General features: G+C 35.7%; 40 protein-coding genes, 4 tRNA genes and 1 pseudogene. 17 read left to right on the top strand and 28 right to left on the bottom strand.

The annotated features are described in order from the left end of the window. Window positions 1–185, top strand: a pseudogene (locus tag SP041_RS20870) (IS3 family transposase); the annotation flags it as partial. A gap of 142 nt (window positions 186–327) precedes the next feature. Here SP041_RS20870 and SP041_RS11335 read toward each other — a convergent pair. From SP041_RS11335 to SP041_RS11305, 7 genes are all read right to left on the bottom strand, one after another. Then, a tRNA-Asn gene (locus SP041_RS11335) sits at window positions 328–403 on the bottom strand. A 143-nt stretch (window positions 404–546) separates the two neighbouring features. Continuing rightward, a tRNA-Asn gene (locus tag SP041_RS11330) sits at window positions 547–622 on the bottom strand. Between the two features lie 212 nt (window positions 623–834). After that, window positions 835–910 (bottom strand) — tRNA-Asn (locus SP041_RS11325). Between the two features lie 66 nt (window positions 911–976). Further along, window positions 977–1,052, bottom strand: a tRNA-Asn gene (locus tag SP041_RS11320). A 391-nt stretch (window positions 1,053–1,443) separates the two neighbouring features. Beyond that, entirely contained in the window at window positions 1,444–2,163 is a 720-nt protein-coding gene (locus SP041_RS11315) for a DUF3379 family protein (RefSeq protein WP_137297813.1), read from the bottom strand. Further along, the gene (locus SP041_RS11310) at window positions 2,156–2,719 is read right to left on the bottom strand and encodes a sigma-70 family RNA polymerase sigma factor (protein ID WP_137297812.1); all 564 of its coding nucleotides are present in this window, start codon (window positions 2,717–2,719) and stop codon (window positions 2,156–2,158) included. The genes SP041_RS11315 and SP041_RS11310 overlap by 8 nt, the downstream gene beginning before the upstream one ends. 538 nt (window positions 2,720–3,257) lie before the next feature. After that, entirely contained in the window at window positions 3,258–3,749 is a 492-nt protein-coding gene (locus tag SP041_RS11305) for a hypothetical protein (RefSeq protein WP_137297811.1), read from the bottom strand. Window positions 3,750–3,969: 220 nt separating this feature from the next. Between SP041_RS11305 and ccoN the strand changes: the two genes are divergently transcribed. From ccoN to uspE, 10 genes are all read left to right on the top strand, one after another. Further along, window positions 3,970–5,400, top strand: coding sequence for a cytochrome-c oxidase, cbb3-type subunit I (gene ccoN, locus SP041_RS11300; RefSeq protein ID WP_137297810.1), 1,431 nt, complete (start codon window positions 3,970–3,972; stop codon window positions 5,398–5,400). A gap of 13 nt (window positions 5,401–5,413) precedes the next feature. Beyond that, window positions 5,414–6,052: a cytochrome-c oxidase, cbb3-type subunit II gene (gene ccoO, locus SP041_RS11295; RefSeq protein ID WP_137297809.1), complete on the top strand. Its 639-nt coding sequence runs from the start codon at window positions 5,414–5,416 to the stop codon at window positions 6,050–6,052. A 47-nt stretch (window positions 6,053–6,099) separates the two neighbouring features. Further along, window positions 6,100–6,291, top strand: a complete 192-nt coding sequence (locus SP041_RS11290) for a cbb3-type cytochrome c oxidase subunit 3 (protein ID WP_137297808.1) — start codon at window positions 6,100–6,102, stop codon at window positions 6,289–6,291. Continuing rightward, window positions 6,291–7,250: a cytochrome-c oxidase, cbb3-type subunit III gene (gene ccoP, locus SP041_RS11285; RefSeq protein ID WP_137297807.1), complete on the top strand. Its 960-nt coding sequence runs from the start codon at window positions 6,291–6,293 to the stop codon at window positions 7,248–7,250. The genes SP041_RS11290 and ccoP overlap by 1 nt, the downstream gene beginning before the upstream one ends. 139 nt (window positions 7,251–7,389) lie before the next feature. Beyond that, a complete protein-coding gene (locus SP041_RS11280) occupies window positions 7,390–7,866 on the top strand; it encodes a FixH family protein (protein ID WP_137297806.1) in 477 nt (158 codons plus the stop codon). Then, window positions 7,867–10,290 carry a heavy metal translocating P-type ATPase gene (locus SP041_RS11275; protein WP_137297805.1) on the top strand — a complete coding sequence of 808 codons (2,424 nt, stop codon included), beginning with the start codon at window positions 7,867–7,869 and terminating at the stop codon, window positions 10,288–10,290. After that, on the top strand, window positions 10,287–10,538 hold the full coding sequence (ccoS, locus tag SP041_RS11270) for a cbb3-type cytochrome oxidase assembly protein CcoS (protein WP_137297804.1): 252 nt from the start codon (window positions 10,287–10,289) through the stop codon (window positions 10,536–10,538). The genes SP041_RS11275 and ccoS overlap by 4 nt, the downstream gene beginning before the upstream one ends. After that, window positions 10,528–11,205 (top strand): sulfite exporter TauE/SafE family protein, encoded by a 678-nt coding sequence (locus SP041_RS11265; protein ID WP_137297803.1) that lies wholly within the window; start codon window positions 10,528–10,530, stop codon window positions 11,203–11,205. The genes ccoS and SP041_RS11265 overlap by 11 nt, the downstream gene beginning before the upstream one ends. Before the next feature lie 331 nt (window positions 11,206–11,536). Further along, window positions 11,537–12,274, top strand: a complete 738-nt coding sequence (locus SP041_RS11260) for an FNR family transcription factor (RefSeq protein WP_137297802.1) — start codon at window positions 11,537–11,539, stop codon at window positions 12,272–12,274. Window positions 12,275–12,410: 136 nt separating this feature from the next. Then, entirely contained in the window at window positions 12,411–13,352 is a 942-nt protein-coding gene (uspE, locus tag SP041_RS11255) for a universal stress protein UspE (protein WP_137297801.1), read from the top strand. Between the two features lie 220 nt (window positions 13,353–13,572). On the opposite strand, the gene SP041_RS11250 is transcribed toward uspE, so the two are convergent. From SP041_RS11250 to SP041_RS11235, 4 genes are all read right to left on the bottom strand, one after another. Continuing rightward, entirely contained in the window at window positions 13,573–15,459 is a 1,887-nt protein-coding gene (locus SP041_RS11250) for a methyl-accepting chemotaxis protein (protein WP_137297800.1), read from the bottom strand. Window positions 15,460–15,714: 255 nt separating this feature from the next. Then, entirely contained in the window at window positions 15,715–16,179 is a 465-nt protein-coding gene (bcp, locus tag SP041_RS11245; protein WP_170968544.1) for a thioredoxin-dependent thiol peroxidase, read from the bottom strand. Window positions 16,180–16,315: 136 nt separating this feature from the next. Then, on the bottom strand, window positions 16,316–17,398 hold the full coding sequence (locus SP041_RS11240) for an AI-2E family transporter (RefSeq protein WP_137297799.1): 1,083 nt from the start codon (window positions 17,396–17,398) through the stop codon (window positions 16,316–16,318). Window positions 17,399–17,512: 114 nt separating this feature from the next. After that, on the bottom strand, window positions 17,513–17,722 hold the full coding sequence (locus SP041_RS11235) for a sulfurtransferase TusA family protein (RefSeq protein WP_137297798.1): 210 nt from the start codon (window positions 17,720–17,722) through the stop codon (window positions 17,513–17,515). 314 nt (window positions 17,723–18,036) lie between these two features. Here SP041_RS11235 and SP041_RS11230 point away from each other — a divergent pair, with 314 nt between their 5' ends. Further along, complete coding sequence (locus tag SP041_RS11230; protein ID WP_137297797.1) at window positions 18,037–19,485, top strand: M48 family metalloprotease; 1,449 nt, start codon at window positions 18,037–18,039, stop codon at window positions 19,483–19,485. Window positions 19,486–19,603: 118 nt separating this feature from the next. Here SP041_RS11230 and SP041_RS11225 read toward each other — a convergent pair whose 3' ends face one another. Next, complete coding sequence (locus SP041_RS11225; RefSeq protein WP_137297796.1) at window positions 19,604–20,242, bottom strand: YgjV family protein; 639 nt, start codon at window positions 20,240–20,242, stop codon at window positions 19,604–19,606. 372 nt (window positions 20,243–20,614) lie between these two features. On the opposite strand from SP041_RS11225, the gene SP041_RS11220 reads away from it, so the two are divergent. Next, window positions 20,615–21,235, top strand: coding sequence for a LysE family translocator (locus SP041_RS11220; protein ID WP_137297795.1), 621 nt, complete (start codon window positions 20,615–20,617; stop codon window positions 21,233–21,235). Window positions 21,236–21,475: 240 nt separating this feature from the next. Continuing rightward, window positions 21,476–23,110, top strand: a complete 1,635-nt coding sequence (locus SP041_RS11215; protein ID WP_137297794.1) for an FMN-binding glutamate synthase family protein — start codon at window positions 21,476–21,478, stop codon at window positions 23,108–23,110. A gap of 122 nt (window positions 23,111–23,232) precedes the next feature. On the opposite strand, the gene SP041_RS11210 is transcribed toward SP041_RS11215, so the two are convergent. From SP041_RS11210 to trmJ, 14 genes are all read right to left on the bottom strand, one after another. Further along, a complete protein-coding gene (locus SP041_RS11210) occupies window positions 23,233–24,072 on the bottom strand; it encodes a S1-like domain-containing RNA-binding protein (RefSeq protein ID WP_137297793.1) in 840 nt (279 codons plus the stop codon). Between the two features lie 53 nt (window positions 24,073–24,125). After that, window positions 24,126–24,590, bottom strand: coding sequence for a hotdog fold thioesterase (locus SP041_RS11205; protein ID WP_240791457.1), 465 nt, complete (start codon window positions 24,588–24,590; stop codon window positions 24,126–24,128). A gap of 8 nt (window positions 24,591–24,598) precedes the next feature. After that, the gene (locus SP041_RS11200; RefSeq protein ID WP_137297792.1) at window positions 24,599–27,643 is read right to left on the bottom strand and encodes an FAD-binding and (Fe-S)-binding domain-containing protein; all 3,045 of its coding nucleotides are present in this window, start codon (window positions 27,641–27,643) and stop codon (window positions 24,599–24,601) included. 576 nt (window positions 27,644–28,219) lie between these two features. Beyond that, complete coding sequence (locus SP041_RS11195) at window positions 28,220–28,624, bottom strand: hypothetical protein (RefSeq protein WP_137297791.1); 405 nt, start codon at window positions 28,622–28,624, stop codon at window positions 28,220–28,222. A gap of 316 nt (window positions 28,625–28,940) precedes the next feature. Continuing rightward, entirely contained in the window at window positions 28,941–30,236 is a 1,296-nt protein-coding gene (gene pepB / locus SP041_RS11190; RefSeq protein ID WP_137297790.1) for an aminopeptidase PepB, read from the bottom strand. Window positions 30,237–30,293: 57 nt separating this feature from the next. Continuing rightward, the gene (gene iscX / locus SP041_RS11185; protein WP_137297789.1) at window positions 30,294–30,494 is read right to left on the bottom strand and encodes a Fe-S cluster assembly protein IscX; all 201 of its coding nucleotides are present in this window, start codon (window positions 30,492–30,494) and stop codon (window positions 30,294–30,296) included. Window positions 30,495–30,936: 442 nt separating this feature from the next. Beyond that, the gene (gene fdx / locus SP041_RS11180) at window positions 30,937–31,275 is read right to left on the bottom strand and encodes an ISC system 2Fe-2S type ferredoxin (protein WP_137297788.1); all 339 of its coding nucleotides are present in this window, start codon (window positions 31,273–31,275) and stop codon (window positions 30,937–30,939) included. 29 nt (window positions 31,276–31,304) lie between these two features. After that, window positions 31,305–33,173 (bottom strand): Fe-S protein assembly chaperone HscA, encoded by a 1,869-nt coding sequence (hscA, locus tag SP041_RS11175; protein ID WP_137297787.1) that lies wholly within the window; start codon window positions 33,171–33,173, stop codon window positions 31,305–31,307. 56 nt (window positions 33,174–33,229) lie between these two features. Further along, entirely contained in the window at window positions 33,230–33,739 is a 510-nt protein-coding gene (gene hscB, locus SP041_RS11170; protein ID WP_137297786.1) for a co-chaperone HscB, read from the bottom strand. 162 nt (window positions 33,740–33,901) lie between these two features. Further along, window positions 33,902–34,225: an iron-sulfur cluster assembly protein IscA gene (iscA, locus tag SP041_RS11165; protein ID WP_137297785.1), complete on the bottom strand. Its 324-nt coding sequence runs from the start codon at window positions 34,223–34,225 to the stop codon at window positions 33,902–33,904. Between the two features lie 72 nt (window positions 34,226–34,297). Next, window positions 34,298–34,678, bottom strand: coding sequence for a Fe-S cluster assembly scaffold IscU (iscU, locus tag SP041_RS11160; protein WP_137297784.1), 381 nt, complete (start codon window positions 34,676–34,678; stop codon window positions 34,298–34,300). Between the two features lie 46 nt (window positions 34,679–34,724). Continuing rightward, window positions 34,725–35,939, bottom strand: a complete 1,215-nt coding sequence (locus tag SP041_RS11155; RefSeq protein ID WP_137297783.1) for an IscS subfamily cysteine desulfurase — start codon at window positions 35,937–35,939, stop codon at window positions 34,725–34,727. Between the two features lie 17 nt (window positions 35,940–35,956). Further along, on the bottom strand, window positions 35,957–36,433 hold the full coding sequence (gene iscR / locus SP041_RS11150) for a Fe-S cluster assembly transcriptional regulator IscR (RefSeq protein ID WP_137297782.1): 477 nt from the start codon (window positions 36,431–36,433) through the stop codon (window positions 35,957–35,959). Between the two features lie 180 nt (window positions 36,434–36,613). Continuing rightward, a complete protein-coding gene (trmJ, locus tag SP041_RS11145; RefSeq protein ID WP_137297781.1) occupies window positions 36,614–37,372 on the bottom strand; it encodes a tRNA (cytosine(32)/uridine(32)-2'-O)-methyltransferase TrmJ in 759 nt (252 codons plus the stop codon). Between the two features lie 564 nt (window positions 37,373–37,936). Between trmJ and suhB the strand changes: the two genes are divergently transcribed. Further along, complete coding sequence (suhB, locus tag SP041_RS11140) at window positions 37,937–38,725, top strand: inositol-1-monophosphatase (protein ID WP_137297780.1); 789 nt, start codon at window positions 37,937–37,939, stop codon at window positions 38,723–38,725. 439 nt (window positions 38,726–39,164) lie between these two features. Here the strand turns inward: suhB and SP041_RS11135 are convergent, their stop codons facing one another. Then, window positions 39,165–40,325 (bottom strand): endonuclease/exonuclease/phosphatase family protein, encoded by a 1,161-nt coding sequence (locus SP041_RS11135; protein WP_137297779.1) that lies wholly within the window; start codon window positions 40,323–40,325, stop codon window positions 39,165–39,167. A 196-nt stretch (window positions 40,326–40,521) separates the two neighbouring features. Continuing rightward, window positions 40,522–41,589 carry a PLP-dependent cysteine synthase family protein gene (locus SP041_RS11130; RefSeq protein WP_137297778.1) on the bottom strand — a complete coding sequence of 356 codons (1,068 nt, stop codon included), beginning with the start codon at window positions 41,587–41,589 and terminating at the stop codon, window positions 40,522–40,524. Between the two features lie 177 nt (window positions 41,590–41,766). Here SP041_RS11130 and SP041_RS11125 point away from each other — a divergent pair, with 177 nt between their 5' ends. Further along, window positions 41,767–42,228 carry an Lrp/AsnC family transcriptional regulator gene (locus SP041_RS11125; RefSeq protein WP_137297777.1) on the top strand — a complete coding sequence of 154 codons (462 nt, stop codon included), beginning with the start codon at window positions 41,767–41,769 and terminating at the stop codon, window positions 42,226–42,228. Window positions 42,229–42,311: 83 nt separating this feature from the next. Continuing rightward, complete coding sequence (locus SP041_RS11120; RefSeq protein WP_170968543.1) at window positions 42,312–44,648, top strand: AsmA family protein; 2,337 nt, start codon at window positions 42,312–42,314, stop codon at window positions 44,646–44,648. Window positions 44,649–44,836 lie beyond the last annotated feature (188 nt).

The following is a 44,836-nucleotide window of genomic DNA, read 5'->3' as shown; positions in this document are numbered from 1 at the left end:
TTAAAACAGAATGGATGCCTAAGTTAGGTTATTCAGATATGAATACAGCGAGGCTGTCGATTAGTGATTATATAAATGGCTATTACAATCGATATCGCCCACATCAGTTTAACGGCGGATTTTCACCGTTAGCAGCAGAGAAAGAAAACGTAAAAACCTCTAACAAGATGGCCAGTTTTACTTGACCACTGCACTATACCTTCAAAAGAGGACAGTCCGTTGCTCTACCAACTGAGTTAAAGAGGAATGGTTCTATTTGTTAGTCTGTTGAACAGTTTCTAAATTTTAAGCAAAAAAAAGCCTACTCATTGAGTAGGCTTTTGAATGTGGCTCCTCTTGCTGGGCTTGAACCAGCGACACACGGATTAACAGTCCGTTGCTCTACCAACTGAGCTAAAGAGGAATTGTAAACTTCTCACTATTAAATCTAAATACGAATTAACAGTGTCTCTATCGCTCTACCAACTGAGCTAAAGAGGAATTGTTCTTTTAAGTCTTCAAATTATCAGACTCGTTACACTCGACATAATCAAGTTTAACTAAATGTGGCTCCTCTTGCTGGGCTTGAACCAGCGACACACGGATTAACAGTCCGTTGCTCTACCAACTGAGCTAAAGAGGAATTGTAACTTTCTCACTGTTAAATCTAAATAAAAATTAACAGTGTCTCTATTGCTCTATCAACTGAGCTAAAGAGTAATTGTAACTTTCTTACTATTAAATCTAAAAACAAATTAACAGTGTCTCTATTGCTCTATCAACTGAGCTAAAGAGGAATTAACTTTTTAAGTCCTTGGACTCGTCACACTCGATATAATCAAGTTTAACTAAATGTGGCTCCTCTTGCTGGGCTTGAACCAGCGACACACGGATTAACAGTCCGTTGCTCTACCAACTGAGCTAAAGAGGAATTGTTCTTTTAAGTCTTCAAATTATCAGACTCGTTACACTCGACATAATCAAGTTTAACTAAATGTGGCTCCTCTTGCTGGGCTTGAACCAGCGACACACGGATTAACAGTCCGTTGCTCTACCAACTGAGCTAAAGAGGAATTGTAACTTTCTCACTGTTAAATTTAAACACAAATTAACAGTGTCTCTATTGCTCTATCAACCGAGCTAAAGAGGAATTGTAACTTTCTCACTGTTAAATTTAAATACAAATTAACAGTGTCTCTATTGCTCTATCAACCGAGCTAAAGAGGAATTATAACTTGCTATGGTTTTATATAGCTAGCCTTCTATCATATCAATTGATTATATAATTGATAGTGTAACCAGAAACTTATTTGCTTCAGTCACGTTAAAGACGGGCGCAGTATATTTTTTGCGTTTAATCATGTCAACAAAAAAGGTAGATAAAAAAATTGGTTGCTGATAATTCAAGCAACCAATCACAATTACGGGCTAATTCGCCCTTTTATTGTTCAATATTAGAGCTGGTTAGATATCCCACTTAATACTTTTATTTATTTTTTCTTTCATCATTTCAAGTGGCTCGTCCGGTTCGCCGACAATAACGACACTTGCTTTACCAACCTGTTCAGAAATACCTTTAAGGTGTTTGTTGCTAAATTCAGCTGATGGTGTGAAGTTTGCACCTTCAGGTACAACAAATACGGTAACACGCCCTTTTTCACCTTTAAATATCATGTGTAAGGCTGAAGTACCTTCAAAGCTACAATAGTTAACAAACATCACTTCGCCTAGACCAGATTCTGCAGTACCACCATAAACGGCTAATTTAGCATTAACAGTTTGTAATGTAGCATTCTCATTTGCTTTGGCAGTTAAAAAATATTCTTGTTGTACATGCTGTAAAGCAATCGTTCCAATATCTGATGGTCCACTATGCTCAGTTAAGCTATTTAGCATAGGTAAACTTAAACCAATCACAAATGCAATTGATGCCGCGATCGCGACATGCCAACGAGCACTCATATTTTTATCACGTTCCAATGCAAAGCTTTGCTCTAACATGATCTTATCCGTCAGATCATCTGGCACTTCAATCTGTAAGCTATTTTTTAATAGTTTATCGAATGCTTTTGATTCATCTATTAATTTTTTTGCACTATCGGACTCTGTTACACGTGATAAAAACTGTTCTGACTTATCATTTGGCGTCGCTATTGCAGTATGACGAAATAAAATATCATCCATGCGCTTCTCCATTATTATTAATCTCTACTTTTAAGTTAGTTTTAAGTAAATTCTTTGCTCTAAATAATCGCGTTAAGACGGTGTTTTTATTTAGATCTAATTGTGTTGCTATTTCTTCAGCAGTAAAACCGGCAATAAGTTGTAATAATAAAGGTTCTTTATATTCAACCGGTAAAGCTGCTATTTTCTGTTGAATCAACTCTTGGTCATATGGACTAGAATTTTCTTCCGCTGCTATTTCATAATCATCTATATCAACTAATGATAATTGCTTACGTTCAAAGCGCCTTGCATTTTCTCGCCTTAAAATAGTGAATAACCATGCTTTTGCTGATTTATCATCTAATAAGCTATCAATATTTTTCCACGCTCGTAAGCAAGTTTCTTGTACCAGATCTTGAGCAACCTCAGGATCACGGCACACCCAGAATGCATAACGGTATAAATCCGTACTATACACATTCACTAATGATTCATATCGTTTTTGTTTTCTATTCATATCCTTAAGGACCGCGCATGACTCACTTTTATTTCGCTTTGATGTAAAAAAAATCATTATTTTCCTTAATTATTTACTTTAAGCCCAAAACAATGAGCCTATATATAAGTTTTTTTCTTAATAAGTAGTGTTATCACTGAACGACGAAACACCTTAAAATTTGAAGCTTTTTAATTTAATTTAAATTTTTTAATAATTTTGAAATTTTTTCTAAAAAAAAACGGTATCTATTGGTATAGCTAAAAAATAGAATTAAATAGGTCAAAGAGATAACTGTACTTTCCCTATTATAAAATAAACTTTCATACTGACTAAAACTTGGCTTTTTTATTTAATATTATATTGACTAGAGCTTATTGAGGAATAATAGTAATCTAATTTTTCAATAGAAATTGGTAAGCCATATAAGGACATTTCTACATAAATAAATTTAGCATTATGATCAATAACGAGAATCTTTTAAATAAGTTAAAAATTAATAATAGCACTTTGAGTAAGAAGAAAAATCACGCTTTTATAACAATTTTAAAATTGTATTACCCAACTACCTACTTTTAAATTAAATACAGATTCTATTTTCTTTCTACTACCCAATTTATTTAACGATTAGAAAGTCGTAATGTACATCAATTGCTTTTCCTTCAACTTCTATTATCATTTTCAATTGCCACAACATTCTATCTTCAGTACAAACACCAATCATGCTTTTAGCATGAAATTGAAGCTCTCCACCTTTTTTTGTTATAGGAGAGAATTTAATAGGGATTTGTCCCATAAACATGGTTTTACCCACTATTTTAGCACTCATGACTTGCCAGTTTTTAGCTTCACTTTTTAGTGTTAAGTTATACCAATGTTCAGGTACGATCTTTCCTTCATCAACAGATAAAACGAAGTTTCCTAATATTGAATTAAAAACACAGGGTTGAGAAAGATCACAAATTGTTTCATCAAGCTTTAACCCTTGCTCATCAGTTTTAGACTTATCCGTTTCTATTTCAGATAAATCAATGGTTCTCCAAATGAATAAACCAATCAGTAAACTAAGCATACTAACTAGTTGAATCAATCTACTTTTTGTAAGCATTGCAATTCCTTGTAAAAATAGTGGTTAACGCGCATTTTTTAAAACAAACATTAATTTTATTGACATTAAATCAATGGAAATCTGTTCATTTTTTTAATTGTCGCGTAAACTTCGGTCCAAATATAAATGTTTTCAGTTTAACTTTAAAACATTTATGTTGAATACTTATTTTTACGTCATAACGAACGTACATTGTAAATACATGCATGGAATCAACACAATGACAACCGCAACCAATATCCAACCTGACTACAACATGAAAGTAGTTCGTCAGTTTACACTTACCACCATTCTTTGGGGTATCGTTGGCATGAGTGTAGGGGTGCTTATCGCCGCTCAACTCGTATGGCCAGCTTTAAACTTCGATACACCTTGGCTTACTTACAGTCGTTTACGCCCCCTTCATACCAATGCTGTTATTTTTGCATTTGGTACGTCTGCGTTAATGGCCACTTCATTTTATGTCGTTCAACGCACCTGTCAAACTAGACTGTTTGGTGGTCCGTTAGCCTCTATCGTGTTTTGGGGATGGCAATTAGTAATTTTATCTGCTGCTATTTCATTGCCTTTGGGTTACACAACGTCAAAAGAATACGCTGAATTAGAATGGCCAATTGACTTGCTTATTACTGTCATTTGGGTGCTTTATGCTACGGTTTTCTTTGGCACAATGGCGATACGTAAAACGTCACACATTTATGTTGCGAATTGGTTCTTTGGTGCGTTTATTTTAACAGTAGCGGTATTGCACATTGTTAATAGCATGGCAATTCCAGTTTCAATGTCATCGATGAAATCATACTCTGTTTACGCGGGTGCAGTTGATGCGATGGTACAATGGTGGTACGGCCACAATGCCGTTGGTTTCTTATTAACAGCTGGCTTCCTTGGAATGATGTATTACTTCGTTCCTAAACAAGCAAACCGCCCTGTTTATTCTTATCGTTTATCAATTATTCATTTTTGGGCATTGATTGCCGTTTATATCTGGGCTGGTCCACATCACCTTCATTACACTGCATTACCTGATTGGGCTCAATCATTAGGTATGGTGATGTCACTGATCTTATTTGCTCCATCTTGGGGTGGCATGATCAATGGTATTATGACGCTATCTGGCGCGTGGCATAAACTACGTACAGACCCTATTTTACGTTTCTTAGTTGTTTCTCTTTCTTTCTACGGTATGTCTACGTTTGAAGGACCAATGATGGCGATTAAAACAGTTAATGCTTTATCGCATTATACTGACTGGACAATCGGTCACGTACACTCTGGTGCACTAGGTTGGGTAGCAATGGTTTCAATTGGTTCTATTTACCATTTGGTGCCACGTTTATTTGGTCAACAAGGTATGTACAGCACGGCATTAGTTAACTTGCACTTCTGGTTAGCAACTGTTGGTACTGTTTTATATATAGTAGCAATGTGGATTTCTGGTGTTATGCAAGGGCTAATGTGGCGTGCAGTAAATGCAGACGGTACATTAACGTATACCTTCGTTGAATCATTAGAGAAATCTTATCCGTTCTATGCATTACGTTTCCTAGGCGGTCTCATCTTCTTAACTGGTATGTTTGTAATGGCTTACAATACATTTAAAACAGTGACTGCAGAAGAAGGCTCTATCAAGCCTCAAGAATTAGCTTAGGAAGGAGTTGATAATGAAACACGAATTTATTGAAAAGAATGTTGGGTTATTAGCAATCCTTATTATCATTGCGATTAGCTTTGGTGGATTAGCACAAATTACGCCGTTAATATTCCAAAAAGAAACCAATACACCGGTTGATACATTACGCCCATACACAGCACTAGAAATGGAAGGCCGTGATATTTACATTCGCGAAGGTTGTAGCGTATGTCACAGCCAAATGATCCGACCTTTCCGCGCTGAGACTGAACGTTACGGTCATTACAGTATGGCTGGTGAAAGTGTTTGGGAGCATCCATTCCTATGGGGCTCTAAACGTACTGGACCTGATTTAGCACGTGTAGGTGGTCGTTATTCTGATGCTTGGCATGAAGTTCATTTAATGAATCCTCGTGATGTAGTATCTCAGTCAAATATGCCTGGCTTCCCATGGTTAGCAACTGATTTGTTAACAGGTGAAGACACTGCTCGTAAGTTAGAGATTTTCAACATGTTGACTAAAGGTCAAGGTCATAAAGATGAAAGTGGTGTAATACAGCCAATCTATACTGAACAAGACATTGCAGGCGCAAAAGCGGCAGTTGAAGGTAAAACTGAGATGCAAGCATTGATTGCATACTTACAATCACTTGGTCATGCGTTTAAATAATTAAAGTTAGTGCCTAGTAATAGGCACTTTAGGCTACTGGAGGCTATATGGATTTTGGCACTTTTAACGGATTATATACATTATTTTTAATTGTTATTTTCGTTGGGTTAATTTTATGGGCCTACAGTAAAAAACAAAAACAGTCATTTGAAGAAATGGGTAATTCTATTTTAGATGATGATCTGGACTCAACACAGTATGAAAGCACCTCAAGCGAACATACAGGAGCTAAAAAATAATGAGCATTTTTTGGACAATATGGATATCTGTCATCACATTAACCGTCATCATCGGTTGTGCAGTACTTCTAAAAGCAGCAAATACGAATAATACGGGTGTAAAAGAAGGCGAACCAATGCCGCACACTTTTGATGGTATTCAAGAATTAAATAATCCACTGCCTAAATGGTGGGTCGGTTTATTTTGGTTTACGATTGTTATCGCGTTAATTTACTCAATTGCATTTCCAAGCTACACAGCAAACTGGAATGGTTTTTTAAATTGGACGAGTGCAGATAAAAACGTTACAGATATAACAACACTTGATGCACGAGCAGAAACATCAAAATCACAATACCAACGTGAAATAGATGCTGCAGAAATTAAATACGGCGAAGTATTTAAACAACTCGTTTATACCGATGCTGGTGTTTATAAAGACATCGAAGTGATTGCTAAAGATTCTGAGGCAGTAAAAGTAGGCCAACGTTTATTCTTACAAAATTGTGCTCAATGTCATGGCTCTGATGCGCGTGGTAGTAAAGGCTTTCCAAATCTTACTGACGATGATTGGTTGTATGGTGGTGATCCATTAACAATCAAAGAAACATTAATGAATGGCCGTAACGCAGCAATGCCAGCTTGGAAAGATATTCTAGGCGAAGAGGGTATAAAAGAAGTAACAAGTTATGTACTACAACTGAGTGGTCGTCGTGTGAATGACATTGATGCTCAAGCTGGTGCGGAACGATTTGTGGTTTGTGCTGCATGTCATGGTGCTGACGGCAAAGGTTTACATGCATTTGGTGCTCCTAACCTTACGGATAAAGTGTGGTTATACGGTGGCTCACGTAAAGCAGTTGAAGATACATTAAACAATGGCCGAAATGGTGTAATGCCAGCTTGGAAAGATGTATTAGGCGAAGATAAGATTCAACTAATCTCTGCTTTTGTTTACTCTTTATCACAACCAAAATAAGTTAAATTTATTCGCTATTTAGCGTATTGAATCGAACATTTAAAGCCTCGTTAATCGAGGCTTTTTTATAGCTAAAATTCGTCATAAATGCTAGATTATCGCGTATTGCCTCCCCCTACTTTTAATAACAGGAATTGTCATGCAAACAGAAGTAAAAAAGTCTTGGTTTAAACAATTTTGGCCTTGGTTTTTAATTATTTTACCAATGGCTGCCGTTGTTGCCGGTATCAGTACTTTTATTATCGCCTCTGATAATAAACCCGATATGGTTGTTGATGATTATTATAAAACTGGCAAAGCAATTAATGCAGACTTAAGCTTATTAACTAACGCTAAAAAGTTAGGCCTTTCTGCTGAAGTCGTACAACAAGCAGATGGTTTATTAATCAAAATGAAGGGGTTAGAAACAAACACCTCAATCAGTTTTTCTTTATTTCATTCAACTCAATCTAAACGCGATAAACTTTCAATGCTAACCGCTGATGCGCAAGGCAATTACCATTATGAAACAGATCAACCATTAGAAGGTAAATGGTCACTTCGCCTTGAACCCTTTGATAAGAAGTGGCGCTTAGAAAAGAAAGTGGTTTTTCCATCTGACAAAATAGCATTGTAAATGCAACAGGTAAGCCAATGCTTTCATTGTGGAGAGCCTAACCCAGCCAATTCGATTTTTCAGGTTCTTATTAATGGAGAGCAACAAACAATGTGTTGCCCAGGTTGCCAAGCGGTAGCACAAACCATTGTTGATAGTGGTTTAAGCTCTTATTATGAACATAGAACAGAAGTTGCAGCTAAAGGTGAATCGTTAATCCCAGATGAACTGCAACAACTTGAACATTATGATATTGAACAAATTCAACTCGACTTTATAAAACAAAATGGCAACACCACTGAAATAACATTAACTGTTGAAGGCATTAGTTGCGCTGCTTGTGCTTGGCTCATTGAAAAGCAATTACGTTTTTTACCTGGCCTTATTTTTGTTAATGTGAATACCACTTTAAACCGTGCTGTGATTCGTTGGGATAATGAACAGCTGGTACTCAGTAAAATACTAGAACAAATCCAACGTATTGGTTACAAAGCCTACCCTTTCCAAGTTAATCAACAAGAGTTGTTTTATACTAAACAAGTAAAATCTTACTTACGTAGGTTAGGGCTTGCGGGCCTTGCAACTATGCAGGTAATGATGTTTGCGATCGCCTTATATGCTGATTTCTTTTCAGGTATGCAACAAGAGTTTATTACTTACTTCAGGTGGGTTAGCTTTATTCTTGCAACACCGGTACTCTTGTATAGCGCACAACCTTTTTATGTAAATGCATGGCGTAATATCCGCAATAAAACATTAGGCATGGATATTCCTATTTCTATTGCTTTATTAGGTGCCTATTCTGCCTCCGGTTATGCAACTATCGTAGGGAGAGGAGAGGTCTATTTCGAGTCTGTCTCGATGTTCACCTTCTTACTATTATTAGGGCGTTTATTAGAACTCCGAGCTCGTCGTAAAGCATCTGAAACCAGTAGTAATTTATTACGTTTGCTTCCCTCGATGGCGACATTATTAGAAAAAAATGATGGTATTATTAGCCATCACTTAACCCCCGCAAAAACACTCATACCAGGGCAATATATACTCGTTAAGCCAGGTGAAACTATTGCAATTGATGGCATCATTATTGATGGGAAAAGTAGTATTGAAGAGTCAATGCTTACTGGTGAACATTTACCTGTTTTTAAAAAGTCACAAGATAATGTTTATGCAGGTACTGTTAATATTAGTAGTGTATTAACCATTGAAGTGGTGAATATAGGTAACAACACGCTTATTTCAGACATCATACAATTACAAAATAGCGCACAGCAAAATAAACCTCAAATCGAAATAATGGCAGATATCGTATCACGTTATTTCGTGGCAGCTTTATTGTTGGTAGCAACCCTGACTTATATTGGATGGAGCCTTATTGATCCTGACCAAGCATTTTGGATCACTTTGTCGGTACTGGTTGCCACTTGCCCGTGTGCATTATCTCTTGCAACACCAACTGCGTTAACCTGTGCTACTGCGCAGCTTAATAAACAAGGCATTTTAATTAAGCAACATCACGTATTAGAAACGGTGAATAAAATACATCATGTTGTTTTTGATAAAACAGGCACGTTAACGCAAGGTGATTTTAAATTGCTTAATACGCATCTACCCGCGCCAGGCCTTACAAATTACCAATATAATAAACAACAATGTATTAATCTTGCCGCAAATATTGAAATGAACTCAGAGCACCCTATTGCAGTTGCTTTCACTCAATTAAAAAGCCAAACTTTAATATTAAACAATATTGAAAATATTCCAGGGCAAGGCTTACAAGCAACTTGGGAAGATAGTGGTCAAAAATCACAAGTGAAATTAGGTCATGCAGCGTTCTGTGGAATGACTAGAGAACTAAGTAGCCAAGAGTTATTGATCTATTTGACTGTGAATCAACAATTAATTGCAACCTTTGAGTTAGGTGATGAAATACGTGAATCAGCAATGGATTTAGTTAGTTTTTGTCATAAAAACAACTTAGAAACCACCATGTTAACTGGTGATATTTCAGATAAAAGTGAACAAGTCGCTAAGCAACTTAACATTAAAAATGTAGTCAAAGGTGTTAGTCCACAACAAAAATTAGCGCATATCGAAACGTTACAACAATCGCAGCAAGTTATGATGATTGGCGACGGTATCAATGATGCACCGGTATTAGCAGGTGCCCATATTTCTGTCGCATTAGCTAGCGGTACTGACATTGCTAAAAATAGTGCTGACGTTATTTTATTAGGCTCTGATTTACGTAAAATAAACCTATTAACGACTAATGCTAAGCAAACAACACGTATCATTAAAGAAAACCTAGCTTGGGCTATCGGATATAACTTAATCATAGTCCCTTTAGCGGTGATGGGCTTAGTTCCTCCCTACGTCGCGGTCTTAGGTATGTCTTTTAGCTCATTAATTGTAGTGAGCAATTCATTAAGGTTATTAAAATGAATATTATCTATGTATTGATTCCGATTGCAATGATCTTTGTATCCATTGCTGTATTAGTATTTTTTTGGGCCGTTAAGTCTAATCAGTATGATGACCTAGATAGAGAAGGTGTAAATATTTTATTTGATGAAGATGTACAACCATCAAAACCAATGAAAAAAACGCAGGCAGATATTGAACACTCTGAAGGAAAGGTATCTAAAACAACTCCCTTGAAAATAAGTGATATAAAACCAGATGCTCATTAATGACTTTTTAAGTGCTTTTTTAATTGGTTTACTAGGTGCTGGGCATTGTATTGGCATGTGTTCAGGGATTGCTAGTGCACTGAGCTTTTCAATCAACCCTGATCAAAAAAATGGATTACTTTCATTACTACTCTATAACTTAGGCCGCATAACGAGTTATTCAGTGGCAGGGTTTATCTTCGCAGCCAGTAGCAGTGTATTAATTATCTGGATGGGAGGCAAAGAATCCCTTATTTATTTACGTATTATCGCTGCCATCATGATGCTGTTATTAGCATTTTATATTGCTAGATTATGGAATGGCTTAATAATAGTAGAGCGAGCCGGACAATTTTTCTGGAAATTCATAAAACCTTTAGCACAATATTTTTTGCCGCTAAAGCACCCTGCTTTAGCTTTCCCTCTCGGATTTTTCTGGGGTTGGTTACCTTGTGGTTTAGTTTACTCATCTTTGGTCTGGGCAATTAGTACGGCGAATGGGCTTAATGGTTTAGTGATCATGCTGGGTTTTGGTTTAGGTACATTACCTGCCATGATGCTAGTGGGCTCTTTAAGCCATCAATTAAAAAATATTCTCAATAAAAAATGGTTTAGATATAGCAGCGGATTAATATTGGCACTATTTGCTTTTCAAACTATTTATATCGCAATGACACAATTATATTAGTAGTTAACCTCAGTTCTGGATAAGCAAAGCGATACGACACCGCGATTTCCACAGGTTTATGGGTTAAATTATCTATCAATAACCAGCTATTGCTCCAATAATTCTCCTTGAGCGATGCAAAATTAACGGCACTGTACAATAAAAATCATAACATAATGATTTTAAATATAATTCTTCTTTCATTAATCAGAATTGAGGTTTGTGAATACCTCTATTAAACCTAATGTTTCGAAAATACTGACCTAGGTAAGCAACTTTGTGATTAACAATTTCAAAGCCACTTTAGAAGGTGTTAGTATCACTACAAACCAATAATATTTAAGAGCTAATTATGGATAAAAGTAACTCAAGTCGAGCACAAACAGGCGCTAATTCAATTCACTGTCAAGATTGTAGTATTAGTCAATTATGCATTCCTTACTCTCTTAATGAGACTGAATTAGATCGTTTAGATACTATTATCGAACGTAAGAAACCAGTTCAAAAAGGCAGTGAACTTTTTAAAGCCGGCGACAACATGAGATGTTTATATGCCATTCGTTCTGGTACTTTAAAATCTTATACGATCACAGAGCAAGGCGATGAACAAATTACAGCTTTCCATCTCGCTGGTGATTTAGTCGGCTTTGATGGAATTAGTACAGGTACACATCCAAGCTTTGCACAAGCACTTGAAACGGCGATGATTTGTGAAATCCCCTATGACACTTTAGATGAATTGTCGACAACGATGCCTAAATTAAGACAACAAATTTTACGCTTAATGAGCGCTGAAATTGTCGGCGATCAGAATATGATTTTATTATTGTCGAAAAAGAATGCAGAAGAAAGATTAGCTTCATTTATTCATAACTTATCAGTTCGCTTTGCTGCTCGTGGTTTCTCGCCAAAAGAGTTTAGATTATCGATGACACGCGGTGATATCGGTAATTACTTAGGTCTAACCGTTGAAACAATTAGTCGTTTATTAGGTCGCTTCCAAAAAAGTGGCATGATTGCCGTTAAAGGTAAATATATTACTGTATTAGATAATGCTCAATTATCTGAATTAGCAGGATCACTCGTTTAAAATCAACAAGCTCTTATCTACTACACAACTTGCCAGAAAATAAATTAATTTCCATTTTCTGGCAGATATCACTATCCGTTTGCCCTTATTTGATCTAAGTTATAGTTATATAGATTATTAAAAATTGGAGGCTAACATGCTTAAATACCGTAATATTTTAGTTTATATAGATCCAACACAGGAAGAGCAACCCGCTTTACAACGTGCAATTGAAATTGCGGAAAAAGAAAAAGAGATTAAAATAACTTTATTCTTATCCTGTTACGACCTTACCTACGAAATGACCTCTTTAAGCTCTATGGAAGAACGTCAAGCGATGCAATCTTTAGTTATACGTGATAACAAAGAATGGTTAGAAACGCTTGCTGCACCTTATAGAGAGCAGGGCCATACCATAAACTGCCAAGTGCATTGGCATAACCGCCCTTTCCAAGCGGCCATTCAGTTAATACTAAAAGAAGGTTATGATTTATTAATAAAATCGACCCATCCGCATCCTCGACTTAGTGCCATTTTATTCACGCCGACAGATTGGAATTTATTACGTAAGTGCCCAATCCCATTATTGTTGGTTAAAGTTAAATCCTGGCCTGAAAATGGTAATATTTTATGTGCTGTAGATTGTAAAAGTATTGAAGATCCAGATCATCATAATTTGAATGAGGCTATTTTAGCCGAAGCGAATGACATCGCAGAAATGGTAAAATCAAATGTCCACGTCGTCAATGCTTATCCTAGTCCACCAATGAATATTATGATGGAGCTACCTGAATTTGATCCTATTCATTATGAAGACGGATTAAAGAAATTCCACCAAAAAACATTAAATGATTATGCGAATAAATATAATATCGAAACGCAAAACATTCATTTACGACAAGGTTTACCGGAAGATGCTATTAGCGATGTAGCACAAGAAATTAAAGCAGAATTGGTTATTTTAGGAACGGTGGGCCGTTCTGGTATAGGCTTAACACTATTAGGCCACACTGCAGAACAAGTCATTGATAAGCTAGACAGTGATTTACTTGCCCTAAAACCAGATGGGTTTATAAGCCCAATAAAATTAGAATCATAATTGTTCGCTTTTGACATAACCTAAAAGCGTCTAAAACATGGTCTAACTCTTTGTTTTTCTGGCATAACATACTGAAAATGACATTCTTAAATAACACTATTAAATAGCATTCTTAAAATAAAAAAGTCCAATAACCTGTTTAATGGTTATTGGACTTTTCTCATTTAGATGACGCTAATTAAACAGCTGTATTTAAATAACGAACACACTCTTTTATAGTTTATAGTTTAAATACTTCAACTGATTTGTTTAAAGCAGCGGCTATATTTAATAGCTCTGAGGCTCTTTTAGTATTATTTATTGAAAAATCAAAGGTCATTTTAGCCACATCATTGATACCAACAATACTTTGGTTAATGTCAGCTGCAGCGATTTTTTGTCGCTCAGTTGATGCTGCAATTTGATTATTCATATCTTGAATAATAGAAACGGCACGACGTATCTCTTCTAAGGCATTAATAGCTTCTTGTGATTTTTTCACCGTTAATTGTGCGTTATCAACGTTAACCTGCATAAGCTCCACCGAGTTTTTTGACTCATTTTGTAAACGACTAATCACCACTTGAGTTTCAACAATGCTTTCTTGGGTTCTATTAGCAAGGTCTCTTACTTCATCTGCTACCACAGCAAAACCTCTGCCCTGTCCAACCGCTCGAGCAGCTTCAATCGCCGCATTTAATGCAAGTGAATTAGTTTTCTCGGAGATGCCACGGATAACTTTAATAATGCTCCCTATATTCTCAACTTCCCCATCTAGTTTATACATCACTTGCTGCACATGATTAATGCCTTCGATTAGCGTTGAAATATTAGTATTCATTTCATTGACAACACTAAGACCTTTAGTCGATTGTTTATTGACTCGATCCACCGCCGTTGAAGTAGATAAAGTATTACGAGCAACTTCATCGACTGTTACAGACATTTCATTGATCGCTGCAGACGTTTGCTCTAGCTTCATCATTTGCGACTCTGAGCTACTATTGACACTTGAAGCAGACTCTGACATTTGTGCCGATGAAATATTTAACTGCCCAGTAGAGATATTAATATGCTGAATAATACTTTTTAAATTACCCACCATAATGAGAATAGCATTATAAATCCCGGTTTCACTGCCTGTACCAGCAGTAACTGAATTAAGTTTCCCTTGTGAAATTCTGTTTACGATCGCTTCAATATCAGCAGGCTCTCCGCCAATAGCGCGATACATTACTTTAATAACAATCAAATAAATAAGGCACAACGATAAAATCGTAAATATTAATGTAATAAATAAGCTAACTTGTAAATTTTCATTCGAAGCTTCATTAATATCACTCCAACTACTCCAAGCCCATACAGTCCAATTTAAAGAGTCCATTACAATACTAGAAACGGTATATTCGATCCCATCCAAATAGTAATCATGATTACTAAGGCTTTTATCTTTAAACTCCTTATAAGAAGGACGCTCGTTGTATATATTTTTACCGATTAACCCTACTTCTTTTGCAGCCAATAGATAACCATCTTGACGACTAACAAAAATATTATTTTCAGGGGCTAAATCTTGAATAAAGCCAGTAATTTGATTAATACCAATATTTAAAGCCAATACACCTACAACCTCTCCGTTACGTTTGAGAGAAACAGCTAGTGCAGTGACTTTATTTCCAAGGCTACTAACATATGGACTTGTAACAATTTTATCTTCACCATTAAATGATCGAAGGTACCACTCTCTATTTATTTCTTTAGCATTAAAATCGACTTCTAAACCATCACTTTGGTGAGTATAAGTTAACCCATCCTCAGTAGTAACAAACACATCAAGAACACCTAAATTATTGGCAATTGTATGCAATGATTGCACGATTTTAGGTAGATTTAATAAGCCAGTTTCATCAATTTCAATATCATCAGCCATGACATTTAACACATCAAAATAACGCTCTACTTTTTGCTCAAGTGCTTTGGATATTAAAAAAGCTTGGTTATCGAGCTTTGCAGTTTTATTGACTGTTGATGCTGATTTAAAATTACTAAAACCGACACACGATACTAACAATACGGCTGATGAGAACAGTAGCCCGATTAATAGTAGTATTTTTACTTTCGCAATCATATTTACTCTGCCTAAAATGAGCCGTTTTTATTCGAGAGACTGTCTATCAAATTGTTGTATTAAAATATTCTTTTATCGCTTTATAACGAGACTGATAGGGAGATAACAGATAATTAAGCGCTAGAGTAAATAGATCATGAAGTTAATAGATTACGGTACATGATTTATTATAGTTTATTATTATTCTTATTAGGGGCTCAATAACACTCAATGCGTTAGATCGAGATTAATCCCCTAAAGAAACTAGCTACAGATTTAATCTTTTGTCTGTAAATAGTTAAGTACAACTTCATGATGATCTTTAGTTTTGAATTTATTAAAAATATGTTCTAGATTACCTTTCTCATCAATTAAGAAAGAAGTTCTCACTACGCCCATATTCTCTTTACCCATAAATTTCTTTAACTGCCAAACACCAAAGCTTTCACAAACACTGTGATCTTGATCTCCAAGTAAAGTAAAATTAAGCGCTTGTTTGTTAATAAAGTTAGTCAATTTTTTAGACGTATCAGGACTGATCCCTAGTACGACAACATTTAACGCAGCAAGATCATCTTTACTATCTCTTAAAGCACAAGCCTGTGTTGTACAACCCGGTGTTGAGGCTCTTGGGTAAAAATAAACTAATACCTTTTTACCAAGATAATCACTTAACGTAACAGGTGAGTCATTTTCGTCTGGCAAGGTGAAGTTTGGTACTAAGCTACCGATTTCTAACATAATATTTATTCCTGTCATTTAATATTTAAATTGATTATTCAGTATTTCAAGATCAATTTAACTTAATGGTTAATTGCCTTAACACCTGAAAATTAAATTTCTTTATTTTTTATTACTATTACTTTACTAAAATATATTACTTTTCAATTAGTTCTATTTCATCTGACTCTACTTGTACGGCAGGCCATGCATTTAACACAGCTTTTACCAGTGTTGCTAAAGGTATTGCAAAAAATACGCCCCAGAACCCCCACAAGCCTCCAAAAATCAACACAGAAATAATGATAACGACCGGATGTAAATTAACGGCTTCAGAAAACAATATAGGCACAATTAAATTACCATCAAGTGTTTGAATGATACCGTAAGCAATCATCAAATAAGCGAACTCAGGCGAGATCCCCCATTGGAATAACGCGACAACAGCAACAGGAACCGTCACTGCAGCAGCACCAATATAAGGAATGAGCACCGATAATCCAACCAGTACAGCCAATAAAGCGGAATAACGTAAATCCATAAAAAAGAAAGTAAAGTAAGTAGCAACACCAACAATTAAGATCTCTGTTATTTTACCACGAATATAATTCATAATTTGACCATTCATTTCAGACCAAACCTGTGCTGCTAACTTACGGTTTTGGGGTAAAAATCGAACCATGCTAGCAATTAATTGATTTTTATCTTTAAGCATAAAAATCATCATCAATGGCACTAATACCGCATAAACTAATAACGCAGCAATATTTAATAAAGAAGCAAAAGATTGTGACAATAAAAAACCACCACTGTCGACTAAATAGCTTTTTATCGTGCCAATGATATGCGTAATGGTAACCGGATCAATAGCATCAGGATAATGAGCAGGCAAAGTCAAAATATAAGCTTGTCCTTGATTTAACATCGTAGGCAAGTCACGGATAAAAGAAGTAGCTTGCTTGAAAATGGTAGGTAATACGCCTAAGAAAGCAAAAATAGAAATAGAGATAAATAACAACATCACAATTAATGTAGCAAATGTTCTATTTATTTTAAAACGCATTAAATAAGTCACCGGCCAATCGAGCAAATAAGCTAATACAATGGCAACAAATAGAGGGGCTAAAATATTGCCAAAAAGATAAATGACAATAAAAGAAAATAACAAAAGTAGGAACAAAACACTTAAATTAGGGTCTGAAAAACGTGTCTTATACCATTGAAATAGTTGCATAAACATTGAAGATTAATCCTTCTATTGGTGCACAGTGGTCGTGTTATAGGCCAGAAACACTTATAAACAACAATTTACTTTAGGCAGCTAAAGCACTTTTTATCTCGATAATATCTAAGCTTATTTATTATCTAAGGTAATCAATAATGTATTTTGATTACCGCGATAGCAATAGTTTTTTTTATCCAAATACAGGCGAATATCTTGTATTGCGGCTTGATTAGAAAATAACACCTCGAGATGGGATCCATTATCTAAGACAAGTAATTGCTGTTTTAATAAAACGAGTGCTAATGGGCAACGTATTTGGCGTAAATCTAAACTTTGCATAGATACTATCTTATTGCGCTTAAATAAGTGATAAATAAATGAATTATAGCATTTTCTTTAATTGAATAGTTCATTATAGCGCAATAAAAACAACCGTATTTCGCAACAAAATGTGAGCTGAAATGCTATGCTCGTTATTTAATGTCAGTTTCTTAACATAGTTAAACATTAATAGTAAATTGACAGTTTAAGACAATATGATTTTAAGGTTTATCACTTTGATCTATCTGACATCTTGTTACGTAATTTGAATTATCTCACTATGGCAGCCTTATTTTGGTTAAATTAAGTTAATCAATCACTTGGAGTTAGTAATGCGTTACAAACGAAAGCTATTTACAGCATTTTTATTCTTATCTAGCCTCTCTACTATTAGCCTTGCTAGCAATGATTTACCTGAAATTGGTACAGTAGGCGCTGGCGCATTGACCATTGAAAAAGAAAAGCAATATGGTTGGGCATTTAATATGATAGCTAATCAAGCTTTGCCTATTATTCGAGATCCGGTGTTAAACCATTATATATCGGAACTTGGGCAAAATATCGTCAGTCATTCAGACTCTGTAAAATTACCTTTTAAGTTTTTCTTAGTAGAAGATGAAGATATTAATGCAGCGGCTTTCTTAGGCGGAAATGTAAAGATTCATACAGGGCTATTTCTATACGCAGAAAATGAAAGTGAACTTGCCAGTGTCATTGCACATGAAATAGCCCATATTACACAACGACACTTAGCTCGAATGTTAGAACAACAAGCGTTGAGTAATCCGACTTCAATAGCAGCTTTAGCGGGTTCAATATTATTAACATTAGTTTCTCCTGCTGCTGGGTTAGCAGCCTTATCAACGACAATAGCCGTCAATATACAAAGTCAAATTAACTATACTCGTTCACATGAATATGAAGCAGATCGCATTGGTATACAAACCTTGGCTAACGCAGGATTTGACCCTTATGGTATGGCCAATTTTTTCGGTAAATTGGCAGAAAAATATAAATATGCAAGTCTACCACCACAAATGCTATCTACCCATCCTTTACCTGAGGCTCGCCTTTCAGAAGCGCGTTTACGTGCAAGCCAACTGAAAAAAGGCAATGTAAAAAATAGCCTTGGTTACCATCTCAGTAAAGCACGCATCACAGTCAGATTTTATCGTTTATCAGCTAAAATACTAATTGGGAAATACCAAAGCCAGCTGCAAAATAATAAATACCAATTCAAAGAAGCAGCACAATACGGCTTAGCATTAGCTTATTTTAAAAACGATGAATTTGAAAAAGCAGAAAAGATTAATGACCAATTAATTAAAAGTGATCCTAATAATTTGTTTTTTATTGATTTTGCAGCAGATATTTCATTAGCGACCAAAAAAATACAACAAGCAATTGACTCACTAACCGCTTATGAACAACGCTTTCCAGGGAATGAGGTTATTTTATTAAATCTAGTCGTTGCACTTAAACAAGATAAACAATATGCACTGGCCGATAAGAAAATAGAATATTTTTTACGTTCCCACCCAGATCATATTCTAGGGCATTTATTAGCGATTGACCTATATAAAATCATGCGAGAGAAAGCTAAAGAGTTTGCAATGAGAGCTGAATATTTAGCATTGTTAGGGCGATTTAAAGAAGCATCAGAAGAAATGAGTAGTGCATTAGCTTATACAGAAAAAAGATTAGACCAAGCTCGCTATAGTGCCAAAATGGCAGAGTTCCGACGTGATGATATTCGCCTAAAAGCACTACAGGATGAATGAGGGTATTAATGCGATGGATAGTAGAAAATAATGTTATCAATGAATGAATGAATGAATGAGTTAATTTACTCATTCATTCAATACTTAACACTTCTTTTGAAATGATATTTTAATCGCGTTAAACTTGTAACCTTTTTGAAAAATGTAATTCTTTACGCTCATCTACAGTGAATCCCATTTTCATTAAATAGTCTCTATGCATATAATGATTAGCAACCGCCTTTAAAACCCTCACCCCTCTTTTCTGCAAAAAATGCTGATTAGTTTTAAAGTAATAAGTACCTAATTTATAGTCACGAAATTTTGGTACAACATAATCCAAATAGATATCGAAACAACCATTCTCATTTAAATCACCAATCAATACACCGGCAATATTGTCATTACGTAACATATAAAAAACACGATTTGCTTGATACAACTGATCTAATGAAATTTGTTTTGTTATTTCTACTTCATTATTACTAATAAAGTGTCGAAGATATTCGGAATCAATGGATGTTGATACAATTTTAAACTCTTCTTTTGTTGAATAAATCTTATATAAGAAATAGATATTAATAATAGCAATACCCAAGTTCATCACCATGGTCGGCCATGAGTTGATAAAATAAGCAAAAGCGGCGAATAATAAACAACCAATAAAATTAATTAAGCGTAATTTAATAATTGAACTCATTGTTAATGAGATCAATACTACTAAAGATGCACAATAACCAAACCATTCAACCCAATTTATTGAGCTTAACTCAACCATATCACTCACTCCGATAAATAAAACACTTCAGCTGTCACCCAACAAAAATTGGGTAGCGTACTTTACGCTGTCTAGATTTGCATAGTAAGTGGAAATTAAATAGATAATGAGATTAAAATCAAAGTCGCTTAAGAAATTATAAATTTTTCATATAAATAATTAAAAATTAAGTTTTAAACACCTCGTTTTCAAATTAAGGATGAAAATAAAAAGTGAAATGGATAGTGCTTCAAGCGTTATGACGGCTTCAGAACAGTGAATATAATATGCCTTTATTCTAAAAAATAATTAGACAAATAAATTTGTATTTAATCATCTATTTATCATTATAATGATTTACAACATCCCAAATATAATTCACATGAGAATCTTATGGATCACAATTTGTTATTGCTATTTATTCCCACTTTTTTTGCTGTGTCGATTACACCAGGAATGTGTATGACCTTAGCAATGACGTTAGGTATGACCATTGGCATTCGACGTAGTTTATGGATGATGCTTGGAGAATTAGTCGGTGTCGGTTTAGTCGCTTTATCAGCACTAGTAGGTGTCGCGACTATATTGCTTGCTCGCCCTAATCTATTTTTATTCTTAAAGTATGCAGGTGGTGCATATTTATTATACCTTGGTATACAAATGTGGCGTTCTCGTGGAAAAATGGCCATCCCTGCCACACCTGTAAATCAAGACTCAGTCAAACGTACGGCATTAATTAGCCAAGGCTTTATTACGGCGATTGCTAACCCTAAAGGCTGGGCATTTATGATTTCGTTACTCCCTCCTTTTATTAATGCCGATAACGCGCTATTACCGCAAGCAACACAGTTAATTGCTGTTATTTTATGTTTTGAGCTAACCTGTATGCTTATTTATGCAACGGGTGGCAAAACATTACGCCACCTTTTACAGCAACAAAGCAGTGTTAAGTTGTTAAACCGAATTGCAGGTTCAATGATGATGTTAGTCGCGGTATGGTTAGTAGTCAGCTAAATTAGCGTTGATAACTCATTAACCAACAATAGAAAATAAATAAGCTATAACATATTTGTTATGGCTTATTTGCCGATGGGTTGTAAAGTCACTTTAAACTTTCATTTAAAAAAATAATAATAGGGATTATACCTGTATACCAAGTTTCTCATCCATACCTATGGAAATACCCAAACAAGTTGCTACTCTCACCTTTTATCATTCAAAAAACATAACAATAAAAATATATAGGAATACTTTATGACTATCATGCAAAAAGCTGTTTGGTTAATTGCCATATTGGGCAATTTTTCAACCGCTTACTTTTATGTGTATAGCCCAAGCATATTGAGCATTATCTTACTCATTTCAACATTAGCTTTTACGATTGTTGGTTTTTATGATTTATTTTATAGCCGTCATACTTTGAATCGCCTTTACCCTGTTGTTGCTTACCTACGTTATTTTCTTGAGTCTTATCGCGTCGAAATTCAACAGTACTTTATTGCGAACAATACTGAAGAGATGCCTTTTAACCGAGAGCAACGCTCTTTGGTATATCAACGTGCTAAAAATGAACGTGACACCATTGCTTTTGGTACACAACGAGACTTAATGGAAAATAACTATTTAAGCTTATGGCACTCTCTATCTCCAATACACTTAACACATCAAACTCAACGTGTATTGATAGGCGAGCAAAATTGCCAGCAGCCCTACTCTGCATCTTATTTAAATATATCTGCAATGAGCTTTGGCGCATTAAGCCCTAATGCCATTGAAGCACTTAATTTAGGCGCTAAAAAAGCAGGTTGTTTTCATAATACAGGCGAAGGTGCTGCAAGTCCTTACCACTTGAAACATGGTGGTGATTTAGTGTGGCAAATAGGCACAGGTCTTTTCGGTTGTCGCGATGATAATGGACGTTTTAATCCAGTTAGCTTTAAGAAAACAGCAGAGTTACCACAAGTAAAAATGATAGAGATAAAATTATCTCAAGGCGCTAAACCTGGTCATGGTGGTGTACTACCAAAAGCCAAAATCACTGATGAGATTGCACGTATTAGACAGGTATCAAAAGACCGAGATTGTATTTCACCAGCAATAAACCCTGAATGTACAACACCAAAAGAACTACTCGTATTCGTGCAACAACTTCGAGAGTTAAGCGGTGGTAAACCTGTTGGGTTTAAACTTTGTATTGGTAACCCTGCTGAGTTTTTAAGTATCTGTAAGGCAATGGTTGAAACAGGTATAACACCTGACTTCATTACTGTTGATGGTGCCGAAGGTGGCACAGGAGCTGCGCCATTAGAGTTTTCAAATCGTTTAGGGTTAATGTGCTTAGAAGGTATTCATATTGTTAACAACGCATTAATTGGCGTGGGATTGCGTCATAAAGTCAAAATCATTGCGGCAGGAAAAACCGCTTCTAGTTTTGATATATTAACTAAAATTGCAGCGGGTGCCGATGTTGTTAATGCCGCTAGAACGATGATGATGGCATTAGGTTGTATTCAATCAAGACATTGTAATACAAACCTTTGCCCAACCGGGATTGCGACGCAAGATCAAGCCCGCTCAAAAGCATTAGATATCCAAGTTAAAAGCGAACGTGTAAAAAACTTTCACCATAATACGTTAGCGAGCTTTTTTGAATTAATCGGTAGCATGGGGTTAGATACTGCGGCTAAACTTACACCACAAATGATCAAAAAACGCACACCTTGTGGTGGACAAGTTTCAATGGAAAGTATTACGAAGCCACTTGCCTCTAATGCTTTAATCAATAACTTGAATATTCCAGAACCATGGCAGCAATGGTGGGAAACCAGTAGTGCAGATCAGTTCTATGTGAATGATCTCTTTATTCTTAAGTTAGCTAATGCAGACTAGCGTTATTATTCATATTAAGTAAACGATAATAACGTTAATGAAAGAGAATATGAAAGCTTTATGACCAGATAACAAAAAAGCGCCGAGGCGCTTTTAATCAACACGATCACTATTAAGTTTTATTACTTATTAGTGATCGTAATGCCATTATCTGCAATCACGATATCGCCATTTTTATATAATTGACCAATGGCTTTTTTAAAGTTGCCTTTACTCATTTTCAAAATTTTAGCAATTTGATCCGGGCTGCTTTTATCTGATAATGGTAAAAATCCATCATGTTGTCTAAGCGTTAATAATATACGGTCAGATAAACCATCCATTTTCGCATAACCTGTTTGCGTTAAGCTTAAATCAATTTTTCCATCTTCACGAATACGTCTAATATAGCCTTTACACTTTTTACCAATACCAAGGTCACCAAAGACATCATTTTCAAAAATAACGCCCCAGTGTTTATGGTTAATAATCGCTTTAAAACCAATATCAGTACGGTCTGCAATGAGTAAATCAACTTTTTCACCGACTTTATATTCAGCAGGTACTTTATCTAAAAATCGATCTAATTTAGATGAAGCAAGTAAACGCTCACTGATATCATCTTGATATACATAAACGACATAACCAAAGCCAGTTTTCATTGCTACTTTTTGTTGGTTAAATGGTACCAATAAATCTTTTGGTAATCCCCAATCTAAAAACGCACCTGCACGGTTAGTATCGATTACTTTTAACGAAGTAAACTCACCAGCAATCGCTTTTGCTTTTTGTGTCGTTGCAATTAAACGGTCTTCAGAGTCGAAATATAAAAATACTGTAATACTGTCACCAATATTCATTTCATCAGTAACATAACGCTTTGGTAATAATACCTCTCCAAAATTTTGTCCTCCATCTAAATAGAGTCCAAAATCCACTTCTTTAACGATTTTAAGTTCGTTATAAGTGCCTACTTTAATCATAATTCTCTCTTTTTAAATAATCCTCATCATATGAAGATTTTAGTGTTTAGTTTTTATTGTTTAGGCTTATCGATAACGGCAACAGTTAATCTTGAAGTACACACTAATTGCTGACGCTCATTACAAATTTCTATCTGCCAAATTTGCGTACTATAACCAATATGTACAGCGGTTGCTGTTCCCGTTACTATGCCTTTCTTAATACTTCTAATGTGGTTAGCGTTCACTTCCAACCCAACGCAGACTTTATCGTCTGCTACCGCTAAATTTGCAGCAACGCTACCGAGAGTTTCAGCTAAAACAACTGATGCGCCACCATGTAATAATCCATGAGGTTGATGCGTCCTATTATCCACAGGCATAGTGCCTTGAATAAAATTATCACCGACCTTAGTGTATTCGATGCCTAACAGTTCAATAATAGTATTTTCACTTATTGTATTTAAGCGACTTATTTCAGTGCTTTTTTTCCAAATACTCATTGCGCCCTCTACTATTCTGTTGGCATCAGCTTTCATTCAGCGTCTTATAATAAACTCAGTAATGCTTGTACCGGGTGCTTAAGTGTTTCACCCTCAATACGTTTCACCTGGCTACGACAAGAATATCCCGTCGCAACACATTGTGCTCTATCGCGTTTTGCTATTTCAGCTTCCCAACTTAAACTATAAATAGCTTTTGATTCGGTAAGCTTACCAGCATCATGACCATAGGTTCCAGCCATGCCACAACATCCCACTGCAACTTCAGATAATGATCCACCGAAATGCTTAAAGATAGATGACCAGTCATTTGCAGAGGTAGGCTCAGCCGTTTTTTCAGTACAGTGACCTAATAAGAAAAAGTCTGCATTTTCAGATTTTTTAGGTTCGCCTGATAATCGTGGTTTTAACCACTCTTGAAATAGTTGAACATTAAACTGACCACGTTTTTCACCTAACGCTAGCTTATATTCATCACGATAACATAATACCATCGCGGGATCTGTCCCAACCATAGCAATATTTAACGCCGCCATTTGATTCAAAAACTCAGCGGAGTCATTAGCCGTTTTAGCAAATTTACTTAAAAAGCCTTTAATATGCTGTGGCTTGCCATTAGGCTTAAATGGTAAAACAACTGGCTTATAACCTAGCTTTTTAATCGTTAATATCAAGTCACGTACTACGTCTGCATCATAATAAGTAGTGAATGGGTCTTGCACTATTAATACATACTGCTCACGTTGCTCAGCCGTTAATGCTTGTAATTTTTCTAAATCAAACTCTGTAATATCATTATCTTTCAATGCTGATTTTAGTGTTGGAGATGAAAGCTGCGGAATATCCACCATACCGACTATTTTTTCAGTCAAAACAGACGTCACTTTCAACCCAGTAAAGAAGTTAAAAAAGCGTGGCATTGTTCCCATTATTGGAGCGTATTGTTCAACATAAGCGACAAAATAATCTTTCACGGGGCGTAAATAACGGTCATGGTATAAATGAATGAACCGAGATCTAAACGTAGGTACATCAACTTGCACAGGACATTGACTACTACAAGCTTTACACGCTAAACAACCTTGCATTGCTTCCATCACTTCATGTGAAAAGTCGTATTCGCCATTGCGTTTAGCTAACGTATTTTTGAATTTAGTAAAAATACTCGCATTTTTGCCTGCGTACAAATCACTTTCTAATTGTAGAACATCAATATCGTTATTCGCTAATTGACGTAACCATTCACGCATTAAGCCAGCACGACCTTTTGGTGAATGAACACGATCCCGAGTGACTTTAACAGACGGACACATTGGTGATTTTGTATCATAGTTAAAGCACAAACCGTTACCATTACAATCAACGGCTTGTTTGTAACTTTCTCGTATTTTGATCGGGATTTGTCGGTCAAAGGTACCGCGCTTAACTGCATCAACACTCACCAACTGATCCGTTGAATCGATTGGTGTACAAATTTTGCCTGGATTAACGCGGTTTTTAGGGTCAAACGCAGCTTTAATTTTTCTTAATTCATTGAATAAAACATCACCGAAAAAATCAGGGCCATATTCACTACGGAAACCTTTGCCATGCTCACCCCACATCAAACCTTTATACTTAGCCGTTAAGGCAACGACTTTGTCTGATACTTCACGCATCAATTTTTCTTGTTCTGGGTCACATAGATCTAATGCAGGACGTACATGTAAAACACCGGCATCGACATGACCAAACATGCCGTAATGCAAACCTTTATCATCCAATAATTGACGGAATTCAATAATATATTGCGCTAAATTTTCAGGCGGAACACAGGTATCTTCAGCAAAAGCGATCGGTTTTGCACGACTATCAGCTTTACCTAATAAACCGACTGCTTTTTTGCGCATACCGTAAATTTTGTTAATGTCGCTTAAATCACTACAAATTTGATAGCCGATCACACCTGCTTGTTTATTACTGATCAACGCATCTAGCATAATAATCAATGCATCGATTTTTTGTTGTTGGATCGTTTCATCAGCTTCTGCAAATTCAACGATATTAATGCCGTCTAGTACTTGCCCAGGCACATCGCTAATTAAATCTTTTACGCTATGCCAAACGATATCTTGCTTCGCTAGGTTTAATACTGTGGAATCGACTGTCTCAACTGATAATGCATTTGCTTCAACTAAAAAAGGCGCATTTTGTAAAGCCGATTGAAAACTATCATATTTAATATTGAACAAAGTACGATAAGTTGGAATTTTTTGGACATGTAACGTCGCTTCAGTGATAAAGGCTAACGAGCCTTCAGCACCACATAAAATACGCGTTAAATCGACAATGCCTGTGCTTGGATCATACACATGCTTTAAATCATAACCGGTTAGAAAACGATTTAACTTAGGAAAAGTCTCTTCAATATTTTGCTGTTGAGTCTCACAAGTATCGATAACTTGGCGGTAGATTGCACCAATAGCGTCATCACGTTCAACTTGCTCTATCAAATCAATAGGTAATAGAGGTTTAGTTTCTAACAAACTCCCATCGATTAATACCGAGGTTAACGCAAGAACATGATCACTTGTTTTACCGTAAAGTAATGAACCTTGTCCTGATGCATCATTACTGATCATGCCACCAATAGTGGCACGGTTACTTGTCGATAAATCAGGAGAGAAGAATAGACCATGTGGTTTTAAATAATCATTTAATTGATCTTTAACCACCCCTGTCTGAACACGAACCCAACCTTCCGCCGCATTAATTTCAAGAATATTGTTCATGTGTTTCGATAAATCTAGCACAATATCATTAGTCAGAGATTGACCATTAGTCCCCGTACCACCACCACGAGGGGAGAAACGAATATCAATAAATTCAGGTAACTGAGCAAGCTGACAAATGACAATAATATCTTCTGTCGATTTAGGGTAAATAACTGCTTGTGGTAAACATTGATAAACACTGTTATCTGTTGCAACGGCTAAACGGCTTGCATAACTTTTAGCTATTTCACCTGAATAATCACTTTCGCTTAATGCTTTGATAAACGCAAAAGTATCCTGCTTGATATTCTCTTGGTGGTTTAAGTTTGGGATCATGTGTAGAGCGCTCTAATTCAGTAATGGTATTTTGAAGATAAAATAGACGAAGATGATAGCATAATTAACAATAAAATAAGGATTTAGCGCATAAATGATCATCCCTAAAGCTAAAATTTCAAACATTATTTAAGATAGTAATTATCATTAAGATTTACATGCAATAATTTTAATTGTTCAATTTCAAAGAAGCATTGAATTAAAGAGTCATTGGCCAATTAATGGTTTTATTAATTCGAATAATATTTGGTAAAAGTGACGTTGAACAAAATGTGATAGAAAAAGAAATAAGTGAAGGCTTAGGAATGATGAGTTAGGAAATACTCGTCCAAAACAACCTAGCCATTATCTGTAGTAATGATACTTCACCATAGCAGAGAAGCTATTAAATCAGGATGATTAAGCACGATTATTAAACGGTAGCTATTAAAGATAGTTATTAAAAGTCGTTATTAAATACATCTATTAAGCATAGCCCTTAAACAGGGCTATTGATCATAAGCATTTAGTATAAGGTTTAATATATAGACTGTTTAAAGGCCTATTAAATTACTACTAAAGCTAAAGAACCACGCTTTAAAAAGCGTAATTAGTCAACTTACTTGGCGGAAATTCAGGCTCTTTCACAACCACAGGAGCGACAGTTTTAGGAACTTCAACTGCAGGTGCCGGAGGCGATACAATGACAACAGGAGCAAGCTGTTCATATTCTTTTTCTTTTTGACTTAAGCATGCAAAAACTAACGTAGTCTTAGTATCATTACCAAAGAAACCAGTATATTCGTTGAGATGTTTCACTTCCATAAAACGATTTTTCTCTAAGCAGTATTCATTCGCTTGAGAAAGAATAGAAGCTAATAGCTTATCTTCTTTATCTGAAAAAACAGTTTGCTCTTTACTAATAAGGTAACTGTCTTCCCCTGCTTCAATAGGGCCGATAGAATTCGTTGAACAACCACTTAATAATAAAAAACTGAACATGAAGATTAATGCTTTAACAACCATCGCTATTTTCTCAACTCGTATATAATATGTATTTAGGCATATCGTGCCTGTACAAAAAAATATAGATTATACGTAATTTAAATATTAATTTCACGCTTTTGAATATGTCAAAAACATTAATCAATATAACACCTCTAAATATCCTATTTGATCATCATTAAGTTCTACGAATAGGGAGTATTATCAAAAAAATAATAACCATAAAAAAAGCCAATATCACATTGCTAATATTGGCTCTTTGATGGTTATTAAGTGTTTCGCTTATTAGCAGCTAAAAACTGCCTTTAATTACTTACTTAAGTAATAAGCTACTGATAGTTTCTATGCCATGCCCTTTCCCACCGACAGCCCATTTACCATTTGCAGTAAGTTGATAACTTCCAGACAAATCAAAATGTATCCAATTTTGCTCAGGTGTTTTTACAAACTTAGCTAAGAAAGCGGCAGCTGTAGAGGCACCAGCCATACTTTCGCCACCACTGTGGATATTTGCAATATCAGCAAATGCAGAACCAATCTGTTGTAGATGAAACGATTCTAATGGTAAACGCCATAGCTTTTCATTTACTTCTTTTGCTGCTTCAAGTGCTGAATCAGTAAACTCATCATCCATACTTAAAATACAATTATAATCACGCCCAACGGCTGCTTTAGCTGCACCCGTTAAAGTAGCGGCATCAATGATTTGTTTAGCACCATCTTCTTGTGCTGCAATTAAACCATCAGCGAGCACTAAACGCCCTTCAGCATCAGTATTCAAGACTTCAACGCTAACGCCATTTTTATAATGAATAACATCACCTAGTTTGAAGGCTTTACCACTGATCATATTTTCAGCACAACATAAGTATAATTTAACGCGCTTTTGTAGCCCATTTGCAGCTGCTAATGCGAGAGCACCAGTAACCGTTGCAGCACCACCCATATCACTTTTCATTGCCGCCATAGAAGGGCTTGGTTTTAAACTGTAGCCGCCAGAGTCAAAGGTAATACCTTTACCGACTAAAGCAAAATCAACGGGAGCATCTTCATCACCGCTTGGGTTATAGTCAAGTTGCAGCATACATGGCATATTGACACTGCCCTTACCGACTTCATAAATCCCTACATAACCATCAACATTGAGTTGTTCACCAAAGATAAGTTTATACTTTAATGGTACTTTATCAGCACACACTTGCTCTAATAATAGACAGGCTTTTTCACATAACACTTCAGGGGTGACAACAGCAGGACCTAGATTAATGGTTTCTCTTACCCATTCATTAATTAGCTTTTTGGTTTTTAATGAATCGATCGCCTCTTCATCTAACTCAGGAAATTCAACATCCGCACCTGTTTTTGCATTATAAAAACCTTGGCAAAATGCCCAACATAAATCTGAATTCCATTGTTCACCCACTAACTTCATTTTAGGTAATGACATGTTATCTAATTTACGCGCAGCACTTTGCACTTGAGATAATACGTCATCTCTATAATTAAGGTGAATCGTTGCTTGCTGTTGATCAAAAGATAATAAAGCGTTCTCACCCCAAACAGGGTTTGCCTTTTGATCCGATAAATTTACTAAAAATGGTTGGTTCATAACATTCCTTAATGGGTATAAATACGAGTCTTAGATCGCGTTTATACATTGATATTGTTAATCATTTTCATCAATCCAACTCAGTTGAATTGCTTCTAGAATACGTTCACTGCAATGCTCTGGCTTATCATCGAAATCTTCTAATGCTAATACCCAATCACGCAGGTCAGTAAAGCGTATAGCAAGTGGGTCTTGCTCTGGATATTGTTCAATTAATGCAAGTGCAATCTCTAAAGAATCGGTCCATTTTAATATCATTAAGTTATCCTTAAAATAAAATTGGGTGACTAACTGCTTTAATATTATTGGAAGCTAAGCTTTAAGTTAGTTTTTAACTTGGCTACATTAATAAAAGGATTATTTAATCAATAACACTAATCTAAACAAGTATGTCTCTAATCTTACTCTTAAGTAATAAGGGACTTCAAGGCAAAAGCATATCTGTTTTACAAAAATCGAAAGAGAGAGATAATCAACTTAAAAAAACAAAATATGAGTAAAGATAAAGGCAGAAATTAATCACTAAAAGGGAGAAGTAAAGATAAATAAATAGAGATGGCAGGAGTTAGCAGTAGAAAGTTACAGCTTAAACATTAGCGGTAATAAAAATTGATTAAAAATCAGCTAATACAATAGATTATATTAACTGATTTTAAACAATGAGCATTAATAGTATTAATACTCATTGTAATCGTGATGACTAGTGATTTTCTGACACGATGTTAACTGTGTACTTTGGAATTTCAACGACTAAGTCTTCACCTTTAAGGCAAGCTTGACAGCCTAAGCGAGACTCTGATTCAAGTCCCCAAGCTTTGTCTAACATATCATCTTCTAATTCATCACTTTCTTCTAATGAATCAAAACCTTCACGAACAACTACGTGACAAGTTGTACAAGCACATGATTTCTCACAAGCATGTTCAATATGAATATGATTTTTCAAAGCAACATCTAAAATCGTTTCGCCATCTTCAGCTTCAACAACTAAACCATCTGGACATAATTCTTCATGTGGTAAAAATATAACTTTTGGCATCTTAAAACCTTTCTTTTATTAAATTTAGCTTAAATTTCGTCAACGGTGTGACCCGTTAAAGCAGCTTTGATTGATACATCCATACGTCGTTCTGCATAGCTATCAGTTAATTTATCAATTGCTTCAATCGCTTCTTTAATGGCATTTAAATCATCACCATTAGCAAGCGTCATTAACGCATCGATAGCCGTTGCTATTTGTGTATATTCTTGTTCATTGAGTAATTGCTTACCATCTTTTTGCATTGCTGCTTGTAGGTTTTCAACAACACGTTTTGCTTCTACTTGTTGTTCAACTAACATACGCGCTTGAATATCTTTTTCAGCAAAGGTCATAGAGTCAGATAACATTCCCATTACCTGTTCATCACTTAAACCATAGCTTGGTTTAACTTCAATATACGCTTGTACACCCGATGATTTTTCCATCGCTGTCACACTTAATAAACCGTCCGCATCGACTTGGAAAGTAACACGTATATGTGCAGCACCCGCTGCCATTGGTGGAATATCAGTTAAGACAAACTTAGCTAATGAACGACAATCAGATACTAATTCACGTTCACCTTGTAAAACATGAATCATCATAGCCGTTTGGCCATCTTTAAACGTTGTAAATTCTTGTGCACGAGCAACAGGGATAGTGGTGTTACGTGGGATCACTTTTTCAACCAAGCCCCCCATCGTTTCTAACCCTAAAGACAGCGGTAAAACATCCAATAATAACATTTCAGAATCAGGTTTATTACCCACTAAAATATCTGCTTGAATCGCAGCACCAACCGCAACCACTTTATCAGGGTCAATGCTCGTTAATAATGTTTTACCAAAAAACTCAGCAACTTCTGCACGTACTAATGGTACGCGAGTCGATCCACCTACCATCACGACTTCAACGATTTCTTCTAAACTCGTATTGGCATCTTTTAATGCACGTTTACAAGCTCGCACTGTTTTTTTCACTAACTTAGCAATTAATTGTTCAAAGGTAGATTTTGATAATGTACCTGACCATTGCACTTCTTGTAAGGTTATTTCAACTTGCTCGTTATCTGTTAATGATTGTTTTGCCGCACGTGCTGTTTTCAATAATTCTTGTTGTAATTGTGGCGTAATATCACCACTAATACCTGCTTCTGATTGTATCCATTCAGCAATCGCTAAATCAAAATCATCACCGCCTAATGCAGAATCACCGCCAGTAGCTAATACTTCAAAAACACCTTTATGCAGATGTAAGATAGAAATATCAAAGGTACCGCCACCTAAATCGTAAACGGCAATTAAACCTTCTTTACCAGAGTCTAAACCATAAGCTATCGCTGCTGCAGTTGGTTCGTTTAATAAACGTAATACATGTAACCCAGCTAAACGCGCGGCATCTTTTGTTCCTTGACGTTGTGCATCGTCAAAATAAGCAGGCACTGTTATAACAACACCACTCAAGTCACCCTGCAAACTCTCCGTTGCACGTTGTGCTAATACTTTCAGAATTTCAGAAGAAGCTTGTACTGCATTGATAGGGCCACAAACCGTTTCTATTTGTGCTAAACCACTTTCATGGGCAGAAAACTCATAAGGCAAATGTGTTTGGTCTAAATCCGCTAAAGATTTACCCATTAAACGTTTTGCTGATACGAGGGTATTAAGAGGATCACTTACCGACTTTTCTAATGCTTTCTTGCCGACCAAGACTTGGGGGGTATTCTCAGCAGATAGCGCATAATTAACCACTGATGGCAGCATATCTTGCTGTTCCATATCAGTTAGCGTTGTCGCTTTACCACTACGCACGGTAGCGACTAATGAATTGGTCGTTCCTAAATCAATGCCAACAGCTAATTTATGCTCATGAGGAGCTGCTGATTGACCAGGTTCTGCAATTTGAAGTAATGCCATGCGATTATAGTCCTATTATTTCCGAATACTGCTAGTCACAGAGTTAGCCAAAGAAATTAGTCGAATAACTTCTCTTCTAATAACTCAATTTCAACTTGCAGTTTTAACATGAATTTTAATTTGCGAACAAATGTTGCTGTTTGCTCTAACTGCTTTGCTTCTAAAGCAGCTTCAATCTCTGTTTCTAAACCCTTAACGAGTGCTGAAATTTCTTTATTAAAGTCTTCAATTTCATCTTCGTCATCCGCAGTAAAGTCAGCGATTTTTTCTCGCCATTCCATTTGCTGCATCAAAAAGCCAGTGTCTTGCAAAGTACGCTGTTCTAGTTCGATATCTAAGCCACTCAGCTTTAATAGATATTGAGCGCGTAGGCAACTGTCTTTTAACGTTTGGAAAGCATCATTGATTTCTGTACTTTTTTGCATTGCCTTTAAACGAGTACTATCGTCTTGCATTGCAAACTTATCTGGGTGATATTGTTTTTGTAAGTCACGGTAGGTTTGAGATAACTGCGTTTTATCAACAGAAAAAACAGCAGGTAGAGAAAATAACTCAAAGTAATTCAAAACAATTTCCTAACTTGGCAAATACCGATTTCATTTAGATTAATCTAACGAATGGCATCATCGCCTATTTCGTTATTGAATAAAATTGGTATAAGAATAAAACAACAAAGTCTGACCATACAAATGTATCGGTCAGACTTCATGATATCAATACAGCGTCATTTATACGCTAAAGCTTTCACCACAACCACACTCACCATCGATGTTTGGGTTGTTAAATTCAAAACCTTCATTGAGACCTTCTTTAACGAAGTCTAATTCAGTTCCATCAATATAAAGTAAGCTTTTTTTATCAACTATGATGTTAACACCGTGGTCAGTGAACATTTCATCGTCATCATTCAGAACATCTACAAACTCAAGTACATAAGCCATTCCAGAACAGCCTGATGTTTTAACACCGAGACGTAAGCCTAAGCCTTTGCCACGGTTCTTTAAAAAGTTTGCCACATGATTTGCAGCAGGTTCTGTTAGTGTAATAGCCAAAATTGACTCCGTTTATTTAATTCATAAGCAATAATAGATGATGATCAACGATCACCATCTAACATTACTTTTTTAAGCATTTTTACTTTTGTAATCTTCAATTGCTGCTTTAATTGCATCTTCTGCAAGAATAGAACAATGAATTTTAACTGGCGGTAATGCAAGCTCAGCTGAAATATCTGTATTAGATATTTTTGCAGCATCTTCTAATGATTTACCTTTTACCCATTCTGTTACTAATGAGCTTGAAGCAATTGCGCTACCACAGCCGTAAGTTTTGAATTTAGCGTCTTCGATAATACCGTTAGCATCAATTTTAAGTTGTAATTTCATTACGTCACCACAAGCAGGTGCGCCAACCATTCCAGTTGCAACGCTTTTATCATCTTTATCAAATGAACCTACGTTACGTGGGTTTTCATAATGGTCGATTACTTTTTCGCTATAAGCCATGAGTGTATTCCTTGTATTCGTTGAATAATGTTTACGTGCGTATTAATTAATGGTGTGACCATTCAATACTGTTAATGTCGATGCCTTCTTTGAACATATCCCATAGAGGCGACATATCACGTAAACGACCGATATTTTCACGGATAATTTTAATTGCGTAATCAATTTCAGCTTCTGTCGTGAAACGACCAATACTGAAACGGATTGAACTATGTGCTAATTCATCATCACGACCAATGGCACGTAATACATATGAAGGTTCAAGGCTTGCAGAAGTACATGCACTACCAGAAGAAACAGCTAAGTCTTTTAATGCCATTACTAATGATTCGCCTTCAACGTAGTTAAAGCTGATATTGATGTTACCTGCAACGCGGTTTTCTAATGAACCGTTTACATAAACTTCTTCCATATCGCTCACACCGTTAAGTAAACGGTTACGTAATACTAAAACACGTTCATTTTCGCTAGCCATTTCTTCTTTTGCGATGCGGAAAGCTTCGCCCATAGCAACTATTTGATGTGTTGCTAATGTACCACTGCGCATACCACGTTCGTGGCCGCCACCGTGCATTTGAGCTTCTAAACGAATACGAGGCTTACGACTAACATATAATGCGCCGATACCTTTAGGACCATAAATTTTATGAGCAGAGAAAGAGATTAAATCTACTTTCATTTTTTGCACATCAATCTCAATTTTACCGGCACTTTGTGCAGCATCAACATGTAAGATTGTTTTATTTGCACGACATAACTCGCCGTAAGCAGCAATATCTTGGATAACACCAATTTCGTTATTAACATGCATTAAACTTACTAATACCGTGTCATCACGTAATGCTTCTTTTAATTGTTCTGGTGTTACAATGCCGTCTTCTTTCGGGTCAAGGTAAGTGACTTCAAACCCTTCACGCTCTAATTGACGACATGTATCTAAAACCGCTTTATGCTCAGTTTTAGCAGTAATAATATGTTTACCTTTTTTCTTATAAAAATGCGCAGCACCTTTAATAGCAAGGTTATTTGATTCAGTCGCACCTGAAGTGAACACTATTTCACGAGAGTCAGCATTAAGTAAGTCTGCAATTTGCTCACGAGCAATATCCACAGCTTCCTCTGCTTGCCAACCAAAACGATGAGAACGAGATGCTGGGTTACCGAAGTCACCATCTGTTGATAAATACTGCACCATTTTTTCAACAACGCGTGGGTCAACGGGGGTAGTTGCTGAATAATCAAGATAAATTGGTAATTTCATTTTTTTCTCCACTGCCTCTATTTCGAGATAATATTAAGCAGTTCGCTATTAGTAAATTTATTGTTCTGTTGCTCTGACACGTTTTGTACATGTTCGCTGGCCATTAATTCTTCTAATGTAATACCATCTAAAAACGAACTAATACGCGTACTTAACTGTTCCCATAAAGAATGGGTAAGACACTGCACTCCGTCCTCTTGGCAAGCGCCCTTTCCTGAACATTTACGCACATCAACACTTTCATTTACTGCATCAATGATCATTGACACTGAAATCTCTGATTTGCTTTTGCCCAATTTATAGCCGCCACCTGGGCCACGTACACTGCTCACTAACTCTTTTTGTCTAAGCTTAGAAAATAGTTGCTCTAAGTATGAAAGCGATATTCCTTGACGCTCAGAAATTTCAGCAAGTGGTACAGGACCATTATGCTCTTTTATTGCAACATCTAGCATCGCAGTGACCGCATAACGGCCTTTAGAAGTTAATTTCATATAGAGTTCGCTATTGTGAGTGTCAATTAACTAAATCAGTTAATTAACGAGTGACTTAATGCAAATATTATAAATACCTGACAAAATTAGTCAAGTAAATACCTGACAAAATTAGTCGGGTATTAAACTCCTCAATTTGATCACATAAACTGCGCTACATTACCTAAACTTAACTTCGTTTTATTTTTTGTTAATGTCTTTTTCTTTATCAGCATCGACTTCGATACTATTTATTGATTTTTGCATACTACTGAAAATACCACGAAGCATTCTTAATTCGTTGATCTCTGGTCTTGCTCTATTAAATAGGCGACGTAATTTATCCATTACTAATCCAGGATGAGCTGGCACAATAAATCCGATTTGGAATAATGTTTTTTCAAGATGTGCAAGCATGCCTTCAAAATCAGAGGCTCTTGGATATTCTTCCTCCACTTCAGGAAAGGCGTCTGAAGCTAATGATGCCATACGAACTTCATAGCTTAATGTTTGTACTGCCATGGCTAAATTTAGCGAGCTATAGTCTGGATTTGCAGGAATAAACACATGAAAATGGCACTTTTGTAATTCATCGTTAGTTAAACCGCTATTTTCACGACCGAATACTAATGCTACTTTGTGTTTTTTACTTTCACTTGCTGCTTTAACACCCATTTCTCTTGGGTCTAACATAGGCCAATCAAGGGTTCTAGGTCGCGCGCTTGCGCCAACGACTAGTCCACAATCAGCAATCCCTTCGTCGAGTGTTTTATAGACTTTGTGATTTTTTAATACGTCACTTGCCCCAGCAGAAAGCGCAACAGACTTACCATCGATTTCACATTCAGGATCAATCAACACTAAATCAGTTAAACCCATTGTTTTCATTGCTCTAGCAGCGCTGCCAATATTGCCAGGGTGAGAGGTGCCAATTAATATAATGCGAACATTGTCTAGCATTGTTTTTCCTTCGTCATTCAGTGATTTTTTTGAGCGCAAAGTTTAGCACTGTTTATGTAACAACTAAACCATTCAGGGAGAGCATTTTAGACTAAATACACCGGTTATCGTCTAAAGAGAAATATAGAAAACTCCTCTTATTATAGAGAAGCCAAGAATGTCGAGGGCATAAAATGAACCATGATAACTAAGTACTCCCAAAGCTCCCCTAAAAACAACTTTAAATTAATATTCATAACCAACTGAATTTAAATAGATTTATGTTTATTAAACTTTATTAGAGTGCTAAAAATTCTAATGTTATTAGAATAACAACGCATCAATTTAGGTAATGTTGTTTAAATATGAATTGAAAATAACAACTATCTAAGTATTACCCCCCATCAAACATCAATAATTGATTCAAATTAATCAGGGTTATAAAAGCACGATTAACAATGAAGGGCTTTTAGTTAACAGGCTAAAATTTAACCGATTAAAATATTGCACAATTATGTGACCTGTGTATAATTTCGCGCCGAAGGAATCTCCCTTCATGTTCTTTTAAAATCTAATGGTGATCCTATGCATCCAATGTTAAATATTGCGATTCGTGCTGCGCGTAATGCGGGTAAAGTAATTGTTAAAGGTTATGAAAATTTAGAGTCTGTTGAAGTTGAAGAAAAATCACTTAACGACTATGTAAGCAGCGTTGATAAAGAAGCTGAATTAGCAATTATTGGTACGTTACGTAAATCTTACCCAGACCACAGCATCGTAGCTGAAGAGTCAGGTATTGATAACGGTGCAGATACTGATCACCAATGGATTATTGACCCATTAGATGGGACTACAAACTTCATTCACGGCATCCCTCATTTTGCTGTTTCAATTGCATTAAAAATTAAAGGCCGCACTGAAGTTGGCGTAGTTTTTGATCCAATCCGCAATGAATTATTCTCTGCTGTTCGTGGCCAAAGTGCACAAATCAATGGTTACCGCACTCGTACAAGTACTGTACCAAAACTAGCGGGTACTTTATTAGCAACTGGTTTCCCATTCAAACAAAAATATAACCTTGAAACTTACCTGAACATATTCCAAGACTTCTTTACTGATGTTGCAGATATGCGTCGTAGTGGTAGTGCAGCACTAGATTTAGCTTATGTTGCAGCTGGCCGTATGGATGGTTTCTGGGAATTTGGTTTAAAACCTTGGGATATCGCTGCAGGCGAATTATTACTTAAAGAATCTGGCGCAATGATGACAGACTTTAATGGTGGTAACGATTACTTCAAGTCTGGTGATGTTGTTGCTGCTAATCCAAAGCTTTTAAAAGAAATGTTAACAGTTATCCGTAAGCATAACGCTTAATTGTTAAACTGATAAAACCATTAGATTTAAAATAAACCAGATCATTCGATCTGGTTTTTTTATGTCTACGCTTTAATAAAAGTCACGTTTTATAAACTTAAACATTAAACGTTGCCACCTAGCTTTACCGTTATTCCTTACCTTTTAGCTCTTTATCTTTTAACCCCTACCCTAACAAACTTAACTTCATCGAGCTCTAGCGCTGAACTACAACCAATATACTGAAATAAATCATCACAAGACTGACCGTCTATTTGTACAACGCTTTAACCATGAGCCCTTTTCTTTTTTTAAGTTATTTTAAGTTATCGTAAGTTTTTTTAATTTACCCATTAAAAAATTAATAAACTAAACTAGAAAAAAGCAATACATTATGAATACAACAAACTACCATATTTATATTCTAATTTAGAGAAGCTATAGAATATGAAAGCTAACCTTATTTGCGTAATGTTAAATTGATACTGACCACTGCATGATCAGTGCTTTCACCATCGACATCAAAGCTTGGGTTAATTAAATGTTTATCAGTATTAATATAGTCACTGACTTCAAAGTAACTTGATTGTTCAGCAGCATCAAACTCACTAGAGAGCAGAATATAATCTAAGACCGAACTGCTTTGACCAAAATAATGTGTCGCACCACGAGTTAACAATTTATCAGCTTCAACTTCCTGATTCGCATCGCCAGTCATTTGCTTATTAGCTTGATGATTGGCTTCATATAAATCCCATGCATCTCGTAAAGTATAAAACTTAACAAGCCTCTGCTGATTTTGATCATTATTGAACAACATATTGGGCGTAACCAGGTGTGCGAGAATACCGTCTTTTAATGGGTTATTAAAATCTCCCATTAACATCATGGCATTGCCTTTTTTGGCTCTTCTTTCAATCATTTGCATCATTAATAACGTCGCCTCACTACCCCGTTGAATAGATGATGCCCAACCACCAGCGACCTGCGCTTTGAATTGCGATAATACATTGCCTTCTAATGAACTTAATTTATCGACTTCTCCCTGCCATGAAGCACGTTTAGATTTAAAGTGCACAACATAACAATCACATAAACCTAAATGAGGAAGCTCAACGGTTGCTCTTACCACTTGTCGACTAAAGTTAAATGTTTCTGTTAAACCTAATTGCACTGCGAGCTCTTTATCAACACTCACCGCAGCAACTTCCGTAATAGGAAATTTACTCGCTAAAGCAACAACGGGGTCTCGATGAATAAAATCATCAATGACTGTTGGCTTATCTACTACAGCAAAATATTCATAACCTTGTTTTTTTACCAATATCTCAAGAGCTTCAATACTAAAGACCTCTTGAAACCCGATAATATCAGGTTGATGTTTTTGCAAATAAGAAGCAATCCAATTTTCCTTTTTTTGCCACTGCTCTGCTGAATAGATACGATCAAAATCATAAAATGCATCAGGTGGAGCAAGGTAATTAAACAGGTTAAAAGTCGCTACTTTAATTTGCGTTTGTTCAACTTGTTCCGTTGATGATAAATCATCACTAGAAGCTTCATTATTGGCAGATAGAAGGGAAATAGAGTTAATTGGCACAAAATCCTCTTTTCTATTCATGTTTAATCAGCATTATTGAGCGTGGTGATGAAACATGAATAAGATAAATTATTAATTAAACAATAGTATCGCACAGAGAAGTCAGAGTATAAGCATAAATGCCCGCTATCGCTTATTTACTCCTTTTAAAGTCTTAGATTTAAAGTGAATAAGAATGGGGACAGAGAAACTATAAAATAACCACAGAACATGTAGCCTACTCACTCGTTATTTTATCAAGGTAGTGTGTAATACACTCTTGCTGCAAACTAATATCACCTATATTAGAAGCAACCCACTGCGGATCATAATAGCTATTAGTGTAACGCTCACCACGGTCACACATCAATGTAACAATCGATCCGGTTTGCCCTTGCTCAATCATTTCCTGTGCGAGCTTTAACACACCAAACATATTAGTGCCGGTACTTGCCCCCACTTTTCGCCCTAATAATGACGCAGTCCATAACATTGCAGCAATAGACTGTTTATTATCAACACACAACATATTATCAATCACAGAAGCGATGAATGAAGGCTCAACACGAGGTCGACCAATCCCTTCTATTAAGCTTCCTTTACCGTTAATTAACTGTTTATCTCCGGTTAAATAATAATCATAAAAAACCGAATTTTCAGGATCAACAACAGTTAACTCCGTCGTTAATTGATGATAACGAATATAACGCCCAATAGTTGCACTGGTGCCGCCCGTTCCAGCACTCATTACAATATGAGTGGGTATTGGGTGTGGCTCATGCTGCATTTGTATAAAAATAGAGTCAGCAATATTGTTATTACCGCGCCAATCAGTTGCGCGCTCAGCATTAGTAAACTGATCCATATAATACCCATTTAACTCTTTTGCTAACCGTTCTGATTCTGCATAAATTAAATTGGTTGAATCCACTAAGAAACACTCACCACCATAACGCTTTATCTCTGTAATTTTTTGTATGCTGGTTGATTTAGCCATTACAGCAATAAAACGTAATCCTAACAAACGAGCAAAGTACGCTTCAGAAATCGCAGTGCTGCCAGATGAGGCCTCAACTATCACCGTATCTTCTTTGATATTGCCATTACATAATGCATATAAAAATAAAGAGCGAGCTAAACGATGCTTTAAACTTCCCGTTGGGTGTGTGCTCTCGTCTTTAAGGTAAATATCAATGCCCTTTAATTGCGGTAAATCGACTTTAATTAAATGCGTATCGGCACTACGTTGGAAATCAGCTTGAATTTTGGCGATGGCCGCACTTACCCATTGACGTTGATGATTCATAATATTTTTCCTGTTTAAATAATAAAGCTAGTTTACCTTTGCTTAAACAGAATTAACGTCCTATAAATCTTCTAATAAGCCACAATAAAAAATATTTTTCTGTTAAAATTAAATATAAAGAAAATAACACTCATCCTATAGAGCAACTTACCCTATAGAAAAAATTGAAGAGGTAATATGAGCTTAGACGCTACGGATAAAAAGATAATCACCCTACTACAGCAAGATGCTTCATTATCATTACAGCAATTATCAGAGCAATTGAACCTAACCAGTACGCCATGTTGGAACAGAATTAAACGCTTAGAAAATGAAGGTGTTATTCAAAAGCGCGTTGCATTAATTGCACCTGAAAAGGTAGGCCTAGAACTGGTCGCTTTTGTACAAATCAAAACGCAGCAACATTCGGAAGTCTGGCTGCGAAACTGTGTACAGCAAGTAAAAGGATTTGCACAAGTTTTAGAGTTTTATAGAATGGCAGGTGAATATGATTACTTACTCAAAGTGATTGTTAAAGATATGCGTAGTTATGATCACTTCTATCAGCAATTAGTAAATGATGTAGATGGATTAACCGATGTAAATACTAGCTTTGCTATGCAGCAGTTAAAATTTACTACCGAACTTCCTATAATGTAATCAAATAGTGATCCTGAACGTTTAACACATTACACTGTCACTATCTCTAATGAATACCTAATTCCCGTATAAGGATGTTTTTAATGAAATTGTTTCTAAAGTTAGCCGCCGCACTGATTGTGCTTTTAATTTTAACCGTGGTAATTGTCATCAATGTTGTTGATCCAAATGATTATAAGCAGCAAATCCAAGAACAAGTTAAAACGAATATCAATAGAGATTTAGTGATCACTGGTGAACTCGATTGGAGCTTATACCCTTTATTAGGCCTTAAAAGTGGCCAAGTGACGTTATACAACAATCCTGAATTCGAAGAAAAAACCTTTTTAGATGTTCAAAATGCATCGATATCAATTAATGTATTACCACTTATTTCAGGGAAAATAGAAGTAGGTGAAATTATATTAGACGGTGTTAATTTTAACCTTATTACCAATAAAGACGGTTCATCAAACTTAGATAATTTACAAGCTGAAGGTACTGAAGTCGTTGCAGAAGCAGCAAAAGAAGAAACGCCTGTGACCGAAGAAGAGCAATCAACAGAAGCCGTTGACCTTTCTCAATTTGTTTTATCTGGTATCACATTAACCAATGCAGAATTGCAAATTATTGATCACCAAACGAATGAAAACCAAAAAATCGCAATAAAAAGTATGGTATTAAGCGAGTTTGCTTTCGACAAAAAATCACACTTTAGTTTAACGAGCTCGTTTAAGAATGAACAAGTAGATGCTGATATCGCACTAGAAGCCGATATATTTATAGATTCAACATTGAATAACATTGAACTGACTGGCTTGACTATTGAAAGTAAAGTATTAAGTGATGCGCTAGCAGATAGCACACTAAATACAACCTTCACTAGTGGCTTAACCTATAAAGTAGATACAAAGCAGTTAGATATTAAAGCAATCACAATTAACAATAAATTCACTGGTTCATACTTAGATGGTGACATTTACATTAACAGTAGTGATATCCATATAACTAATCACAATGAATTAGAGCTTGGTAAACTAACATTAACAAGTAGTTTGACGGGCAGTGCTTTAAGCAATAATACATTAAACACAAACTTACAAACCAACCTAGCGGCAGACATACAAAAACAAACTGCAAAAATAGATCAATTTGAATTAAAAAACACAATCGAAGGTAAAGACTTACAAGGCAACGTAAACCTTTCATTTAAAGAAATAAATGTCAGTGACTTTGAGAAAATATTAATTAAACAATTCAAACTAGTTAGTGAATTAAATGTACCAGCGATCAGCAAGAATAAAATTAATAGCACAATAGAAAGTGAAATTAGCTATGACCTTGCAAAACAAAAATTAAGTATCGATTCACTACAATCAACAGTAAACGATATAGAGTTAGGTGGACAACTTAGCTTTATCCAACAAACCGTCCCTGTTATTCGTTACAGCTTAAAAGGTAATACATGGGATTTAAATCCATACCTAACGAAAACCGCAGATCAAAATGATGATGCAGCTACTACAGAAAAAGGTGAGCAAGCAGCTGAAACAGAACCTGACTTAAGCATTTTAAAAGAGCTTGATATTAAAGGTGACTTAACGATCGCAGGCTTATTATATGAAGATATTAGAATAGGTAAAATCACTAATAGCTTAACCGTTAAAAATGGTAAAGCAACCATCAGCCCATTAAATGCACAGCTTTATAATGGTTCATTAAACATTGATGCATGGATTGATGAGAAAGGTGGTGAAAATCAATATAAAGCGACAACGTCTATCAAGAATGTTGTACTAATTGACTTGTTGAAAGACGCAGCTAAAGTAGACCTATTAAGTGGCACTGCAAACTTTAACTTAGTAGCAGACGGTAAAGGATTAACGTCAACTAAGATACAACAAGGTGTGAATGCAAAAGGTGACTTTAAAATCCTTAATGGCGAGTTATACGGTATTAATCTTTCGCAAGAAATACGTGTTTTAAAAGCAAAAATAAAAGGTAAAACAATAGCACCTGACAAGCTTGTTAAGAAAACAGACTTTGCATCATTAATTGGTGAGTTTACGGTACAAGATGGTATCGCTAATAATCAAAAATTATTGATGTCATCTCCTGTTATGCGTTTGGATGGAGCAGGTACTGCAAATACAATTACTGAAGCCCTTAATTACAAATTAGGTGTAACCCCTCTTTCAAAAGCGGGTGAAGAAACTGACTTCTTAGACCTTGATGGCGTAACGATTCCATTATTGATTAAAGGTACCTTTACTAAACCATCATTTAATTTAGACACTGAATCCGCTTTAAAAGAGAAAATTGAAGCAGGAAAAAAAGCGTTACAAGAAAAAGCAAAAGACGCTATTTTAGGTAATAAATCCAGTGATGAATTAAAAGAAGAAGCAAAAGATTTGAAAGATAAACTGAAAAGTTTTTTTTAAATAACGTTTATTTAACCACTTAAAAATAAAATAATAAATAGCTGATTCAGAAAACTGTATCAGCTATTTTTTTATTTATACTGATACCAATTACGTTAAGTATGTGATCTAAATTTGACGCATAAAAAATTTAATTCGAGGTATAAATTGAAGTAAATGATTGTTTCCTTTTACAAAATTTACAACAA

Source organism: Psychromonas sp. SP041, from assembly GCF_000470315.2.
In the GTDB taxonomy this organism is placed as follows: domain Bacteria; phylum Pseudomonadota; class Gammaproteobacteria; order Enterobacterales; family Psychromonadaceae; genus Psychromonas.
The sequence above is the reverse complement of the archived record's forward strand: the minus strand, read 5'-3'. Positions and strand labels throughout refer to the sequence as shown.

Coding starts and splice junctions, on each gene's coding strand:
- SP041_RS11260 (WP_137297802.1), top strand. CDS start 11,537: ATGGATAAAAGTAACTCAAGTCGAGCACAAACAGGCGCTAATTCAATT.
- SP041_RS11225 (WP_137297796.1), bottom strand. CDS start 20,242: ATGGTTGAGTTAAGCTCAATAAATTGGGTTGAATGGTTTGGTTATTGT.
- hscA (WP_137297787.1), bottom strand. CDS start 33,173: ATGGCATTACTTCAAATTGCAGAACCTGGTCAATCAGCAGCTCCTCAT.
- SP041_RS11120 (WP_170968543.1), top strand. CDS start 42,312: ATGAAATTGTTTCTAAAGTTAGCCGCCGCACTGATTGTGCTTTTAATT.
- SP041_RS11230 (WP_137297797.1), top strand. CDS start 18,037: ATGCGTTACAAACGAAAGCTATTTACAGCATTTTTATTCTTATCTAGC.
- SP041_RS11205 (WP_240791457.1), bottom strand. CDS start 24,590: ATGAAAGCTGATGCCAACAGAATAGTAGAGGGCGCAATGAGTATTTGG.
- bcp (WP_170968544.1), bottom strand. CDS start 16,179: ATGTTAGAAATCGGTAGCTTAGTACCAAACTTCACCTTGCCAGACGAA.
- SP041_RS11275 (WP_137297805.1), top strand. CDS start 7,867: ATGCAACAGGTAAGCCAATGCTTTCATTGTGGAGAGCCTAACCCAGCC.
- SP041_RS11215 (WP_137297794.1), top strand. CDS start 21,476: ATGACTATCATGCAAAAAGCTGTTTGGTTAATTGCCATATTGGGCAAT.
- ccoO (WP_137297809.1), top strand. CDS start 5,414: ATGAAACACGAATTTATTGAAAAGAATGTTGGGTTATTAGCAATCCTT.
- SP041_RS11130 (WP_137297778.1), bottom strand. CDS start 41,589: ATGAATCATCAACGTCAATGGGTAAGTGCGGCCATCGCCAAAATTCAA.
- fdx (WP_137297788.1), bottom strand. CDS start 31,275: ATGCCAAAAGTTATATTTTTACCACATGAAGAATTATGTCCAGATGGT.
- iscU (WP_137297784.1), bottom strand. CDS start 34,678: ATGGCTTATAGCGAAAAAGTAATCGACCATTATGAAAACCCACGTAAC.
- SP041_RS11135 (WP_137297779.1), bottom strand. CDS start 40,325: ATGAATAGAAAAGAGGATTTTGTGCCAATTAACTCTATTTCCCTTCTA.
- iscX (WP_137297789.1), bottom strand. CDS start 30,494: ATGATATTAAAATGGACCGATTCTTTAGAGATTGCACTTGCATTAATT.
- SP041_RS11315 (WP_137297813.1), bottom strand. CDS start 2,163: ATGGATGATATTTTATTTCGTCATACTGCAATAGCGACGCCAAATGAT.
- SP041_RS11125 (WP_137297777.1), top strand. CDS start 41,767: ATGAGCTTAGACGCTACGGATAAAAAGATAATCACCCTACTACAGCAA.
- SP041_RS11210 (WP_137297793.1), bottom strand. CDS start 24,072: ATGATTAAAGTAGGCACTTATAACGAACTTAAAATCGTTAAAGAAGTG.
- uspE (WP_137297801.1), top strand. CDS start 12,411: ATGCTTAAATACCGTAATATTTTAGTTTATATAGATCCAACACAGGAA.
- iscR (WP_137297782.1), bottom strand. CDS start 36,433: ATGAAATTAACTTCTAAAGGCCGTTATGCGGTCACTGCGATGCTAGAT.
- suhB (WP_137297780.1), top strand. CDS start 37,937: ATGCATCCAATGTTAAATATTGCGATTCGTGCTGCGCGTAATGCGGGT.
- ccoN (WP_137297810.1), top strand. CDS start 3,970: ATGACAACCGCAACCAATATCCAACCTGACTACAACATGAAAGTAGTT.
- ccoS (WP_137297804.1), top strand. CDS start 10,287: ATGAATATTATCTATGTATTGATTCCGATTGCAATGATCTTTGTATCC.
- trmJ (WP_137297781.1), bottom strand. CDS start 37,372: ATGCTAGACAATGTTCGCATTATATTAATTGGCACCTCTCACCCTGGC.
- SP041_RS11240 (WP_137297799.1), bottom strand. CDS start 17,398: ATGTTTATGCAACTATTTCAATGGTATAAGACACGTTTTTCAGACCCT.
- SP041_RS11250 (WP_137297800.1), bottom strand. CDS start 15,459: ATGATTGCGAAAGTAAAAATACTACTATTAATCGGGCTACTGTTCTCA.
- SP041_RS11235 (WP_137297798.1), bottom strand. CDS start 17,722: ATGCAAAGTTTAGATTTACGCCAAATACGTTGCCCATTAGCACTCGTT.
- SP041_RS11155 (WP_137297783.1), bottom strand. CDS start 35,939: ATGAAATTACCAATTTATCTTGATTATTCAGCAACTACCCCCGTTGAC.
- SP041_RS11220 (WP_137297795.1), top strand. CDS start 20,615: ATGGATCACAATTTGTTATTGCTATTTATTCCCACTTTTTTTGCTGTG.
- SP041_RS11305 (WP_137297811.1), bottom strand. CDS start 3,749: ATGCTTACAAAAAGTAGATTGATTCAACTAGTTAGTATGCTTAGTTTA.
- SP041_RS11265 (WP_137297803.1), top strand. CDS start 10,528: ATGCTCATTAATGACTTTTTAAGTGCTTTTTTAATTGGTTTACTAGGT.
- pepB (WP_137297790.1), bottom strand. CDS start 30,236: ATGAACCAACCATTTTTAGTAAATTTATCGGATCAAAAGGCAAACCCT.
- SP041_RS11280 (WP_137297806.1), top strand. CDS start 7,390: ATGCAAACAGAAGTAAAAAAGTCTTGGTTTAAACAATTTTGGCCTTGG.
- ccoP (WP_137297807.1), top strand. CDS start 6,291: ATGAGCATTTTTTGGACAATATGGATATCTGTCATCACATTAACCGTC.
- SP041_RS11290 (WP_137297808.1), top strand. CDS start 6,100: ATGGATTTTGGCACTTTTAACGGATTATATACATTATTTTTAATTGTT.
- SP041_RS11310 (WP_137297812.1), bottom strand. CDS start 2,719: ATGATTTTTTTTACATCAAAGCGAAATAAAAGTGAGTCATGCGCGGTC.
- SP041_RS11200 (WP_137297792.1), bottom strand. CDS start 27,643: ATGATCCCAAACTTAAACCACCAAGAGAATATCAAGCAGGATACTTTT.
- SP041_RS11195 (WP_137297791.1), bottom strand. CDS start 28,624: ATGTTCAGTTTTTTATTATTAAGTGGTTGTTCAACGAATTCTATCGGC.